The sequence below is a fragment of the Streptomyces sp. NPDC087420 genome (assembly GCF_044744165.1).
Lineage (GTDB): Bacteria > Actinomycetota > Actinomycetes > Streptomycetales > Streptomycetaceae > Streptomyces.
In genome coordinates, this window is sequence record NZ_JBIUXU010000019.1 from 55,745 (window position 1) to 113,415 (window position 57,671).

The 57,671-nt window shown below is 72.8% G+C and carries 39 protein-coding genes and 1 pseudogene (1 of these 40 cut by a window edge); 27 read left to right on the forward strand and 13 right to left on the reverse strand.

All coding sequences use genetic code 11. From position 1 onward, the window contains the following. The 3 genes in view from ACIO1C_RS32825 to ACIO1C_RS32835 are tightly spaced (each overlapping or abutting the next) and all read right to left on the reverse strand, a layout consistent with a single transcriptional unit that may run on beyond the window. A protein-coding gene (locus ACIO1C_RS32825) for a FecCD family ABC transporter permease (protein ID WP_401870591.1) crosses the window boundary here: on the reverse strand, positions 1 to 877 show its 5' portion. 230 nt of this gene lie to the left of the window's left edge; the window shows 877 of its 1,107 coding nt (coding positions 1-877); it begins with the start codon at positions 875 to 877; the stop codon falls past the left edge of the window. Continuing rightward, positions 874 to 1,941 (reverse strand): FecCD family ABC transporter permease, encoded by a 1,068-nt coding sequence (locus ACIO1C_RS32830; protein ID WP_401870595.1) that lies wholly within the window; start codon positions 1,939 to 1,941, stop codon positions 874 to 876. The genes ACIO1C_RS32825 and ACIO1C_RS32830 overlap by 4 nt, the downstream gene beginning before the upstream one ends. After that, the gene (locus tag ACIO1C_RS32835; protein ID WP_401870598.1) at positions 1,938 to 3,008 is read right to left on the reverse strand and encodes an ABC transporter substrate-binding protein; all 1,071 of its coding nucleotides are present in this window, start codon (positions 3,006 to 3,008) and stop codon (positions 1,938 to 1,940) included. The genes ACIO1C_RS32830 and ACIO1C_RS32835 overlap by 4 nt, the downstream gene beginning before the upstream one ends. Before the next feature lie 595 nt (positions 3,009 to 3,603). On the opposite strand from ACIO1C_RS32835, the gene ACIO1C_RS32840 reads away from it, so the two are divergent. The 7 genes from ACIO1C_RS32840 (at position 3,604) to ACIO1C_RS32870 (ending at position 22,518) form a co-directional block, all read left to right on the forward strand. Beyond that, positions 3,604 to 7,626 carry an amino acid adenylation domain-containing protein gene (locus ACIO1C_RS32840; protein ID WP_401870600.1) on the forward strand — a complete coding sequence of 1,341 codons (4,023 nt, stop codon included), beginning with the start codon at positions 3,604 to 3,606 and terminating at the stop codon, positions 7,624 to 7,626. Positions 7,627 to 7,634: 8 nt separating this feature from the next. Beyond that, positions 7,635 to 17,060: an amino acid adenylation domain-containing protein gene (locus tag ACIO1C_RS32845; protein ID WP_401870737.1), complete on the forward strand. Its 9,426-nt coding sequence runs from the start codon at positions 7,635 to 7,637 to the stop codon at positions 17,058 to 17,060. Between the two features lie 56 nt (positions 17,061 to 17,116). Next, the gene (locus tag ACIO1C_RS32850) at positions 17,117 to 18,238 is read left to right on the forward strand and encodes a GSCFA domain-containing protein (protein ID WP_401870603.1); all 1,122 of its coding nucleotides are present in this window, start codon (positions 17,117 to 17,119) and stop codon (positions 18,236 to 18,238) included. A 90-nt stretch (positions 18,239 to 18,328) separates the two neighbouring features. Further along, positions 18,329 to 19,201, forward strand: coding sequence for a TauD/TfdA dioxygenase family protein (locus ACIO1C_RS32855; RefSeq protein ID WP_401870605.1), 873 nt, complete (start codon positions 18,329 to 18,331; stop codon positions 19,199 to 19,201). Between the two features lie 303 nt (positions 19,202 to 19,504). Then, positions 19,505 to 20,383 (forward strand): S1 family peptidase, encoded by an 879-nt coding sequence (locus ACIO1C_RS32860; protein WP_401870608.1) that lies wholly within the window; start codon positions 19,505 to 19,507, stop codon positions 20,381 to 20,383. An 85-nt stretch (positions 20,384 to 20,468) separates the two neighbouring features. Further along, a complete protein-coding gene (locus tag ACIO1C_RS32865; protein ID WP_401870611.1) occupies positions 20,469 to 21,233 on the forward strand; it encodes a YqjF family protein in 765 nt (254 codons plus the stop codon). Positions 21,234 to 21,621: 388 nt separating this feature from the next. Next, the gene (locus ACIO1C_RS32870; protein WP_401870614.1) at positions 21,622 to 22,518 is read left to right on the forward strand and encodes a peptidoglycan-binding protein; all 897 of its coding nucleotides are present in this window, start codon (positions 21,622 to 21,624) and stop codon (positions 22,516 to 22,518) included. Positions 22,519 to 22,539: 21 nt separating this feature from the next. Here ACIO1C_RS32870 and ACIO1C_RS32875 read toward each other — a convergent pair whose 3' ends face one another. Next, positions 22,540 to 23,352 carry a family 1 encapsulin nanocompartment shell protein gene (locus tag ACIO1C_RS32875; RefSeq protein WP_401870616.1) on the reverse strand — a complete coding sequence of 271 codons (813 nt, stop codon included), beginning with the start codon at positions 23,350 to 23,352 and terminating at the stop codon, positions 22,540 to 22,542. Continuing rightward, positions 23,349 to 24,431, reverse strand: a complete 1,083-nt coding sequence (locus ACIO1C_RS32880) for a Dyp-type peroxidase (protein WP_401870619.1) — start codon at positions 24,429 to 24,431, stop codon at positions 23,349 to 23,351. Before ACIO1C_RS32880 ends, ACIO1C_RS32875 begins: the two co-directional genes overlap by 4 nt. 245 nt (positions 24,432 to 24,676) lie before the next feature. On the opposite strand from ACIO1C_RS32880, the gene ACIO1C_RS32885 reads away from it, so the two are divergent. From ACIO1C_RS32885 to ACIO1C_RS32895, 3 genes are all read left to right on the forward strand, one after another. Beyond that, positions 24,677 to 26,230, forward strand: coding sequence for a von Willebrand factor type A domain-containing protein (locus tag ACIO1C_RS32885; protein WP_401870621.1), 1,554 nt, complete (start codon positions 24,677 to 24,679; stop codon positions 26,228 to 26,230). A 49-nt stretch (positions 26,231 to 26,279) separates the two neighbouring features. Continuing rightward, positions 26,280 to 26,585 (forward strand): antibiotic biosynthesis monooxygenase family protein, encoded by a 306-nt coding sequence (locus tag ACIO1C_RS32890; RefSeq protein ID WP_401870624.1) that lies wholly within the window; start codon positions 26,280 to 26,282, stop codon positions 26,583 to 26,585. 67 nt (positions 26,586 to 26,652) lie between these two features. Beyond that, positions 26,653 to 27,711 carry an alcohol dehydrogenase catalytic domain-containing protein gene (locus ACIO1C_RS32895; protein WP_401870627.1) on the forward strand — a complete coding sequence of 353 codons (1,059 nt, stop codon included), beginning with the start codon at positions 26,653 to 26,655 and terminating at the stop codon, positions 27,709 to 27,711. 201 nt (positions 27,712 to 27,912) lie between these two features. Here ACIO1C_RS32895 and ACIO1C_RS32900 read toward each other — a convergent pair whose 3' ends face one another. After that, entirely contained in the window at positions 27,913 to 28,185 is a 273-nt protein-coding gene (locus ACIO1C_RS32900; RefSeq protein ID WP_161308442.1) for a GlsB/YeaQ/YmgE family stress response membrane protein, read from the reverse strand. Positions 28,186 to 28,644: 459 nt separating this feature from the next. Here ACIO1C_RS32900 and ACIO1C_RS32905 point away from each other — a divergent pair, with 459 nt between their 5' ends. The 5 genes from ACIO1C_RS32905 (at position 28,645) to ACIO1C_RS32925 (ending at position 38,258) form a co-directional block, all read left to right on the forward strand. Then, positions 28,645 to 29,628, forward strand: a complete 984-nt coding sequence (locus tag ACIO1C_RS32905; protein ID WP_401870631.1) for a hypothetical protein — start codon at positions 28,645 to 28,647, stop codon at positions 29,626 to 29,628. Positions 29,629 to 29,757: 129 nt separating this feature from the next. Further along, positions 29,758 to 30,726: a sugar phosphate isomerase/epimerase family protein gene (locus ACIO1C_RS32910; protein WP_401870634.1), complete on the forward strand. Its 969-nt coding sequence runs from the start codon at positions 29,758 to 29,760 to the stop codon at positions 30,724 to 30,726. A 67-nt stretch (positions 30,727 to 30,793) separates the two neighbouring features. Beyond that, complete coding sequence (locus ACIO1C_RS32915) at positions 30,794 to 34,093, forward strand: PQQ-dependent sugar dehydrogenase (protein ID WP_401870635.1); 3,300 nt, start codon at positions 30,794 to 30,796, stop codon at positions 34,091 to 34,093. 195 nt (positions 34,094 to 34,288) lie between these two features. Beyond that, positions 34,289 to 35,449 (forward strand): ROK family protein, encoded by a 1,161-nt coding sequence (locus ACIO1C_RS32920; RefSeq protein WP_401870740.1) that lies wholly within the window; start codon positions 34,289 to 34,291, stop codon positions 35,447 to 35,449. Between the two features lie 235 nt (positions 35,450 to 35,684). Further along, the gene (locus tag ACIO1C_RS32925; RefSeq protein ID WP_401870638.1) at positions 35,685 to 38,258 is read left to right on the forward strand and encodes an ATP-dependent Clp protease ATP-binding subunit; all 2,574 of its coding nucleotides are present in this window, start codon (positions 35,685 to 35,687) and stop codon (positions 38,256 to 38,258) included. Positions 38,259 to 38,293: 35 nt separating this feature from the next. On the opposite strand, the gene ACIO1C_RS32930 is transcribed toward ACIO1C_RS32925, so the two are convergent. Next, entirely contained in the window at positions 38,294 to 39,130 is an 837-nt protein-coding gene (locus ACIO1C_RS32930) for an isocitrate lyase/phosphoenolpyruvate mutase family protein (RefSeq protein ID WP_401870641.1), read from the reverse strand. A 167-nt stretch (positions 39,131 to 39,297) separates the two neighbouring features. Here ACIO1C_RS32930 and ACIO1C_RS32935 point away from each other — a divergent pair, with 167 nt between their 5' ends. Next, complete coding sequence (locus tag ACIO1C_RS32935) at positions 39,298 to 40,329, forward strand: alpha/beta fold hydrolase (RefSeq protein WP_401870743.1); 1,032 nt, start codon at positions 39,298 to 39,300, stop codon at positions 40,327 to 40,329. A gap of 7 nt (positions 40,330 to 40,336) precedes the next feature. Here the strand turns inward: ACIO1C_RS32935 and ACIO1C_RS32940 are convergent, their stop codons facing one another. Then, on the reverse strand, positions 40,337 to 40,681 hold the full coding sequence (locus ACIO1C_RS32940) for a DoxX family protein (protein WP_401870643.1): 345 nt from the start codon (positions 40,679 to 40,681) through the stop codon (positions 40,337 to 40,339). 179 nt (positions 40,682 to 40,860) lie between these two features. Between ACIO1C_RS32940 and ACIO1C_RS32945 the strand changes: the two genes are divergently transcribed. Beyond that, entirely contained in the window at positions 40,861 to 41,241 is a 381-nt protein-coding gene (locus ACIO1C_RS32945) for a hypothetical protein (RefSeq protein ID WP_401870646.1), read from the forward strand. A gap of 24 nt (positions 41,242 to 41,265) precedes the next feature. Here ACIO1C_RS32945 and ACIO1C_RS32950 read toward each other — a convergent pair whose 3' ends face one another. After that, on the reverse strand, positions 41,266 to 41,703 hold the full coding sequence (locus ACIO1C_RS32950) for a TIGR03618 family F420-dependent PPOX class oxidoreductase (protein WP_401870648.1): 438 nt from the start codon (positions 41,701 to 41,703) through the stop codon (positions 41,266 to 41,268). 134 nt (positions 41,704 to 41,837) lie between these two features. Continuing rightward, entirely contained in the window at positions 41,838 to 42,104 is a 267-nt protein-coding gene (locus tag ACIO1C_RS32955; protein WP_327232648.1) for a hypothetical protein, read from the reverse strand. Positions 42,105 to 42,723: 619 nt separating this feature from the next. On the opposite strand from ACIO1C_RS32955, the pseudogene ACIO1C_RS32960 reads away from it, so the two are divergent. Then, positions 42,724 to 47,055: pseudogene (locus ACIO1C_RS32960) on the forward strand (Pls/PosA family non-ribosomal peptide synthetase); the annotation flags it as partial. Positions 47,056 to 47,399: 344 nt separating this feature from the next. After that, on the forward strand, positions 47,400 to 48,761 hold the full coding sequence (locus tag ACIO1C_RS32965; RefSeq protein WP_401870746.1) for a M1 family metallopeptidase: 1,362 nt from the start codon (positions 47,400 to 47,402) through the stop codon (positions 48,759 to 48,761). A gap of 14 nt (positions 48,762 to 48,775) precedes the next feature. Here the strand turns inward: ACIO1C_RS32965 and ACIO1C_RS32970 are convergent, their stop codons facing one another. After that, the gene (locus ACIO1C_RS32970; RefSeq protein ID WP_401870651.1) at positions 48,776 to 49,534 is read right to left on the reverse strand and encodes a ribonuclease H; all 759 of its coding nucleotides are present in this window, start codon (positions 49,532 to 49,534) and stop codon (positions 48,776 to 48,778) included. Between the two features lie 111 nt (positions 49,535 to 49,645). Between ACIO1C_RS32970 and ACIO1C_RS32975 the strand changes: the two genes are divergently transcribed. From ACIO1C_RS32975 to ACIO1C_RS32995, 5 genes are all read left to right on the forward strand, one after another. Continuing rightward, the gene (locus tag ACIO1C_RS32975; RefSeq protein ID WP_401870654.1) at positions 49,646 to 50,170 is read left to right on the forward strand and encodes a hypothetical protein; all 525 of its coding nucleotides are present in this window, start codon (positions 49,646 to 49,648) and stop codon (positions 50,168 to 50,170) included. A gap of 94 nt (positions 50,171 to 50,264) precedes the next feature. Continuing rightward, positions 50,265 to 51,320, forward strand: coding sequence for a UbiA family prenyltransferase (locus ACIO1C_RS32980; protein WP_401870657.1), 1,056 nt, complete (start codon positions 50,265 to 50,267; stop codon positions 51,318 to 51,320). Between the two features lie 89 nt (positions 51,321 to 51,409). Beyond that, entirely contained in the window at positions 51,410 to 51,796 is a 387-nt protein-coding gene (locus ACIO1C_RS32985; RefSeq protein WP_401870660.1) for a VOC family protein, read from the forward strand. After that, on the forward strand, positions 51,793 to 52,446 hold the full coding sequence (locus ACIO1C_RS32990; protein WP_401870662.1) for a TetR/AcrR family transcriptional regulator: 654 nt from the start codon (positions 51,793 to 51,795) through the stop codon (positions 52,444 to 52,446). The genes ACIO1C_RS32985 and ACIO1C_RS32990 overlap by 4 nt, the downstream gene beginning before the upstream one ends. A gap of 135 nt (positions 52,447 to 52,581) precedes the next feature. Next, positions 52,582 to 54,228 (forward strand): alkaline phosphatase D family protein, encoded by a 1,647-nt coding sequence (locus ACIO1C_RS32995; protein ID WP_401870665.1) that lies wholly within the window; start codon positions 52,582 to 52,584, stop codon positions 54,226 to 54,228. Positions 54,229 to 54,360: 132 nt separating this feature from the next. Here ACIO1C_RS32995 and ACIO1C_RS33000 read toward each other — a convergent pair whose 3' ends face one another. Further along, positions 54,361 to 54,798, reverse strand: coding sequence for an Asp23/Gls24 family envelope stress response protein (locus tag ACIO1C_RS33000; protein ID WP_401870667.1), 438 nt, complete (start codon positions 54,796 to 54,798; stop codon positions 54,361 to 54,363). Between the two features lie 291 nt (positions 54,799 to 55,089). Between ACIO1C_RS33000 and ACIO1C_RS33005 the strand changes: the two genes are divergently transcribed. The 3 genes from ACIO1C_RS33005 to ACIO1C_RS33015 all read left to right on the forward strand — a co-directional run bounded on the left by ACIO1C_RS33005 (position 55,090) and on the right by ACIO1C_RS33015 (position 56,872). Continuing rightward, positions 55,090 to 55,551, forward strand: coding sequence for an SPW repeat protein (locus ACIO1C_RS33005; RefSeq protein WP_401870670.1), 462 nt, complete (start codon positions 55,090 to 55,092; stop codon positions 55,549 to 55,551). Between the two features lie 160 nt (positions 55,552 to 55,711). Further along, the gene (locus ACIO1C_RS33010; RefSeq protein WP_401870673.1) at positions 55,712 to 56,086 is read left to right on the forward strand and encodes an SH3 domain-containing protein; all 375 of its coding nucleotides are present in this window, start codon (positions 55,712 to 55,714) and stop codon (positions 56,084 to 56,086) included. 156 nt (positions 56,087 to 56,242) lie between these two features. Further along, a complete protein-coding gene (locus tag ACIO1C_RS33015) occupies positions 56,243 to 56,872 on the forward strand; it encodes an alpha-ketoglutarate-dependent dioxygenase AlkB (protein WP_401870676.1) in 630 nt (209 codons plus the stop codon). A gap of 24 nt (positions 56,873 to 56,896) precedes the next feature. Here ACIO1C_RS33015 and ACIO1C_RS33020 read toward each other — a convergent pair whose 3' ends face one another. Further along, positions 56,897 to 57,613 (reverse strand): GntR family transcriptional regulator, encoded by a 717-nt coding sequence (locus tag ACIO1C_RS33020; RefSeq protein ID WP_401870679.1) that lies wholly within the window; start codon positions 57,611 to 57,613, stop codon positions 56,897 to 56,899. Positions 57,614 to 57,671 lie beyond the last annotated feature (58 nt).

A 57,671-nucleotide genomic window follows, 5' to 3' on the forward strand; every position in this document is an offset into this window, starting at 1 on the left:
CCGCGGCGCCCGTGGCGGTGGCCGCGAGGATCACGCCGAGGGCGGTCAGGCCGAGTTGGGTCCGCCGCACCCGTACCCCGAGCCCGGCGGCGGTGTCGTCGTCCAGGCCGAGCGGCCGCATGGCGCGGCTCGCCCACACCAGGCCGGGCAGGCAGAGGACCACCACACCGGCGAGGGGGACCGCTTGGTCCCAGCCGCGTCCGCTGAGGCTGCCGGTGAGCCACAGCTTGACCTGCTCGGCGGCGCCCAGTTCGCTCTCGGTGAGGTAGAGCTGCACCACGGCCGAGAGCGCGACCCCGATGCCCACGCCGGTCAGCACGAAGCTGCTCGTCCGCATGCCGCGCCGCCACGCGACGGCGTACACGAGAGCCGCCGCGCCGAGACCGCCGGCCACCGACACGGCCGGGAGCGCCCCGGGCGAGGCGACGGTTCCGGTGGCGAGCGCCAGCACGGTGGCGGCCGCGGCGCCGTGCCCGACCCCGATGACGTCGGGGCTGGCGAGGGGATTGCGGGTCACCGTCTGCACCAGCGCGCCGGAGACGCCGAGCGCGGCGCCGACCAGGGCGCCGAGTGCGATGCGCGGTACCCGCAGCTCGCCCACGACCAGGGAGTACGGGCTCGGCTCGCCGCGCAGCACGCGCCAGACCTCGGCGGGCGGCACATAGGTCTGTCCGACGCTCGCCGAGGCGGCGAGGACGGCCGCCAGCAGGACGAGCAGCACACAGGCGACCACGGCCGAACGGCGATGCAGGAGAAGGGAGAAGCGGCGGCGGCGCAGCACGCGCAGTCCGGCCGCGTGCGGACGGAGGGTGACCGGGGTGGCGGTGTCCCGGCCGGGCGGCGGGGCCGGGGGCCGGTTCGAGACGTCGGTCCTCATGTGCCCGCCCCTTTGCGGCGTACGAGCACGATCAGCACCGGCACGCCCACGAGCGCGGTCATCACCCCGGCCGGGACCTCCGCCGGCGCGCGGACGACGCGCCCCGCCACGTCGGCCGCGAGCAGCAGGCAGGAGCCGAGCAGCGCGGACAGCGGGAGCATCCAGCGGTGGCCGCCGGAGACCAGCCGCCGGGCGAGGTGCGGCACGGCGAGCCCGATGAACGCGATCGGCCCCGAAGCGGCGACGGCCGCCGCCGTGAGCACGGTCGCGCCGAGCGCCGCGCAGATCCGTACGAGCGGGACCTGGTGGCCGAGCGCGCGGGCCGTCTCGTCGCCGAGTGCCAGGGCGTCCAGACCACGGGCGGAGCCGAGGACCAGCAGCGCGCCGGCCACCAGGAAGGGCAGCATCTGCCCGACGGTCCCGGCGTCGCGACCGCTCAGCGCGCCCACCTGCCAGAAGCGGAACTGGTCCAGCGTGGCCGAACTCGACGTCAGGACCACGGTGGTGCCGCCCGCGACCATCGCGGACAGCGCCGTACCGGCCAGCGCCAGCTTGACGGGCGAGGCGCCGCCCCGGCCGCGGGTCGCGAGGGCGTACACGACGCAGGCGGCGGCCACGGCTCCGGCGAATGCGTACCAGACGTACCCGTCGAATCCGCTCGCCAGGCCCAGGGAGACGGCGAACACGACGCCGGCGGCGGCGCCTTGGCTCAGTCCGAGGATGCCGGGGTCCGCGAGCGGGTTGCGGGTGACCGCCTGGAGCGCCGCCCCGGCGAGGCCGAGGGCCGCGCCCGCGGTGAGGCCGACGGCGGTACGGGGCAGGCGCAGCGACCGCACGACCAGCGCGTCCGGTGACGTGCCGCCGTGGAACACAGCGTCGGCGACGGCCGGCAGGGGCACGGGCCGGGTGCCGACGGCGAGGCTGAGCGCGCAGACGGCGACGGTGAGGACGAGGGCGGCGGCCAGCCACGCGGTACGGGACGCGGCTCGGGATGCCGTACGACGGGTCCGGGAACCCGGTTCACGGGTACGGGTTCCCCGCTCGGCCGGGCGGACCGCTGTCACGAGCCGATCGTGTCGGCGAGCTGCTTCACGACGATGCGTGCGGCGGTCGGTCCGGCGTTGAGGTACCAGGGGTCGTCGTCGACCTTGACGGCGTGACCGGCCTTGACGCCCTTCATCGATTTCCACAGGGGCCCGGCGAGCACACTCCCGGAGTCCGTCTTGCCGGGGTCACCCTGCACCGAGTAGAAGATCCAGTCGCCGTCGGCGAGGTCGATGCGCTCCGCGCTGATGTCCTCCGAGATGGCGTTGAACCGCTGCGCCCCGGGGCGGCCGAGGCCCATGTCGACGGCGATCGAGCCGGTGAAGGAGGAGACGCCGAACATCCGGGTGCGGTCGGACGTGAAGCGCACCATGGACACGGCGGTGTTCGCGCCGCCGAGCTTCTCGCCCTGGGCGGCAACGTCCGTGGCGATGTCGTCCAGCGTCTTCCGGGCCTGTTCGCCCTTGCCGACCGCGGCACCGACCAGCAGGAGGTCCCGCTTCCAGTTGATGCCCTGGCCCTTGGTCACCACGGTGGGCGCGATCTTCGACAGCTTGGGGTAGAGGTCCCCGAGGGAGTCGTTGGCCAGGATCAGATCGGGCTGGGCGGCGGCCAGCGTCTCCAGGTTGGGCGCGGCCCTGGTCCCGACGTCGGTCATCTTCCCGAGCTTCTGCCCGTACCGCGGGAAGGTGTCCTTGAGGTAGTCCGGTACGAGCCCGGCGTTGTCGGCGCGGGTGGTGGCCGTGGGCACGAGGCCGAGGGAGAGCAGGTCGTCGAGCTGACCGGTGCTCAGCACGGCGATCCGCCCGGGTGTCTCCTTGATCGTCGTGGTGCCCTTGAAGTGCCCGACGGTCCGGGGGAAGACGCCGTCGGCGGCCTTCGCCCCCATGCCGGCGGCCATGGCGCTGGGCGCGGCGGACGGGCCCGCCGAGGCGCCGGCCACGAGGTTCCGGGTGCCGTCCGCGGCTTTTGTGTCCCCGGATCCGCTGCCGCCGCCGTCTCCGCCGTCGGTCCCGGACGAACATCCGGCCAGCAGTCCCCCGATGAGGGACACGGTCACGACCGCTTTCCACCGGAAAGTACGCACGCTGCTCTCCTCGCTCATATAAGGCGAGGCTTACCTTACACACGCTCCGTAGCGGCCGTATCGGGCCGTCGCCCCCATGGGCTGCGCCACCTCCGCTCCGTGACGGCCACCGGGGCAGGAGGACGGCCACCCGGCAGCGCGGCGCCCGCCGTGGCGGTTCTCATCCGGAACTCACGCACACCCAAGCGGAAAGCGCCTGGTCGGGTGGGGACAGCATGCCATCGGGCGGTGGTGCGCGGATGTCGGGAAGCCCATGCATTGCTCATTCTTTGCCGCCGAACCAGCCTCCCCCCGGGCACCATTGACAGGTCCTCAACAGCTGATCGATCATCACGGTGCCCCCGGGCCACCGGAGGGCGGACGCGGCCTCCCCACGGCCCGTGTCCGCCTTGCGTCCGTCTTTCGTACGACTCTTCAGGAAGCGGGAAGAAGGTCGTCCCATGGAGAACGCACGTGATCCTTTACGCGATGGCAACGATGTCGTCGCCCGCCCCGCGGCCGGGCCGGTCATCGTGAGGCGCGCGTTCCTCTGACTCTCTCGTACCTCTGACTCTCTCGTACGTACCCCACTCCCCCAGACGGGAAAGAGCCAGCTTTGTCGGCGACAGAATCCCCCCATGTCTCCCTCCCCCAGCGGTCGAAGCCGGCGAACAGCTCCGCCGTGATCACCGACTCCGCCGTGACCGCTGTCACGTCCCTCGCCCAGCAGCGGCTGTGGTTCCTCTCCCAGATGCGGGGCGCGAGCCAGGCGTACAACGAGGCGATGGCGTACCGGCTGCGGGGCCCGCTGGACCGGGCGGTGCTCGGCCGGGCGCTCGACGCGCTGGTGTCCCGGCACGAGGCGTTGCGCACCCGGCTGGTCGCCGTGGAGGGGGAGGTGTTCCAGCGGATCGATCCGCCGGACACCGGTTACACCCTGGTGGTGGACGACCTGACGGGGTGCGCCGACGCGGAGGAACGGGTGGCCGCCCTCCAGGGGGAGGAGGCCGCCACCCCGTTCGACCTGAGCCGGGGGCCACTGGTGCGGGGGCGGCTGGTTGTGCTGGGGGCGCGCGAGCACGTCCTCCTGCTGACGATGCATCACACGGTCTTCGACGGACAGTCGATGGACATCATGCTCCGTGAACTCGGGCCGGTGTACGCGGCCTTCGTCCGCGGTGCGGACGATCCGTCGCCTCCCCCGGCCGCGCAGTACGCCGACTACGCGCGCCGCCAGCGCGCGGAGGCGGAGGCGGAGGCAGCGGCGTCGGGCGGGGAACCGGCCTCGCACGCCGCGTACTGGAAGGAGCACCTGGCGGGGGCCCCGCCCCTGCTGACCCTCCCCACCGACCGGCCCCGCCCCGCCGAGCAGGACTATCGCGGTGGCCGGGTACGGGTCGCCCTGGACGAGGAGCTGACCACCGCCCTCCGGGGCCTCGCGCGGCGCAACGGCGGCACGCTGTTCGTCGCCGTGCTGACGGGCTGGTCGGTTGTGCTGTCCCGGCTGACCGGGCAGACCGACCTGGTCGTGGGGACGCCGACGGCCAACCGCCGGCGCGGCGATGTCGGAGGCATCATCGGCTTCTTCGTCAACTCCCTTCCCCTGCGCGTCGATCTGTCCGGTTCACCGACGGCCGCGGACATGCTGCGGCGCGTGCGCGGTGTCGTACGGGGAGCCCTGGACCACCAGGACGTGTCGTTCGACCGGGTGGTGGAGCTGGTCAATCCGCCGCGCAGCGTCGCCCACACCCCGCTCTTCCAGACCATGTTCGCCTGGCAGCCCTCGCGGAAGGGCCTGCTGGAGCTGCCGGACATCGAGGTCGATCCGGTCGGCATCCCGCACGCGGCGGCCAAGTTCGACCTCTCGCTGTCGCTGGCCGAGACGGACGGCCGGGTGATCGGCTATCTCGACTACGCCTCCGCCCTGTTCGACCGTGCGACGGCGGAGCGGTACGCGGGCCACCTGCGGCAGGTGTTGACCGAGATGGCCGGGCATCCCGACCGCGAGGTCGCGGACCTGGGGCTCGTCGACGCGGACGAGCGCCGCCGGCTCCTGGCGGACTGGGACGCCACCGAGGGTCCGGAGGCTCTGCCGCCGTCCTCGCGCGGCGGGTTGGTCGAGCGGTTCGAGGAGCAGGTACGGGTCCGTCCCGCCGGGCCGGCACTGGTCCGCGCCGGGGAACGGCTCGACTACGCCACCCTGGAGCGGCGCGTGAACCGGCTGGCGCACGCGCTGATCGGCCGCGGTGTCCGCCGGGACCAGGTGGTCGGCCTGCACGCGGGACGGTCGGTGGAGCTGGTGGTGGGTGTCCTCGGCATCCTCAAGGCGGGCGCCGCCTATCTGCCGCTCGACCCCGGCCAGCCCGCCGAGCGGTTGGCCGCGATGGTGGAGGACGCCGTACCCGCCCTCGTACTGAGCGATGCGGACACCCCTCCCGAGGGCTGGCACGCGCTGGCGTCGGTCGAGGCCGAGGGGCAGCGGGACGACGCGCCGGGCATCGGGGTGTCGTCCTCCCAACTCGCCTATGTCATCTATACGTCGGGGTCGACGGGCCGGCCCAAGGGGGTGGCGGTGACGCACGCCAGTGTCATCAATCTCTTCGACAACTGGCACGCGCGGATGGGCGATACACCGGGCGAGGCGGCCTCGGCCTGGTCCAGCACCGGGTTTGACGCGTCCGTGCACGAGATCCTCCTGCCGCTCACCACCGGGGCCGTCCTGCACGTGGTCCCCGACGACCTGCGGGGCGACCCGGAGGCGCTGATGGGCTGGCTGCGTGAGCACCGGATCGTCCAGGCGTTCCTCCCGCCGTCGTACGTCAGATGGATCGACGAGTCCCCCGGCACCCGCCTGGAGGGCCTGCGCCTGCGGCAGTTGCTCACGGGAGTGGAGTCCCTCCCGGAGGCGGCACTGCACCGGATGCGGGAGGCGCTGCCCGGGCTGCGGATCTGTTACGGGTACGGGCCGACCGAGACGACGCTGTACAGCACCGCGTACCTCGACCCGGGGCCGTCGGGGCGGCAGTGCCCGATCGGCCGGCCGGTGGGCAACACCCGCCTCCACCTGCTGGACGAGCGGCTCAGGCCGGTGCCCGCCGGGGTGACCGGTGAGGTGTACCTGAGCGGCGCGAGTCTGGCCCGGGGGTACCTGAACCGGCCCGGCCTGACCGCGGAGCGGTTCGTGGCCGATCCGTTCGTGCCCGGCGCGCGCATGTACCGTACCGGCGACCTGGCCCGCAGGCTGCCCGACGGCAACGCGGAGTACGTGGGGCGCGGCGACGACCAGATCAAGCTGCGGGGCTTCCGGATCGAACCGGCCGAGATCGAGGCGGCGTTGCTGGCGCTGCCCGGGGTGCGGGAGGCCGCCGTGCTCGCCGACCGGGACGCCACCGGCGAGCTGAGGCTGGTGGCCGGCATCGGACGGGGGGACACGGCGGCGCGCCGGCCGCACGAGTGGCGTGCCGCCCTGTCGGAGCGGCTGCCCGACTACATGGTCCCCGCGCTCTTCGCCGAACTCCCCTCCCTGCCGCTGAGCCGGAACGGCAAGCTCGACCGGGAGGCGCTACTGCGGCTGGCGCGGACCGACGCCCCCGTACAGGTCAACCAGGCCAGTCCCCGCGACCACATCGAGCTGACGCTCTATCAGATATGGCAGGACATCCTGCTGCACGCCGACATCGGCGTCCACGACAGCTTCTTCGACATCGGCGGCACCTCGCTGTCGGCCATCAAGCTGGCGCATGCGATCCGTGAGTCCTTCGGCGAGATGCTGCCGATCCGCGACATCATGCTCCACCCGACCGTCGAGGCGCTGGGCGGCCGGCTGCGGCAAGGGGCATCAGGACGGCCGCCGAGCAATCTCATCGCGTTCCGGGAGGGTGACGGACGCCGCCGGGTGGTGTGTGTCCATCCCGCCGGCGGCACCGCCTTCTGCTACCTGTCGCTCGCCAAGGCCCTGCCGGACAGCTACGGCGTCTACGGCATCCAGTCGCCCGGGGTGAACCCCGGCGAGACGTTCCTCCCGACGGTCGAGGCCATGGCCGAGGCGTATCTGGCGCTCGTCGAGCCGCTGCTCGACGGTCCGCTCGTCCTCAGCGGGCTGTCGTACGGCGGTCTGGTCGCCCACGAGATGGCGCGCCGCCTGGCCGCTTCGGGCAAGAGGGACGTGAGTGTGGTCCTGCTCGACACCCAGGCCACCGACGATCCCGCCGACCGGGCCGCGCTGGCGCCGGTGGAGATCGATGAATTCCGCGACAAACTCGTCAAGTTCAACGGCATGTACCCGGGAATCGACGACGAGCAGATCGAGCAGTACTTCCATGTCTACAACCACAACCGGATGACCGCCCGCACGCACGTCCCGGCGCCGTCCGGGGCCAGGCTCGTCCTGGTGCAGGCCGTCGAGGGCGGCCACCACACGCCGCTCACGGACGCCGTGCGCGCGTTCTGGGAGCACCGGGCGCTCGGCGGCTTCCACGTCGAGCCGGTCGACTGTGACCACTGGGAGATGCTGGAGAGCGCCGAAGTGCTGCGGGTGGCCGACGTGATCGAGGACGAACTGGCCCGCTTCGCGGCGCCCCCACCGCCTGCCGGGCGACCGGGCGGGCCCTCTCTGGTCCGCCCGGCACGGGAGGCGTGATGGACCACATGGACCACCTCACCGACACCGCCGAACAGCTCCCGGCCGGCGCCGTGCCCCAGGGCCTCGCCCGGTCCGTCCTCGCGCGGGCGCGCCGCACCCCGGCGGCGACCGCCGTCGTGGACGGGGACCGGGTGCTCGACTACGCGGCCCTCGACACGGCGAGCGCGGCCGTCGCCGCGGCCCTGCGTGACCGGGGTGTACGGCCCCGGCAGGCGGTGGCGGTGTGCCTGCCGCGCTCCTGGCAGCTGGTGTGCGTCATGCTCGGCATCCTGCGGGTGGGCGCGGTGGTGGTGCCGCTCGACGTCCAGAGCCCGCCCGAGCGGCGGCGGCACATCCTGGAGGACTCGGCGAGCACCGTGCTGGTGCATGGCGGGAGCGCTCCCGCCGAACTTCCCCCGGACGTCGTGCCGTTGGCGGCGGGCGAGCTGCTGCGGGAGCGCCCGGTCACCGGTGAGGAGCCCGCGCTCCCGGCCGGCGCACCGGTCTCGTTCCTCTTCTACACGTCGGGAACGACGGGCCGGCCCAAGGGCGTCGAGGTGCGGGACGCCGGCATCCTGCGGCTGGCACGTCCTGGCTACCTCGCCCTGGACGAGGGGGCGCGCTACTCCTGCCTGTCCAACCCCGCTTTCGACGCGCTGAGTTTTGAGGTGTGGGTGCCGCTGCTGACCGGCGGCTGCTGCGTGATCCTCGACGACGAGACCGTACAGACCCCGCGTCTGCTGGCCGGGGCGCTGCTGCGCGAGCGCGTCGACACCGTGTGGGTGACGGTGGCCCTGTTCAACGCCGTGGTCGGCGAGGAGCCCGCGTGCTTCGCCGGGGCCCGGCAGGTGCTGGTGGGCGGTGAGCAGCTCAACGCCCGGCTGATCACCCGCTGGTACCGGCACAACACGTCGTCCTCGACGCGGCTTCACAACGTCTACGGGCCCACCGAGACCACCACGTTCGCCCTCTGCCACCCCGTCCCGCGCGACTTCGACGGAGATGTCGTGCCGATCGGGCGGCCCCTGCCGGACACCGGGGCGGTGCTGGTGGCCGACGGGTCGCGGCCCGCCGCCCCGGGTGAGGTGGCCGAGCTCCACCTGTCCGGGGACGGTCTGGCTGCCGGATACCGCAACCTGCCGGACGAGACCGAACGCCGCTTCGTCCGCCTCCCCTGGCTCGACGGCGGACACGTCCGCCACTACCGCACCGGCGACCTCGTACGGCGCGACGGCGCGGGGCTCGTTGTGTACGTCGGTCGCGCCGACCGGCAGGTGAAGGTACGGGGCTTCCGGATCGAGCCGGGCGAGCTGGAACGGCACATCGTGGCCCATCCGGCGGTGCGGCAGGCCTACGTCTGCACCCGCCGCGACCCGGAACTGGGGACGAACGAGCTGCTCGCCCATGTGGTGTTCGGGGCCGAGTTGTCGTACGAGGACTTCGACCGGCATCTGTCGGCAGGCCTCCCGCCGTACATGCGGCCCCACCGGATCCACCGGGTCGAGACGCTGCCACTGAACGCCAACGGCAAGGTGGATCAAGGGGCGTTGCTGGCGCGCGACGACGAACCGTGGCGGCCCGACGCCACCACCGGTACTCCGGCGACCGCCGGGGAGCGGGAGGTCCTCGACCTCGCGGGCCGGATCCTGGGCGTGCCGGATCTGCGCCCCGACGACCGGTGGATACCCCACGGGGGCGACTCGCTCAAGGCCCTGCGGCTGCGCTTCGAGGTCCGCCGCCTCTGGGGCCGGGAGCTGCCGGCGTCCTTGGTGCTCAGGGCGACGTTCGCGGAGCTGGCGGCGGCGATCGCGCCGGGCCCGGCTGCCGAGGCGGCGCCGCATCCGCCGGTGCCTGCCCCGGCCGGCGCGCGCTCCGCCCCGGCCACGTCGGAGCAGCAGCGGTTGTGGCTGCTCCAGCAGCGTGACCCGGAGTCCCGCGCGTACGGCGTTCCGCTGGCCTTCCAGCTCGACCGCGCACCCGACCTCGCGGCGCTGCGCGAGGCGCTGCGGCGGTCGGTGGCCCGGCATCCCGCTCTGCGGACGGGGTTCCGTGCCACGCCTGAGGGGCTGTACCAGGAGGTGGCGGAGGCGTACGACCCGTGGGTGGCGGACCCGGGGGTGCGCGCGGACTCCCGCGTGTCCGTGGACACGGACTCGTCGGCGGGCGCGGAACCACCCGCGTCCGAGCCCGACGGGGACGGCTGGCGCGTCCCCGCCCACCGCTTCTTCGCCGAGCCCTTCGATCTGGCCGAGCCGCGCATGCTGCGGGCCCGGTGGCTGCCGGACAGCGACGTACTGCTGCTGCACCTGCACCACATCGCGGTCGACGGCTGGTCGTTGAACGTCCTCTTCCGCGAGCTGTCGGCCGACTACGCCGCCGTACTGCCCGGCGCGGACGCCGGGGACCGCGAAACGCCGCATGACGACGCTTCGGTGCCCACCCCCCTGGACTTCGCCGCCTGGCAGGCGGAGTGGTTCACCCGGCAGCCCTACCGCGACCAGCGCGCGGCCCTGCGCGCCCACTACGAGACGGTGGAGGACGTGGCGGCGCCCCTGCGGCCGATCCGCGACGGCGACCGCCCGACGGGGCGGCTGCTGCACACGTCCCTCGACCTGGTCCGCCGCTCCTCGCTCGACCGGCTGGGCGCGGAGCTGGGCCTCACCCGGTTCCAGCTCCTGCTGGGGGTGTTCGCCTGGAGTCTGTACGGCGTGACCGGCCGCGCCCACCCCCTGATCGCGAGCCCGGTGGCCAACCGGCCGGTGCGGGAGTTCGAGGCCGGGGTCGGCATGTTCGCCAACACCGTGCTGCTCCCGGTCGCCCTGGCCCCGCACGAGGAACTGCGGGCCCAACTGCTCCGGCAGGGCGCGGCAGCGCAGGCGGTGCTCGAGCGGCAGGACGTGGTGCTCGCCGACGCCCTGGCCGACCACCCATTCCGCGCCGAGGGGCCTCCGTTCGACTTCATGTTCGTACTGGAGAACACCGAGTTCGGCGCGCTCACTCTGCCGGGCCGCGCGATCCGTCCCGTATGGCCCCGGCCCGTCGAGGCCAAGTGCCCGCTGACGCTGTCCGTCGTGGAGCACGAGGCCGGCTTCGACTGCCTGTGGGAGTACGCGGACGACCACTTCGAACCGGCCGAGGCCGAGGCCGTGGCCCGCCTGTTCCGTGACGGTCTGGACCGGCTCGACGAGGGAGGTACGGGCACCCTCGGCGCGCTGGTGGCCCCGTACCGGCGCGGTCTGGCGGACGCGGGCAAGGGCCCGTCGGCGCCACTCGCCTTCACCACCGTGGCCGAGGGATTCGCCCGCCAGGTCCGCCGGACACCCGCCGCCCCGGCGGTGACGACCGGTGGCCGCACGCTGAGTTACGCCGAACTCGACGCGCACGCCTCGGCGTTGGCCACGGAGGTGCGGGACCGGTACGCGCTGTCGCCGGACAACACCCGCCCGCGCTGTGTCGCGCTGCATCTCGGGCCCTCGGCCGAACACGTCGTGGCGCTCCTGGCGCTGGCACGTCTGAACGTCACCATCGTGCCGCTGGACCCGGCTTATCCACCGGCGCTGCTGCGGCAGATCCTCGACCAGGTGGACCCGCTGTGCGTCCTGCTACCCCCCGGCGGGGAGAGGGAGTTGGACGCCGTCGCCCCCGCCGGCCTGGTACGCCATCCGGTCACCCTGGCCACCGCACCGGCGCCCGCGTCCCCCTGGACGCCCCACGAGGGGCTGCGGCCGCTCTACACCCTGTTCACCTCCGGCTCCACCGGTACGCCGAAGGGCGTGCAGGTACCCGACCGCACCCTGTGCAACCTGCTGCAATGGCAGAGCGACAGCGGCGGCCTGGGGGCGCCGGCGGTCACGCAGCAGTTCTCGACGCTGTCCTTCGACGTGTCGTTCCAGGAGATCTTCACCACCCTGTGCGGCGGCGGACAACTGCATCTGGTGCGGCCGGAGTGGCGGCACGACATCCCCGCGCTGCTGGATCAGCTCGAATCCACCGGCGCCGAGCGCGTCTTCATGCCGTACGTGGCTCTCCAGCTCCTCGCCGAACACGGCGCCCATCTCGGCCGCTTCCCCTCCCGGCTGCGTGAAGTGATCACCGCCGGGGAGCAGTTGGTGTGCACCGACGCCATCCGCCGGTGGTTCGCCGGACTGCCGGGCGCCCGGCTGTTCAACCACTACGGCCCGACCGAGACCCATGTGGTCAGCAGCCTCTGCCTGGAGGGCGATCCGGCCGACTGGCCCACCCGCCCGGCCATCGGCCGTCCGGTGGCGGACGCGTGGCTGCGGGTGGTCGACGACGCCGGTGAGGCCGTACCGCCCGGCTGCCCCGGCCACCTGCTGATCGGTGGCCCGATGGCCGCGCCCTGCTACCTGGGCGACGAGGAGCTGAACCGTACGCGCTTCACCGAACTGCCCGGCCTCGGTCTCTTCTACCGCACCGGCGACCGGGCGAGCTTTGACCGGGACGGAGTCCTGCACTACCTGGGCCGGCACGACCAGCAGATCAAACTCAGCGGTCACCGGCTGGAGTTGGGACAGGTCGAGGCCGCCCTGCTCCAGCACCCGGCCCTCGTCAACGCGGTGGTCGTCCGCGACGGCGACGACCTGGTGGCCTGCTTGCAGTGCCGCGACACGGCGCCGTCGCCGGACGAACTGGCCGGCCATCTGGCGTCCCTGCTGCCCGCATATGTACGGATCGCGCGCTTCCGACGCGTGCGGACTCTTCCCCGTACCCCCAGCGGCAAGCTCGACCGCCGGGCGGCCCTGACCGCCGACGGCGAAGATCTGCGGGCGCTGCGCTCCACCGCTCCCGCACTCTCCTCGCGCGAAGCCCAGTTGACCGACCTCTTCGAGGCGGTGACCGGCAGGCCGATCGCGCCCGAACAGCGCTTCTTCGACGCCGGTGCCACCAGCCTCGACCTGATGCGCTTCCATCTGCGCTGCACCGCCGGGGAAGGTCTGCGGTTCACCATCCCCGACCTGTTCGAGCACGTCACGATCCGGGCGCTGGCCGGCTTCGTGGACGGCGGGTCGTCCCCGGCGGACGCGGTGACTCACGGGGAGGCGGCTGTCGCGTCCGACGAGCCGATCGCCGTGGTGGGGATGGCGGTACGGCTTCCCGGCGCCGACGATCTCGCGGCCTTCTGGGCCATGGTCGAGGCCGGTGGGCGGGGCATCGAGCACTTCGACGCGGCGGACGGGCTGGTGGGCGCCCGCAGCCTGATGGACGGGCCCCTGGCCTTCGATCCCGGGCGCTTCGGCATCAGCCGGCAGGAGGCCCGGCTGATGGATCCGCAGCAGCGGCATCTGCTGATGAGCTGTGTGGAGGCGCTGGCGCACGCGGGCATTACCGACCCGGCGGCGCGGCGCGTCGGGCTGATCGCCAGTTGCGGCGAGGACACCTATTTCCAGGCCATGCTGCGCGAAGGCGACCCGGAGCACCTGCCGGACGGTTTCCAACTGGCTCTCCACCACGAGAAGGACTTCCTCGCCACCAAGGCCGCTTACCACCTGGGACTCACCGGACCGGCCTTCACCGTGCAGGCGGCCTGCGCCAGTTCACTGGTCGGCGTCCACGTCGCCGCGGGCCTGCTGCGCCAGGGTGACGCGGAGGTGATGCTGGCCGGCGGGGTCCTGGTCGACACCCAGCTGAGCAATGGCTACCGCTACCGGCCGCAGCACATCTTCTCCAAGGACGGGCACTGCCGTCCGTTCAGCGACGACGCGAGCGGCACGATCGGCGCGAGCGGGGCCGGCGTGGTGGTCCTCAAACCGCTCCGGCTCGCGGAGCGCGACGGCGACACCGTGTACGCGGTCATCACCGGTTCGGCCCTCAACAACGACGGCGCGGGCAAGCTCGGTTACGCCGCGCCCTCACTCGCCGGCCAGCGCGAGGTGATCCGTTCCGCGCTGCGGCGCAGTGGTCACACCAGCGCCGATCTGGGGTACGTCGAGGCACACGGCACCGGCACCCCGCTGGGCGATCCGGTCGAGGTCGGCGCGCTGCGCCAGGCGTTCGACCTGGCCGAGCCGGACCGGTGCGCCCTCGCGTCGGTCAAGAGCCAGATCGGCCATCTCGGCGCCGCCGCCGGGGTGGTCGGGCTCGTACGGGCCACGCTGGCCGTCCATCACGGGCTGATCCCGCCCAACGTCGACTTCCACCGGATCAATCCGAGGATCGGCGAAGACCTCGCGCCGTTCCACATCCCGACGGAGGCCCTGCCGTGGCCGGGGGGACGTCCGCGCGTGGCCGCGGTGAGCAGCTTCGGCATCGGTGGTACCAACGCCCATCTGATCCTGGAGCAGAGGGAGGTGGCGGACACGGAGGCGGTCGCGTGGCCGGCGACCGTACCGTGTCTGGTTCTGTCCAGCGGCAGTACGGCCGCCCTGCGCGCCGACGCCGCCCGGATCGCGGACCATCTGGCCGCACAGCCCGGCACGTACGAGCGGGTGCTGCGCCATCTCCAGGCGGGTCGGCCGGCACTGCGCCGTCGTGCGGCCGCGGTGTGCGCGGACGCGGGGGCGGCGGTGGCGTGGTTGCGCGAAGTCGCCGCCGGTGACGAGGAGTTGGCCGGGCTCGGCGACACCGCCGCTTTCGCCGCGCCGGACCTGGCGGGTGGTGCGGGTGCGGATCCCGCCGCCGGGGCGCTGAGCGCGGGGGAGCACACCGCCGGGTCCCTGGCCGCCGCCTGGACGGCGGGCCGGTCGGTCCGGTGGCCCGACGGGCCGGCCCAGGCACCGTGGGACTTCCCGCCGCCCGCCTTCGACCTGTCCGAGTACACCTTCGCCCGCGCCACGCCCGGCACCACCGGGACGCCGTCCGACGGCACCACACCACGGCGGCTGCCCGAGGGTGACTGGCTGCACCAGCCGGGCTGGGTACGGCTGCGCCGCGCCGGGGCCGGGGCCCGTACCGCCTCCGGGCGGGTACTGGTGGTCCTGACCGCCACACCGTCGGAGCCGGAGACATGGCGGGCCTTCGAGCCGGGCCATGCCCGGGTGATCCGCGTGAGCGCCGCCGACACCTTCGCCCGGCTCGCGGAGGACCGTTACGAGGTCGACCCCGCCGACCCCTCCTCGCTACGGCAGTTGCTCGACGCACTGGGCCCGGTGGCCCGGGGTGGTGTCGACTGGTTGCACGCGCTGCCGCTGGCCGTCGGGGGAGCGGTGGGCGAGCAGACACTCGCCCGCGCCCGCTGGGCGTGCCTGGACACCTCCGCCGCGCTGCTGCGCGCCCTGGCCGAGGCGCCCGCGTCCCCGGACGTGCGCGTCTGGTGGGTCTCGTACGGCGCCCAGCCGGTCGAAGGACCCGTCGGACGGCCCGAGTTGGGCCTGCTGGCCGGTGCGGGTGAGGTGGTGCGCCAGGAGACCGGCGTGACCGCCCACTGGCTCGACCTGCCCGGGTCCGATCCGGCAGGCTGGGCCTCGGTGCTGCCGATGATCCTGGCGGAGGCCGGCACCTCGGCCGTCCTGCCCCGGCGGCTGGCGCTCCGGGACGGGTACTGGTGGCATCAGACCGTACAGCCCGTCAGTGCCCCGGCCGCGTACGCCTCCCCGTCCGGCGGCCTGCTGTCCGCCGGGCCGGGTGCCGCGGAAGCACCCGGTGTGCAGCTGATCCTGGGCGGCACCGGCGGTATCGGGGCCACCGTCGCGGCCTGGCTGCTGGAGCGGACCGACTGCCGGGTGGTCCTGTTGGCGCGTCGGCCGCGACTCCCGGAGACGCTGGCGCGGTGGGCCGACCGGGTCGACCTGGTCGGGGGAGACCTCGCCGAGGAGCCGTCCGACGTACTCCTGGCCCGGCTCGCGCCCCACCTCCCCCGGCTGCGAGGCATCGTCCACGCGGCGGGCACGGGGGCCGGCGGCCTGATCGTCCGCCGCGACGCGCGGGCGATGCGGCACGCCATGGCGGCCAAGCTGCACGGCGCGCTGCTCATGGAGCGGCTGATCGCCGACCATCAACCCGACTACGCGGCCTACTGCTCCTCGATGGCCACGCTGTTCGGTGGCGTCGGCCAGCTCGACTACGCGGCGGCCAACGGGGTGCTGGACGGCTTCGCCCGCCACCGCGCGGGCGAGACGGAGACCACGCGCCGTATCGGCATCGGCTGGGACGTGTGGCGGGAGGTGGGCATGGCCCGGGACACCCTGCACGCGGACGCCCGCCACCAGGCGCACGTCGCGGTCGGGCTGACGGTGGAGGAGGGCCGGCGGGTCTTCGGGCAGGCGCTGGAACTCCAGCTGCCGCAGCTCATGGTGTCCACCACGGCCGTCGACCAGGCTCACGCCTTCTACGAGCCCGGGCCATTCGGGGCCGCCGAGGCGTCCGGGGCATCGGCGGCAGCCTCTACGGCGACCGCGACCGCGCGGGAAACCGCCCCCGCCGTCGAGCAGCTGACCGGCGTCGTCTGCCGCCTGCTGGGTCTCGACTCGCTCGACCCCACCGTGTCGCTCTACGACCTGGGTGCGGACTCTCTCACCCTGTTGGACCTGATATCCCAGGTCAAGCGCCTGTACGACGTGGAACTGGAGCTGTTCCAGCTCAGCCACCAGGTCAGCCTGAACGACGTACTGGCGCTGCTCGACCGCTCCCCGGACACCGATCCCTCTCCTGGCGATCCGGTGACCGTCGAGGTCTGGCAGGCGGGGTCGGGTCGCGACCTGCTCTGCCTGATCCATCCGGTCGGCGGTGACATCCAGGCGTACCGCGCGCTGGTCTCGGCGCTCGAACCGCAGCTGACCGTCTGTCTCATCGCCGACCCCGCCCTCCTCCACCCCGAGCCGCCGGCCTGGTCCGTCACCGAACGGGCCGCCCGCTACCACGCCGCCCTGGAGGCCCGCTTCCCCCACGGGGAGTGGCGGTGGCGGCTGGCGGGCTGGTCGTTCGGCGCGTGGGTGGCCCTGTCGATGGCGGCCGAGGCGGAGACCGCGGGCCTGCCCGCGGACGAGCTGTACCTCCTCGACCCGCCCCCTCCCGGCGCGGGACCGGCCCTCGGCGCCTACGACGAGGAGGAGATCCGCGCGGTGTTCGCCCACGAGCTGGCACAGGCCGACGGCCGGGGACCGGCGGGCGGGGCCGACGGCGGGAACAGCGCCGGGGACAGCGCCGGCGCGGGCGAGGACGGCGGGCGGAGTACGGCGAGCACGGAGGCCGAAGCGTACGCCGAGCGGCTCGCGCACTGCTGCCGGGCCAACCTCGCCACCCTGCGGGACCACGAACCGCCACGGCTGACCCGCACGCCCAGCGTCCTGTGGCTGGCGAGCGGATCGGTGCCCGGGCTGCCCTCGCCGGAACGCCCGGAGAGCCAGGCCCGTGCGTGGCAGGCGTACCTGCCGGAACCCTCGCGCTGGGAGTGTGTGGCGACCACGCACTACGACCTCGTCAAACCGCCCCACGTGAAGCACGTGGCCGAGGCCGTCAACGCGGCGTCCCTGCCCCCCGCCCCCGGCCACCGCTGACCCGCACTCCGCCGCACCCCCGCCCCGACCTGCCCTCGTCCGAGGAAGAGACCTTCGTGCATCCCTACGAGTCACTGCCGGCGCGCTCGTTCTGGCGCTCCGCCGTCGCCGAGGCCGACCTGAGGCACGTCGCCGGCCTGTGGACGCCGGCGTTCACCCTCGGGCAGGACGACCCGGTGCTCACCGCCGGCTCCTGTTTCGCCGGGCACCTCGGGCCCGCCCTGCTGGCGGAGGGCATGCGTTGGTACGACGCGGAGCCCGCGCCGCCCGGTCTCACCGAGGCGGAGAGCCGGGCACGGCACTACGGCCGGTTCTCGTTCCGCACCGGCGACATCTACACAGCCGCCGCCCTGCGGCAGTGGCTGACCTGGGCCTTCGCCGGCGAAGTGCCTCCGGAGGAGCGCACGGGACCCGGCGAGGTCTGGAGCGAGGACGGCCGCCATCACGATCCGTTCCGTCCCGCCGTCGAGCCCGACGGATACGCCACGCCGGACGCGGTACGGGACGCGCGCCGCACGACCCTGGCCGCGATACGTGACGGGGTGACCCGGGCGAGCTGCCTGATCTTCACCCTGGGCCTGACCGAGGCGTGGCTGGACCGCGCGACCGGCCTCACGTACGCGGTGTGTCCCGGAACCGTACGCGGCACGTTCGACGCCGGCCGGCACGTGTTCCACAACTTCACGTTCAGCGAGGTGCACCGCGACCTCTCCGCCGCCGTCGCGCTCGCCCGGCGCGTCAACCCGGGGCTGCGCGTGCTGCTCACCGTCTCGCCCGTGCCGCTCACCGCCACCGCGACGGGTGGTCACGCCCTCACCGCGAGCACCTACTCCAAGTCCGTGCTGCGCGCGGTCGCGGGGCAGCTCGCCCAGGAACTCGACCACGTCGACTACTTCCCGTCGTACGAGATCGTCACCGGCTTTCCCTTCGGCGGGACGTCCTTCGGGCCGGACCTGCGCTCGGTCACCCCGGAGGGTGTGGCCCTGGTGATGCGGCACTTCTTCGCCGGGCTCGGCGTGCCGACCGGGTGGCGGCCGGAGCCCCGTACCACCGCCGTCCCCTCCCCACCCGCTCCCTCTCCGCCCGTCCCCGGCCGATCCGCCACGCGAGAGGAGTTCCGGCGTGATGACGCCGTACTGGACTACTACCACCGGAGCCCGGTTCCTCCCGCTCGGTGATCCCCGCGCCGGTCGGGTCGGGGCGGCGGCTTCGCACCCGGTCGACAGCCCTCACCGCACCTTCATCCACGCAGCACTCAGGAGGACGTCATGGAACAGTTCGCGCTGGACGCGATCGAGCGCATCACCACCAGGCCGCCGGAGGTGTACGACACCATCGCCGTCTCCCCGCTGACGCCGCTGACCGGCGCCGAGGTGTCCGGCCTCGATCTCTCCAAGGAGTTGACGGACGATCAGGTGACGGAGGTGAAGCGCGCGTTCCTCGCCCATCACGTGCTGGTGTTCCGCGACCAGACGCTGTCCGGCGAGGACCACAAGCGCTTCGCCGGGCACTTCGGCGATCTGCACCCCGTGGAACCCGCGCCCGAGGAAGGCGACCCGTACATCCTGGAGGTCGTGGCGACCAAGGACTCACGGGCCGTCGCCGGGGCGGGCTGGCACGCCGACGGCACCGCCGACGCCGAACCGTCGCTCGGCTCGATGCTCCACGTCACCCGCACCCCGGAGCCGGGCAGCGGCGGTGACACCCTCTTCGCCAACATGCACCTGGCCTACGAGAGCCTCTCCCCGGCGATACGGACACTCCTGGACGACCTGACCGCCGTACACGACGGGCTGATCGCGTGGCAGGGGCACACCCCGCCGCCCGGATACGTCGTGGCCAAGTCGGAACACCCGGTGATCCCCCGCCACCCCGAGACCGGGCGGAAACTGCTGTTCGTCAACGGCGCCTACACCTCGCACATCCCGCAGCTCTCGCGCGCCGAGAGCAAGGCGGTGCTGGAGATGCTGTACGCGCACATCGCGACCACGCCCATGCTGCACGTCCGGGTGCGGTGGGAGCCCAACACCCTGGTGTTCTGGGACAACCGGTGTGTCCAGCACCACGCGACGTGGGACTACTTCCCGCACTCGCGCTACGGCCGGCGCGTCGCCATCAACGGCAGCCGGCCCCGGGCCTGACGGCTCGCCCGGCGCCGGTCCCGCGGGCCGGGACGCGGCGCCGGGCACGGGCCCGGGCGGAACCGGTCCTCCGAGGCGCGCCAACGCGCCGCGCGGACCCCGGGACCGGTCCTCCGATGCGGTAGCGTCCTGTCCGTCGAACAGCGTGGGCGCCCCTCCCCCTCCATGACGATGTCCCAGGTCCTGGCCGGGCCGGTCCGCAGGGAGGGGCGTGATCCGCCCACGCGGCTCATTCCGTGTCTTGCCGGGAAAATGCGCAGCCGGGACCATCGTGTCCCTGGCCCCCCATCATCGGAGGACGTTGTGAACAGCAAAATCGCCCGGCGCATCCGCGTGATCGCTGTCGCGTCCGGTCTGCTGGCCGCCACCGCCTTCGCCACTCCCGCGACGGCCCAAGAAACGTCGGCGGCCCACGGGACCCTGACCGCCTCCGAGTTCGCGGCCGCCGACGCCTCCCTGCGGACCGCCGACGTCGCCGGTTCGGCGTGGCACGCCGACGCCGGGGCCGGGAAGGTCGTCGTCACGGTGGACAGCACGGTGGACGCGGCCGGGGTCACGAAGCTCAGGAGGGCCGTCAAGGTCCCGGCGGGCGCGCTGGAGATCACCCGTACGCCGGGCCGGTTCACCCCGCTCATCGCGGGCGGCGAGGCCATCACCACCAGCGGTTCCCTCTGCTCGCTCGGCTTCAACGTGCAGAGCAGTACGGGGGTGAAGTACGCGCTCACCGCCGGTCACTGCACAAACGCCGGCACCACGTGGAGCATCGGCACCCGCGCCGGTACCAGTTTCCCGGGCAACGACTACGGCCTGATCCGGCACTCCAACCCGGCCGCCGCGGACGGCAGGGTCTATCTGCACAACGGCACCTACCAGGACATCACCGGCGCGGGCAGCGCCGTCGCCGGACAGCCCGTCTGCTTCAGCGGCGCCACCTCCGGCGTGCACTGCGGTACGGTCACCGGGCTCAACGCGACCGTCAACTACGGGTCCGGCGGGATCGTCTCCGGTCTGGGCCGGACCAACATCTGCGCCGCGCCCGGCGACAGCGGCGGCTCGGTCTTCCAGGGCAGCACCGCCATCGGCCTGATCTCGGGCGGCAGCGGCAACTGCACGACGGGCGGGGTGACGTACTACCAGCCGATCCTCGAACCGCTCGGCGTCTACGGCGTGAGCGTCTTCTGACCGGGCCGGGCGCTCTCCACGACCGGGCCCGCCGCGACCGTGCCTCCGCGGGTGATCGGACCGTCCCCTCTGCGATGCTGGCGGGATGCCGACCCCCGCCGTTCCTCCGGAGCCGGTGACGCCCGACCCGCCGCGGGCCGAGCCGAACCCGCTGCTCACCCAGTCGTGGCTCGATCTCGCCTTCCTCCACTGGGAGGTGGACCCGGCCGACGTGGCGCCGCTGCTGCCGTCCGGCACGGTCCCCGACCTCTTCGAGGGCCGGGCCTACGCGGGGCTGGTGGCCTTCCGGATGCACCGCATCGGGTGGTTCCGGCTGCCCGGCCTGCCGTACCTGGGAACCTTCCCCGAGACCAACGTCCGTCTCTACTCGGTGGACGAGCGGGGCCGGCGCGGTGTCGTGTTCCGTTCCTTGGACGCCTCCCGGCTCCTCCCCGTGCTGGTGGGACGGGCCGCCTTCAACCTGCCGTACGTGTGGGCCCGGATGAGTTTCGCCCGGGACGGCGACACGCTCACGTACACGAGCAGGCGGCGCTGGCCGGGGCCCCGGGGCGCGTACAGCGGGATCGGTCTGCGCGTCGGGGAACCGATCGCGGAGCCCAGTGCCCTGGAGCACTTCCTGACCGCGCGCTGGGGCATGCACAGCACCGTCCTCGGCCGTCCGATGTTTCTGCCGAACACCCACCCGCGCTGGCCGCTGCACCGCGCTGAGCTGCTCGCATGCGGGGAGGACCTGCTGGCGGCCGGTGGGCTGCCCGCGCCGCCGGGGGCTCCGGCGAGTGTGCTGTACTCGCCGGGCGTCCCCGTACGTTTCGGCCGCCCCGCCCGCGCGGAGGCACCGCCGGCGTCATAGGGCCTGTGCGGCGGCGACCCGGAGGCGGGCCCGCGGCCGGGTGGCGCAGCTCACAGATGTTCCGGAACGTCAAGCGGAACACGGGGAGTTGGCCACTCGTTCTTCGGTATGTGGGTACGGAGGGGAAGTGGTCCCGCGCCCCCGGTGACCGCCCCTCCGCCCCCTGCGGTGAGACCACCCTGGCCGGCATACCCCCGTATCGGCCAGGGATCCCGCCCCGGCCAGGCTCCCCCACCTGGGCCGGGGCTCCCCCGCAGGCCCTCTCCGGCGGCCGTACGCCCTGCCCGACGGCCCCACTCGATCGGGTGAAATCCGGCCAACTCGGGCGCTTCTTCGGCTTCAATGGAATCGCAGGCCCGTCCTCCGATCCCGTACCTGAGGAGTCGTCATGGCCGACCTCTGGATGCCCGGCGCCGAGAGACTAGACATCAGGGACCACGCCCCCACGGACGGTGGGCCGGCGAAGGCCGTCGCCCACATCACCTGGGACAAGAACGCCACCGAGGCGAAGCCGCAGGCGCTCGTGCCGTACGACCGGCTGAGAACCTACTTCACCGGAGGAGGCAAGGGCGTCGCCCCGCACGTGCTGTGGGACCCCTTCGACGGGAAGATCTGCCAGTTCGTGCCCGCGACCTCACGCTCCAAATCGCTCGCGGACGAGGCCGGGGGCACCCGGACCAACCGCGCGGGCTCCGTCGTCCTCCAGATCGAGGCGCTCTTCTTCCCGTGGTGTGTCGTGGGCGGGAAGGCGTACGAGTCGCTCCAGGACACCCCGTGCGAGGGCTGGGACGCCCTGCACGCCTGGGTGAAGTCCTGGGGTGTCCCCGACGTCTGGCCCCTGGGACGGCCCACGGATTTCAGCTCGCACCGCGACGAAGAGGTCTGGCGCTCCAGGGCCGGGTGGTACGCGCACGCGCAGGTCCCGGAGAACACCCACCAGGATCCGGGCAGTTGGCCGCGCTTCCCCCAGGACGACGGGGGCGGCGAGGGCGACGCGCGGGGCGGTGCGGGGAAGACGTACGAACCCTTCCCGGGAGCGGCGTGGTTCACCGCGGGCCGCAGGAGCGCGATCGTGGCCCGGATGCACGACCGCCTGGTGGCGGTCGGATGCGACAGGTACCGCTCCTCGACGGGCAAGGACACCCTCGGGTCGGGTGACATCGCGTCGTACGAGGCATGGCAGCGGAAGTACTCGGCGGATCACGGGAAGGGATGGACGGGCTCCGCCGTCACCTGGCCCCCGGGCAAGGAGACCTGGGACGCGCTCAAGGTTCCGGAGAAGTGACGGAGCCCGGCCCTCCCCCGCTCAGGCGGTGGGCGGCTGCGCCGCCAGCGCGACGATCGCCTCGGTCGTGTGGACCAGGAAGGTGAGTGTCTCCTGGAAGTACAGCCGGACGTCGTTGCTGTCGTGCGACAGGTAGCCGATGGACACGTCCTGGCCGATGCGCAGTTCGAAGTCGCCGCCCCGGCTGGAGAGCAGGAACGCTCCGTCGATGGCGGGCGCCCAGATGATGTCGCCGTCCAGCAGCCGCGCCAGGTGTTCGTGGATCGGGTAGCCGTGGTCGGAGGTCTCGTTCACGGCCGTGTACGCGTCGGCGCTCAGGGCCAGGTGGTAGGCGCCGTCGACACCCGCCAGCCGCAGCGCGGTGATGGCCTGGCTGACGGTGTTCGGATAGGCGCGCACGTCCGGGGGCAGGGTCAGTGCCGGGTTCGAGGAGCTGGCGCGGACCCCGGTGATGCCCGCCGCCGGGTAGCCCTCGAAGATGGCGCGGTCCTCGGCGAAGGCGAGCTGCCGGGCGGCGTCCTTGACGGGCCCCCAGTCGGCGTCCTTGGCGCCGCGTGCGACGTTGTCCACCTGGCGGCGGTCGACGGTGAACGGGACCCTCAGCTCCACGACGGGCTGTGAACGGCGGGAGAGGGCCTGGACGCCCGGGGCGGGTGGATCGATGGGGTCCACGTGTCCCGTGGGGACGGCGGAGAGTTCGAGCCCGCCGGGCTCGGGCATGTCGACGATGCGGCGGCCGGCGATGTGGCGTTTGAACGTACGACGCGCCTCCTCCTCCAGGTCGGCCCAGGCGACGGCGGAGATCGGTGCGAGTTCGCGGTGCAGGTTGTTCACGGGGTGCTGCTCCTGTTCGTTGCCTTGAGATCGCCGATGCCGAGTGAGCCGTCGGGGGCCGGGGCGCCGTCCGGGCCCGGCGTGTCGCCGACGCCTGCCGTGTTGTCACCGCGCGGCCGCGCGATGCGGACCTCGGCGGCCGCCGGCGCGGGCGGGGGATCGTCCAGGAAGTCGGCCGTCGGCGCGAAGAAGAGCGTGCCGGTGACGGCCGTCGAGAAATCCAGGATGCGGTCGTGGGTCGCCGGCGGACGGCCGAGGAACATGTTCCGCAGCATCTCCTCGGTGACGCCGGGTGTGCGGGAGTAGCCGATGAAGTACGTGCCGAACTCGCCCCGCCCCGGGCTGCCGAACGGCATGTTGTCCCGGAGGATCTCCTGTTCCTCGCCGTCCACGTCGGTGATGGTGGTCAGCGCGACGTGCGACGCGTCCTCGTCCAGCTCGATGTTGGTCAGCTTCTTGCGCCCTATGATCTTCTCCTGCTGCTCGACCGGCAGCGCGTTCCAGGCGTCGAGGTCGTGCAGGTACTTCTGCACGATGACGTAGCTGCCGCCGGCGAAGCCGGGGTCCTCGCCGCCGACGAGGACGGCGGTACGCGCGTCCGGCCCCGTCGGGTTCTCCGTACCGTCCACAAAGCCGAGCAGGTCGCGTACGTCGAGGTACTTGAAGCCCTGAACCTCGTCCTGGACGGTGACGGAGCCCCGCAGCCGGTCCATGATCTCCGAGGCCAGGCTGAAGCACAGGTCGGCTCGCGTGGCGCGGATGTGGAAGAGGAGGTCTCCCGGCGTGGACACCGCGTGGTGCCGGGGGCCCGCCAGGTCGATGAAGGGGTGCAGCTCGGCCGGGCGGGGACCGTCGAAGAGGCGGTCCCACACCTGGGAGCCGAAGGCGGTCACACAGGTCAGCACACCGTCGGGAGCGCCGAAGCCGACCGCCCGGGTCAGTCCCGACAGGTCCTCCAGCAGGTCACACGTGACGGCCTCGCCGCCGGGGTCGACCGTCAGGACCAGGAAGGTCGCGGCCGTGGTCAGGGGGCTGAGGACCGGCTGTGGCACGGCCTCCTGGGAAGGTTCGCCCGTCAATCCGCTCTCCTCGATCGTGTTCCGACTGCTGGTTCCGCGTGCTGCGCGGCTTCTCCGGTGCTTCGCGACGTGATTGTTCCGGATCACCCGGATTTTGCCCTCGTGTGCGCGCCGTAGGGGGCCGCACGAGGGAACCACGGACCGGCCGTTGCCGCATCGAGACGGATCCGAAACGCTTTCGACGGCTCGTCAGACCCTTCTCGTACGTCACATTCACAAGTGCGCGACGATTGAGGGGGGATCAGGTGAGGCTCAGTCCGAGAATCTGCCGATCGGCCGCGGCGGGGGCGATCGCGGGGGCCCTGTTGCTCACCGGTTGCTCCGGGGGGACGGGGAGCGGGGACGGCAAGGCCTCCTCGGGCGGGGGCCCGCGCGCGTGGGCCGGAGGTTCGGGCGGAACCGGCGGGTCCGGAGGGCCGGCGACCGGTGTCGAGGAGGGGACGGACGAGGGCGAGCAGAAGTTCGCGCCGCCGGACTACCTGTCGACGTTCGCGCTGGACGTGGACACCGCCTCGTACGGCTACGCGGTGCGGTCCCTGGACGAGGGACGGCGTCCCGAGCCGTCCACCGTACGGCCCGAGGAGTTCATCAACAGCTTCCGTCAGGACTACGACCGCCCCGGGGGCAACGGCTTCTCGGTGACCCTGGACGGGGCCCGCGTGAGCGGGGAGGACGATCCGGACGGGGCAGGACCGTGGTCCCTCGTCCGGGTCGGGCTGGCCACCCGGCTCGCCGAGGACGGCGGGGAACGCCCGCCCGCGGCCCTGACGTTCGTGGTCGACGTCTCCGGGTCGATGGCCGAGCCCGGCCGTCTCGACCTGGTCAAGGAATCGCTCTCCCTGCTCACCGACGAACTGCGGGACGACGACTCGATCGCCCTGGTGACCTTCAGCGGCGAGGCGAGGACCCGGCTGACCATGACGCGGGTCGGGGACGGCCGCGAGCGGATCCAGCGCACGGTCGCGGACCTGGAACCCTCCGACTCCACCAACCTGGAGGCGGGGGTCAGGACCGGGTACGAGGAGGCCGTCGAGGGCCGCAGGAAGGGCGCCACCAACCGGGTCGTCCTCCTCTCCGACGCGCTGGCCAACACCGGTGAGACGCAGGCGGACGCGATCCTCGAACGCATCGCGAGCGCGCGCGAGCGCCACGGCATCACCCTGTTCGGTGTGGGGGTCGGCAGCGAGTACGGCGACGCGCTGATGGAGCGGCTGGCCGACAAGGGCGACGGCTCCACCACGTACATCTCGGACAAGGAGGAGGCCAGGAAGGTCTTCGTCGACCAGCTGCCCGCTCAGGTCGAGTTGCGGGCCAGGGACGCGAAGGCGCAGGTGGCCTTCGACCGGCGGACGGTCGAGCGGTTCCGGCTGATCGGGTACGAGAACCGCGCGGTCGCGGACGAGGACTTCCGGAACGACCGGGTGGACGGCGGGGAGGTCGGCCCCGGTCACACGGTCACGGCGCTCTACGCCGTACAGCTGCGGCCCGGAGCCGAGGGGGAGATCGCGAAGGCGACCGTGCGCTGGCTCGACCCCGGGACGCGGGCCCCGCGCGAACGGTCGGGGTCCGTGCGGACCGACGCGGTGGACACGGCGCTGTGGAGCGAGGCGAAGCCGCGCCTCCAGGTCACCGCGGTCGCGGCCTACTTCGCCGAGGAGCTGCGCGGCGGGACGGTGCCGGGCGCGCCCGCGCTGGACACGCTGGCGGAGCGGGCCGGGGCCCTGGCGGAGTCGACGGAGGACCCGTCGGTCGGCCGTCTGGCCGAGGCGATCCGCCGGGCGGACCGGCTCCGCGACTGACCCGGCAGGCCCCAAGGCCGGTGTCGGAGGGGGCGGGTAATGTGCGGACATGGTCACTGAAATCGTCATCATCCAGATCAAGGACGGCCACAGCGAAGTGTTCGCCGCCGCCTATCGGGAGGCGCGTGAGCTGCTCATCACCACGCCCGGCTGCCTCAGCGCGAAGATGCTGTGGGGCGTCGAGTCCCCGTCGCGGTTCATCGGTGTGAACGAATGGGAGTCCAAGGAGGCGCACCTCGAGAACTTCCGGGGTGACACGGAGCGGTACGCGAAGTACCGGGGCTTCCTGATGGCGCACGTCTCGGAGTCGGATCCCCTGGTCGTCGAGCACTACGTCGACGTCATGGACGGCTGAGGCGCCTTTTCCGTACGGTCCGGTCCGTAGGGATCGTGTCTTGACGGGCCGAAGGGGAGGGTGTGGCGTGCGCGCTGTGGTGTTCGAGGAGTTCGGGCGGTTGCCGGTGGTACGGGACGTCCCCGACCCGGTGCCGCCGCCCTCCGGGGCGGTGGTCCGGGTCGGGGCGACCGGGCTGTGCCGCAGCGACTGGCACGGGTGGATGGGGCACGACGACGGGATCTCCCTGCCGCATGTGCCGGGGCACGAACTGGCCGGTCGCATCGTGGCGTTGGATGCGGCGGCCGGGAACTGGAAGGTGGGCGACCGGGTCACGGTGCCCTTCGTCTGCGCCTGCGGGCGGTGCGCCGCGTGTGCGGCCGGGGACCAGCAGATCTGCGAGCGCCAGGAGCAGCCCGGGTTCACGCACTGGGGATCATTCGCCGAGTACGTTCCCGTGCACGAGGCCGACGTCAACCTGGTCGCCCTGCCCGAGGAGATGTCCTACGTCACGGCGGCGAGCCTGGGCTGCCGCTTCGCCACCGCCTACCGGGCCGTCGTCACGCGCGGGCGCGCGGGGCCCGGCGAGTGGGTGGCCGTGCACGGCTGCGGCGGGGTGGGGCTGTCGGCGGTCATGATCGCGGCGGCGGCCGGCGCGCGGGTCGTGGCGGTCGACGTGTCGCCGGAAGCGCTGCGGCTCGCCGGGCGTTTCGGCGCGGTGGCGTGTGTGGACGCCTCGGGTGGCGCCGAGGCGACGGCGGCGGCAGTCCGGGAGGTGACGGGCGGTGGGGCGCAGGTGTCGCTCGACGCCCTCGGCGCGGAGGCGACCTGTCGCGCGTCCGTGGAGTGCCTGCGGCGCCGGGGGCGGCACGTACAGGTCGGACTGGCGCCGGCGGACGGCTTCGGCGTGTCGATGAACCGTGTCATCGCGCTCGAACTGGACCTTCTCGGCAGCCATGGCATGGCCGCGCACGCGTACCCGGTGATGATGGCTCAGGTGAGATCCGGCCGGCTGCGCCCGGATCTCCTGGTCAGTGAGGTCATCGGGCTCGACGCGGCCCCGGCGGCGCTCGCCGCTCTGGGCGAGGGGTCCGGGGCGGGTATCACGGTGATCGCTCCCCAGGGGGAGGACAGGCCGCCGGCCTGACTCCGCCGGGCGTGTCGCTGTTCCGCCGGGCGTGTCGCTTGGCGGGGACGCCGGTGTCCACGGCGTGTCGCGCGTGGACACAGCCGCGCCGCGGCCCGCTCCTCCCGGAAGGGAGGAGCGACCGCGGCGTCATCGGCTCCGCGCTCCGGCTTCGGCCCGGCCGTCCGTGGCGGACGGTCGTGCGCGGTGCCGGGTGGGCGGTCAGGCGTGGGCGCGGGTACGGCCCGTGACGGCGCGATAGATCAGCAGCACGATGATGGAACCGACGATCGCGGCGATCCACGTCGACAGGTCGAAGAACCCGTCGATGGAGTCGACGCCGAATATCACCTTGCCGAGCCAGCCGCCGAGGAGACCGCCGACCACTCCGACGAGCATGGTGACGATGAGGCCGCCCGGGTCCTTGCCGGGCACGAGGGCCTTGGCGATGAGGCCAGCGAGCAGTCCGATGATGATCCAGGCGATGATGCCCATGACGCACAACCTTCCCTTTGGTCCGTGAACGAGCCGGGCTCGTCCGTTCCTTACGGCCTGCCGTGTGACCCTGCGCGCCGCCCCCAAACGTCGGAGGCGAAGATTCCTTGCGCGGTCCCTGGCCGACCGCCGTGCGCAGGGCACTTTCAGGACAGGCTTTTGACGGATCATGAGAAAGTTTCAGCGATTCGTTCCGAACCTCTGGACAGCCCCCTGGGGGCGCCTTAATGTCTCGGCCCACCAGGCAAGTGTTTCGTCCCCGTAACAACGACGCGTCCCCACGCTCCTTCACGTACCGGACAGCACCTCTCTCACCACGCCTCCCTCCCACGGTCGGACCACTCCCCCGCACCGAGGCTCTGCGCCACCGCACACGCACCCCCAGCACCCCCGTCACCGGACTGCCCGGCGCCACCGGACGTCCCGGGCGGGGTACCCGGCCGCGCGACCGTCGCGGCCGTGACCGCAGCAGAAAAGGGAAGCGACATGAAGATCCGCATTTTTGTGGCCACCGCCTCGCTGGCCGCCTCCGCCGGGCTCGTGGGACTCGCCGGATCCGCCCAGGCGGCGCTCTACACCACCTGTGTCGGGGACGGCGGCGCCGTGACGGTCGGCGGGGACCTGGTCGTACCGGCCGGGCAGTCGTGCACGCTGACCGGCACCAAGGTCAAGGGCACCGTGACGGTGGAGGCGGGAGCCGACCTCGTCGCGTCCGGCGCGACGTTCAACACGAACGTCACGGTCCGTCAGAACGGTTACCTGGACCTCACCGACACCACGGTCAAGGGCTCCGTGACCACGCAGGCGGCCTTCGGCGCGCACTTCCAGGACAGCAGCGTCAAGACGGGGATCACCGCCGACAAGGGGTTCGTGTACGCCGTCGACGCAACGCTCGGCGGCACGGTCAGATCCTCGGCGGGCGAGCTGTACGTCTCGGGGAGCACCCTCTCCGGCGCGCTGACCGGGGAGGGGAACCTCTACACCGACGTCTACGACAGCACGGTCAAGGGTGCCCTCACCGTCGGCGGGAACACGCTCGGCGGGGTCCTGTGCGCCAGCGAGGTCGAGGGCAACACCACGTACCGGAACAACGCCGACACACTCCAGCTCGGCGGCGAGGGGACGCTCGGCTCCTGCGCCGGCGCCACCTACCTCGGCGGGAACCTGACGGTCACCGACAACACGGCGGCGACCGTGCTGGACAACACGATCGTCCGGGGCGGGCTCACCGCGACCGGCAACAGCCCCGTGCTGGGACTCGGCCCGCTGGCCAGGGTCCGGGGCGCGATCACCGGCGAGACCACGGCCGCCACCGCCTCGCCCTCCGTCGCGGCCCGCAAGGCGGCGCCGCAGGACCGCGGCGACGCCCTGGCCAAGAAGGTCGGGCAGCGGGTCGCCGACGCGCGGGCGGACGCGAGCGCGGCGGGCGACTCCGACCTGTAGCCCGTACGGGGCGGACACGCCCCCTGCCGCGCCTCCCCGCGCCACCGAAGCAGTCCGGCGCCGTCACACCGGCGCACCCCCAGATCTTCTCGGCCGTACACCTCAGGCCGTAACACCTCAGGAGTGACCGTGGGCCACATACGCAAGTCCTTCGACCGCAGAGCCTTCCTGCGGGCCACCGCGGGCACCACCGTGGCGCTCGCCGCCACCTCCGTCACCGGCGTGGGGGCGACCTCCGCCGCCGCGGCGAGTGGCCTGTCCATCCCCAAGGACCGCATCGCCATCCAGCTCTACAGCATCCGCGACAAGGTCACCTCGCTCGGCTTCGCCGTCGTGCTCGCCGAGCTGGCCCGAATCGGCTACCGCGAGATCGAGTTCGCCGGGTACACCCAGAACACCTCCATCCTCGGCCGGCAGATCACCCTCCAGGAGATCCGCCGCCTGCTGGACGACAACGGGCTGCGGGCGGTGGGCAGTCACGTCGGCATCGGCAACCTGCGCACCAACCTCCAGGCCGAACTGGACTCGGCGCAGATCCTCGGCATGCCGCACATCGGCACCGCCAACGCCCCCTCGGGCAACAACACCGTGGCGGGCTACCTCGCGGCGGCCGAGGAGTTCAACACCTGGGGCGCGGCGGCCACGGCCCGCGGTCTCAAGCTCTACCAGCACAACCACGCCGGGGAGTTCGCCTTCGCCACCGACCAGCCGTCGGTCCGGCTGTACGACGTCTTCCTCAGGAACACCGACCCGCGCCACGTGTATCTGGAGATGGACATCTACTGGGCGTACGTCGGGCAGCACCGCTGGCCCGGCTTCAACCCGGCGGCGTACGTGCGCGACCAGCCGTACCGCTACCCGCTGTTCCACCTGAAGGACGGCGACGCCAACCCGTCGAAGGCGGACGGGTACGACATCGTCGAATTCGGCGCGGGAGACCTGCCGTACGAGAAGTTCATCCGGGACATCGGACCGCGCGCCAGCCATGTCGGGATCTGGGAGCAGGACACGGCCCCCAACACCCTGCCCAATCCCCCCGGTTCGCTCGGCGCGGCCGAGCGCAGCTTCACGGCGATCAAGCAACTCCTCAACCGCTAGGCAACCCGCCGGGCGCGTCCCGGCACACTCCCGAACCCGCCCAGCGACCTTAGGAGACGCGACCGCCGTGCACCGTACCCTGAGACGCCTGATCGCAGGGGTCCTCCTCACCGCGCTGCCCGCACTGGGCGCGGTGGGGCTGGCCCCCGCAGCGCAGGCGCACCCCGACCACGAACACGCCCTGGACTGGGCGAACTACGAGAAGGTGACGCTCACCAAGGACACCGGCGAGCCGATCGATCTCGCCGTTCTGCCCGACAGCAGAGTCCTGCACACCGCCCGCAACGGGGATCTGCGGCTGACCGATCCCGGCAGCGGTGTGACCAAGGTCGTCAATCACATCGACGTGTACCAGAACTCGGAGATGGGTCTCCAGACGGTGACCCTGGACCCCGGCTTCGCCACCAACAAGTGGGTCTATCTCTACTATTCACCGCCGCTCGACACACCGACGGGTTCGGCCCCGGAACGGCTCCCGGCCGGCCAGGACGACTCGTACTGGGACCGGTGGAAGGGGTACGACAGCCTCGTCCGCTACAAGTGGACCGGTGACAAGCTGGATCCCGCTTCCGCGCAGGAGATCATCCGGGTCGGCCACAACCGCGGCCAGTGCTGCCACGTCGCCGGAGACGTGGACTTCGACGCCGACGGCAACCTCTACCTGGCCACCGGGGGCAACACCCCGGCGTCCGGGCCGAACGTCAGCGGATACACGCCGATCAACGACGCGGCCACGTACAACCCCGGCCTCGACGAGCGGCGCGGCTCCGGCAACACCAACGACCTCCGGGGCAAGATCCTCCGTATCTCCGTGAAGGAGGACGGGAGTTACACGATCCCGGACGGGAACCTGTTCCCCGTGGGGACCGCGAAGACCCGTCCCGAGATCTTCGTGATGGGGCTGCGCAACCCCTACCGGATGACGGTGGACAAGTCGACGGGCGCCGTGATGTGGGGCGACTACGGACCCGACGCCGGGACCGCCAGTCCCGACCGCGGGCCCATGGGTTACGTGGAGTGGCAGACCACCACCAAGGCGCTGAACAGCGGTTGGCCGTTCTGCACGGGTGACAACACCCGCCCGTACCGGGACTTCGACTTCGCCACGCTGACCCCGGGACCGGCCTTCGACTGCGCGGCGCCGGTGAACGACTCCCGGTGGAACACCGGCCTGACCCAGCTGCCGCCCGCCGCCCCGGCCACCCTCTGGTACGGGGACCGGGACACCGATCAGCCGTGGCCGGAGCTGACCGCCTTCCGGGGCCCCGGCGGTCCCGGCGGCCAGGCCCCGATGGCCGGTCCCGTCTACCACTACGACGCCGACAATCCCGCGCCGGGGAAGTTCCCCGAGTACTGGGACGGCAAGGCGTTCTTCGGCGAGTTCTCCCAGGACTACGTGGCGGCCCTGACCCTCGACGGTCCTGACGGCCCGGTGAGCAAACTGGAGAACGTCCTCCCGAACAGCGAGCGTTCGGAGAACGGCATCCCGCCGTGGGACAACCCGATGGACATGGAGTTCGGTCCTGACGGCGCGCTGTACGTACTCGACTACGGCGACGGATTCTTCCGGCAGAACCCCGACGCGGGTCTCTACCGGATCGACTACGCCGAGGGCAACAAGGCCCCGACCGCGGTCATCAAGGCGACTCCCTCGTCGGGCCAGGCCCCGCTCGCCGTCTCCTTCGACGCGGGCGCCTCCACCGATCCCGAGGACGGCGCGCTCACCTACCAGTGGGACCTGAACGGTGACGGCACCTTCGACGCCAGCGGTCCCCGGGCCACCCGTACGTACGCGGAGAACGGACAGTTCCAGGCCCGCCTGAAGGTCACCGACCCGCAGGGCAAAATCGGACTGACGAGCCGTCAGATATCCGTGGGCAACACGGCTCCGACCGTACGGATCACCTCACCCCCCGACGGCGGCTTCTTCACCTGGGGCGACGCCGTGCCGTACGGCGTCGACATCAACGACCCGGAGGACGGCGCCGCGATCGACTGCGCGAAGGTCGCCTGGACCTTCGGTCTCGGGCACAACCAGCACGGTCACCCCGTCAACAGCGGAACGGGCTGCACCGGCGCGGTCGTCTCCCCGGCCGACGCCGGGCACGGGGACACCGAGAACGTCTTCGGCGTCCTCGGGATCGTATACACCGACAAGGGCGCGGGCGGCGTCCCGCCCGCCGCCGGCGACGCCCAGGTCGTCCTCAACCCGGCGCTGATGCAGGGCGAGCACTACGACACCTCGCAGGGGATCACCGTCACCGACGACACCAGCGCGTCGGGACAGCGCAAGGTGACCTCGTTCGACGAGGGGGACTGGATCTCGTACGACCCCGTCTCGTTCGCCGGCATCACCGGGGTGCAGACCCGCGCTTCCGGCGCGGGAACGCTGGCCCTGCGGTGGAACGCGGCCGACGCGGAGCCGTTCGCCACCGTGTCCGTACCGGCCGGTGAGGGGTGGCGGACCGTGACCACCTCGCTCGCGGGCGCCCCTTCGGGCAGCGGGCGGCTGTACGTCACCACCTCCGGCGGTGTGGAGCTGGACGCCCTGACCTTCCAGGGCGCCGGTGTCGCCGACAAGACCCCGCCGAAGGTGACCGCCACGCTCAACCCGGCGCAGCCCACCGGCAGCAACGGGTGGTACACCGGCAACGTGACACTGAACGTCGCCGCCACCGACAACGGGACGGTCAGCAGCCGGCAGTACTCGGTCAACGGGGGGACGACCTGGCTGACCGCCAACGCGGCCGTCACCCTGTCCACCGAGGGCGTCACCTCGATCCGCTACCGGGCGACCGACAGCGGCGGGAACGTCTCGGAGGTCGGCAGCCTGACCGTACGGATCGACCGCACCGGGCCCACGGTGACCGTCACCGGGCTCGACGCGGACGGCACGTACGGCGACTCCACCCGCCCGGCCCCGGTGATCGCCGCGACCGACCCGGTGTCCGGCGGGGCCACCGCCACCACCACGCTGGACGGCTCCGCGGTCACCTCGGGACAGCCGCTGACCCTCTGGCGGCTGCCGCTCGGCAGCCATGACCTGACGGTCACGGCCCGGGACGGCGCGGGCAACACCACGGTGAAGACCGTGCGCTTCACGACCCGCACGTCGTTCGGCGACCTGGGCACGCTCATCCCGCGGCTGCGGGCCGAGGGGCTCGTCACGGCGCAGGGCGAGCAGCGGCTCACGGTCCGGCTCGACCAGGCCCGCGCCCACGCGCAGGCCGGTCGGACCACGCAGGCCGCGGCGGTCCTGGACTCGTTCGCCGCGTCCGCTCGGGACACGTCCCTGGTGTCCGACGCGGCGGCGCGCGCCGCGCTGGCCCGGGACGCGGTCGCGGTGAAGGGGGGCCTGGCCGACTGACGCGCACCGTGCCGCCCCGTCCCCCCGGCGGGGCGGTTCGGGTGAAGGGCAGGGACCGGTCCGCACCGGCCCCTGCCCTTCACGGCGCTCCCCGGCGGTCGCGTCCCGCCGGCTGTTCCGTCCCGCTCCATCCCTGAGGTGTTCCGGCCTAAGGTGTCCCGAGGAAGGGAGCCCGTGAACATTCCGTACCGCGTCATGAGCCTGCTGCGCGACAACGGGCCGCTGTCCCGCGCCCAACTGGCGGACCGGGTGGAGGTGCCCCGCCCCCGGCTCCTCGCGGAACTCGACCGCATGGTCACCGCCGGCCGGGTCCTGGAAGCCGGTCCCGCCGCCTCGCGCGGCGGCCGTCGCTCCACGCTCGTACAGCTGGCGCCCGGCCTGCGGTTCGCGGCCGTCGACCTCGGTGCCAGTTCGATCGACATCGAGATCACCGACGGCGGTCTTGAACCGGTGGCGTCCTGCTCCGAGGAGGCGGACATCCGGTCGGGTCCGGTCGCGGTGCTGAACCGGGTCAGCGAACTCCTCGGCGGGATGCGCGAGCGGGGCCACTACACCCGGCTCGACGCGATCGGCATCGGCCTGCCGGGTCCTGTCAGCTTCCGGGAGGGTGTCCCCGTCTCGCCGCCGATCATGGCGGGGTGGAACCGCCATCCCGTGCGGGACACCCTCGCCCGTGCCCACGGCTGCCCGGTGGTCGTGGACAACGACGTGAACGTGATGGCGCTCGGCGAGCAGCACAGCGGGGTGGCCAGGACCGTCGAGCACCTGCTGTTCGTCAAGATCGGCAGCGGGATCGGCAGCGGGGTGCAGCACCACGGCCACATCTACCGGGGTGCGGCGGGGGCGGCCGGGGACATCGGCCACATCCAGGTCGAGGCGGACGGCCCGGTCTGTTCGTGCGGCAACTCCGGCTGTCTGGAGGCGTACTTCGGCGGGACGGCCCTCGCCAGGGACGCCATGGCGGCGGCCCTGGACGGCCGGTCGCCGGCCCTCGCCGACCGGCTCGCGGAGCGGGGCGCGCTGACCGCCGTCGATGTCGGCGAGTGCGCCGCGGGGGGTGACAGTACGTGCGTCAACCTCATCCGGGACGGCGGTCACCGGGTGGGGCAGGTCCTCGCCACCCTGGTCAGCTTCATGAACCCGTCCATGATCGTGATCGGCGGCGGGCTGTCGGGGCTCGGTTACGTCCTGCTGTCGGAGATCCGCAGCGTGGTGTACAAACGCTCGCTCCCGCTCGCCACCGGCAACCTGCCGATCGTCATGTCGGAGCTGGGGCCGCGGGCCGGGGTGGTCGGCGCGGCGCTGCTGGCCAGCGAGCTCTCGTACGGCGGAGGGGTCTGGCCCCACCCGGACTGACCGCACTCCCCCGCGGCCCCCTCGCCGGCCGGCTCGATCCGTACCGCCCCTGCCTCCCGTCACGCCCGGTCCGTACCGCCGCCGCCCGCAGCGGTGGTTCCCGCGATGTGCGACTAGGATGAAAGTCGCACATGGGCGTAAACGCGCGTACAGGTACGTACCGGTACAGGGGCATACAGGCGGCCCCCACGGCGCAGCTGGTCGCGGTGGAGCCGTGACAGCGGATCGGACACACATGAGCAGCGGATTCATGGGTCCGGAGGGCTACGGCCCCGACCCGTTCAGTGACTTCCTCTCCCGCATCCTCGGTACCGGTGGGAACACCGGCGGCCAGGGGCGGCCCCCGCCACGCCAGGCGGACATCGCCCGGCTGATGAGTGAACCGGCCCGGGAGCTGGTGGCGTCGGCGGCCAGTTACGCGGCGGAACACGGCAGCCCGGAGCTGGGCACGGAACACCTGCTGCACGCGGCGCTCACGGCCGAGCCGACGCGCGCCCTGCTGGAGCAGGCCGGCGCGAACCCCGACGCCCTGGTCGCGGAGATCGACCGGAGTGTGGGCTCGGGACCGCAGCAGAAGTCCGTCTCCGTCACCCCGGCGGTCAAGCGGGCACTGCTCGGCGCGCACGAACTGGCGCGGGCGACCGGCTCCTCGTACATCGGGCCCGAGCATGTGCTCGGTGCGCTCGCGGCCAACCCCGACTCGGCGGCGGGGCGCATCCTGAACGTGGTCCGCTTCACCCCGCCCGCCGCCCAGTACGGCGGTGTCGGGCAGCCGCCGCCGGGCATGGAGCAGGGCGCGGGGCAGCAGCACGGCACGCCGACCCTCGACAAGTACAGCCGTGACCTGACCGACCTCGCCCGGACGGGCCGGATCGACCCGGTCATCGGCCGCGAGGAGCAGATCGAGCAGACCGTCGAGGTGCTCTCCCGGCGGGGCAAGAACAACCCCGTCCTCATCGGTGACGCCGGGGTCGGCAAGACGGCCATCGTGGAGGGTCTCGCACAGCGCATCGCCGACGGGGAGGTGCCCGGCACGCTGCACGACCGGCGGGTGGTGGCGCTCGACCTGTCGGGGGTGGTGGCCGGTACGCGTTTCCGGGGTGACTTCGAGGAGCGGCTCAACGCCATCATCGACGAGATCCGCTCCCACTCCGACGAGCTGATCGTCTTCATCGACGAACTGCACACGGTCGTCGGCGCCGGAGGCGGCGGGTCCGAGGGGTCGGGCAGCGACGCGAGCCAGATGCTCAAGCCCGCCCTCGCCCGGGGTGAGCTGCACGTCATCGGCGCCACCACCCTGGAGGAGTACCGCCGTTACATCGAGAAGGACGCCGCGCTCGCCCGCCGCTTCCAGGCGATCCTGGTGCCGGAGCCGTCGGCGGAGGACGCGGTGGAGATCCTGCGCGGCCTTCAGGACCGGTACGAGGCGCACCACCAGGTCCGCTACACGAACGAGGCGCTGCTCGCGGCCGTCGAACTCTCCGACCGCTACATCACCGACCGTTTCCTGCCGGACAAGGCCATCGACCTGATCGACCAGGCCGGGGCCCGGGTCCGGCTGCGTTCGCGCACCAAGGCCACGGACGTACGGGACCTGGAACGTGAGGCGGAGCAGCTGACCAGGGACAAGGACCAGGCGGTCGCCTCGGAGCAGTACGAACGGGCCACCGAACTGCGCGACCGCATCAACGAACTGATCGACCGGATCGGGGCGGAGGACGGCCGGAGCGAGGGCGACGGCCACATCGTGGAGGTGTCCGCGGAGGACATCGCCGAGATCGTGTCCCGGCAGACCGGTATCCCGGTCAGCAGTCTGACCGAGGAGGAGAAGACCCGGCTCCTCGGCATCGAGGACCACCTGCACACGCGGGTCGTGGGGCAGGACGCGGCGGTCACGGCGGTGTCGGACGCCATCCTGCGCTCGCGGGCGGGCCTGGCCGATCCCAACCGCCCCATCGGCAGCTTCCTCTTCCTCGGGCCGACCGGGGTGGGCAAGACCGAACTGGCGAGGGCACTGGCGGAGGCGCTGTTCGGCAGCGAGGACCGCATGGTGCGTGTCGACATGAGCGAGTACCAGGAACGGCACACGGTCAGCCGGCTGGTCGGTGCCCCGCCGGGATACGTGGGCCACGAGGACGCGGGCCAGCTGACCGAGGCCGTGCGCCGGCATCCGTACTCGCTGCTCCTGCTCGACGAGGTGGAGAAGGCGCACCCGGATGTCTTCAACCTGCTGCTCCAGGTCTTCGACGAAGGGCACCTGACGGACTCCCAGGGCCGCCGGGTCGACTTCAAGAACACGGTGGTCGTCATGACGAGCAACCTGGGCTCGGACGCCCTCAGCGGGAGCCGCGGCGCTCTCGGCTTCGCCTCCCCGGACGCCTCGGACACGGGGCAGCCGGGCGGTGCGGGCGGTTCGCGGACCCGGTCGGCGGCGGAGGAACGGGCGCTCGGGGCGCTGCGGGAGCACTTCCGGCCGGAGTTCCTCAACCGTCTGGACGAGGTCATCATCTTCCGACGCCTCACCGACGAGCAGCTCAGGGAGGTGACCGGACTGCTCCTGGAGGCGACCCGGCGGCGGCTGCGCGCGCAGGACATCACGATCGAGTTCGCGCCGGAGGCCGTCGACTGGATCACGCGGCGGGGCCATCAGCCCGAGTACGGCGCGCGTCCGCTGCGCCGCACCATCCAGCGTGAGGTCGACAACGCCCTGTCCCGGCTGCTGCTGGACGGAGCGCTCGCTTCCGGGGCGCACGTGCGGGTGACCGTCGAGGACGAGCGGCTGGCGTTCCACACCACGGCCATGGTCTGAGCCGGGACCCGGGCGGGATGAGGCAGGCCGGCCCCTCAGTCGGCCTGCCTCATCAGGGCGTTGAGCTCCCCGTAGCCCAGGCCGTCGGCGAGGCCCGTGAAGGTGCCGGTGGTCAGCAGCTCCTCGGTGGCGCGGCGGACGACGGCGTACGCGGACAGGGCGACCGACGAGCCCAGGCTGATCCGGGCGACACCGCGCCGCGCGAGGTCGGCGACGGAGGGGGCGCCGGAGCCCACGAGGATGTTGACGGGGGCGTCGATCCCGTCCGTCAGGGCGGCGACCTCGGCCAGGTCGGTGATGCCGGGCACGAAGATGCCGTCGGCCCCGGCCGCCAGGTACGTGCGCGCGCGGTCCAGCGTCTCCTGGAGGCGGACCGACGTGTCCAGCGCACCCGACAGGTAGGTGTCCGTGCGGGCGTTGATGAACAGGGGTACGCCGGTCGCGTCGGCGGCCGCCCGTGCGGCGGCGATGCGCGTGGCCTGTTCCGCGGCCGGGCGGAGCGGGACCGCGGGGTCCGTGTGGGCGTCCTCGATGTTGACGCCGACCGCGCCCGCGGCGATCACCCGTGTGACGGTCTCGCCCACCCCGGCGGCGGTGGCGCCGAACCCCGACTCGATGTCGGCGCTCACCGGCACGCCCACGGCGGCCACGATCCGGGCGACCAGGTCGACGGCCCGCTCGCGGTCGATCTCGTTCCCGTCGGCCGCGCCGAGGCTCCAGGCGACCCCGGCGCTGGTGGTGGCGACCGCCGCGGAACCGGCCGCCTCGATCAGGCGGGCGCTCGCCACGTCCCAGGCGTTCGCGAGGGCCAGGGGGGACGAAGGGCGGTGCAGGGTACGGAAGGTGTGGGCGCGGTCGTGCTGTGTGGTCATGACGTCCATTGGACCAGCCGGAACCGGCGGGGGCTGGCAGGTTCGCGACAGAGACGTCCGGCGTCGTACTCCTTTGCCGGACCGGCAAGTTTTCTGTCCCGGGGCGGCGCCCATGGCAGATGCTCGTGATCACGGCGGACACCGCCGCCACCGACGAGGAGAGCACCATGGCGCAGCCCACCCCCGTACCGCCCCCGGCCCCGGCCGGCACCCCGCACACGCCGGAATCCACACCCCGGCACCGTCTGGTCGAGGTTCCCGGCGGCCGCATCCACCTGGTGGAACAGGGCACGGGACCGCTGGTGCTGCTGCTGCACGGTTTCCCCGAGACGTGGCACTCCTGGAGCCACCAGCTCCCGGTCCTGGCCGCCGCGGGCTTCCGGGCGGTCGCCGTCGACCTGCGGGGGTACGGGCGTTCCTCGACCCCGTCGGACGTGGCGTCGTACCGGATGCTGTGCCATGTCGCCGACAACGTCGGAGTCGTACGGGCGCTCGGTGAGGAGACCGCGACGGTCGTGGGCCACGACTGGGGTTCCACGATCGCCGCCGCCACCGCGCTCCTGAGGCCCGACGTGTTCACGGCCGTGGGGCTGCTCAGCGTCCCCTACGCCCCGCGCGGGGGTCCCCGGCCGACGGACGCCTTCGCGGCGATCGGCGGGGACGAGGAGTTCTACGTCAGCTACTTCCAGGAGCCGGGGCGGGCCGAGGCGGAGATCGAGCCGGACGTCCGCGGCTGGCTGGCGGGTTTCTACGCCAGTCTGTCCGCCGACACGATGGCGCCCTCGGGCGGCGACAGCCCGTTCTTCGTCCCCGCCGGGCGGCGGATGTCCGACCGTTTTGTGCGCGACGCCCTGCCCGCGTGGCTCACGGAGGCCGAACTCGACACGTACGCCGCTGAGTTCGAACGTACGGGAGTGACCGGCGCGCTCAACCGCTACCGCAACGCCGACCGGGACTGGGAGGACCTGGCCGCCTGGGACGGCGCGCCGATCACCCAGCGGTCGCTGTTCATCGGGGCGGAACGGGACGCGTCCACGACGTGGATGAGCGCGGCCGTCGACGCGTTCCCGGCCACGCTGCCGGGGCTGACCGCCTCGCACATCCTCAAGGGGTGCGGGCACTGGATCCAGCGCGAACGGGCCGACGAGGTCAACCGGATCCTGGTCGACTGGCTCACCCCGCCGTCCCCGCGCCCCTGAGTGACGGTCAGCGGGCCAGGCTCAGGAGCAGGGTGGCGACGGCCAGCACCAGGAACGGGTACTGGAACCCGAACGAGTAGTCCCGTACCCGCAGATGGGTCGCCACGGCGCAGAGGTAGAACACCACCAGTCCGGCCGCCGCCGCCGTGCCGAGCGGCGGGATCCAGAAGGCGGCGACAAGTCCCAGCGCGGCAGCCGCTTTGGGGACACCGAGCGCCGGCATCCACGAGCGGGGCACGCCTGCCGCGTCCATGCCGACGGCGACCTTCTCGTAGCGGACGAAGTCGCAGACGGCGGAGAACACGTTGGCGGAGACGGTGACGAGTACGAGCAACACGAAGGCGAGGGTCATGGGCGTGCTTCCTGGGGCGAGTCGAGTGTGCGGTCCCGTCCCGAGAGCCGTACCGGCGCGGAAGTGTGACAGCGCGAACCCGGACTCGAACGAGTGCTTTTCGCGATGACCGCTTTGCCCCCACATGCTTCGGTGACATTCTCGTTCCGCAATCGTCCTCTCTCCGACATGGAGGAAATATGCGGAATCTGCGTGATCTGCGGAATGGTGTCGCTCGGCACGCGGTACGGCGGGTGGCCACGACGGTGGCGGGCGCGGTGCTCGTGGGGATGGCCGTGACGGCTCCCGCGAGTGCGAGGCCCGCGGAGGTCGACGGCAGGTGCGGCACCTACATCTGTGTGTACACGGCGCACCACAACAGGTTCGTGCAGGACATCACCGTGGAGACCAGGGACGGCCTGAGCGGGCAACTGCGGTCCTACTGGGGCGATTTCCGCAGCTCCCGGGTCAACGCCTCGCGCCACAGGTGGGCGGTGGGGGCCGAGAAGAGCGCGCCGCTCGTGTGCGGGGCGCTGGTGCGCGGCGGCCGTCAGATCGAAGAGGTCTGCGTCACGATCTGACGGCACCGCGCCACGGACCCCGCGTCAGTTGCTGTACACCCGGCGCGGGGTGATGAGGACCGCCGTACGTCCCTGCTCGGCCATCACCCGGTCGTACGCGTCCCAGTCCTCGTGCTCGCCGCCGGCCGCCACGAACACCTCGCGCAGCAGGAGCCTCAGCCTCTCGGCGTCCAGCCACGACTGGGGGTCGTGGGGGCCGGCGAGCTGGGCCTCGCCCTCCACCGTCGCCCACTGCCCGCCCTTGCGGAAGGTCGCCGTCACCTGCGGCCTGGCCCGGAGGTTGCCGAGCTTCACCTTGCCGTAGGTGACGAAGGCGAGGACGCGCTCACCGGTCGAAGGGTGGTCCAGCGCACCGGCGTTGACGAGCGAGGACTGGATCGTGAGGTCCGCCCGCAGCGTCGAGATCACCGCCAGGCCGTTCTCCTCCCGTGCCAGCGCGGTCGCTTCTTCCAGGGTGGTCATCGGCTCTCCAGGGGGTCGGGACGGGAGATGGACCTGTCCGTGTGGTCAACACAATGACCGACACGGCGATTCCTCGGGCCGGGGAGACACGTACGCGGTCGGCGCGGCACTCGTACGGGGCGGGCGGCCGCGCGCTACGGCGTGTCGCCCTGCCAGTCCCAGCGGTCCGGGTCGGCGGGGCGGGGGCCGTAGAGCGCGTGGCCGCCCGCCCCGTACGAGCCGATCTCCGTCGTCAGTGACGCGCCTTCGCGCAGCCGGTCGGCCGGCCAGCCGGTGACGTCCAGGAGGAGTCCGTCGAGCGGGCCGGCGACCAACTCCCGGTAGACGTGGCCGGGCCTCGGGCCCGGGTCCGGGTCGTCGTGGTCGGCGCCGTACACCCTGCGCCGCATCAGTTCGTCCATGGCCACCAGCATTCCAGCCGCCACTGACAACGGGCCCGGACGGCTCTGCGGCTGTGAGTCCAGCCACAGGCACGGGTGAGCCGGGCCGACGCGGCGCCCCGGCGTGTCGCGCCTCGCGGGCCTTCCCGCCGGCCCGCTCCCACCTGGGGTGATGACGATCATCGCGAGCGCGCCCCGGCCGCGCCCGGCGGCGGCCCGCGCCGCGCCTCCCCCGGCCGACCGCGCCGTGACCAACAGGCGGATCCCGTTAACGCTGGGTAAACTCCCTGTTCGGCGTAGGGAACGTCGATCGGGTCGGCTGCCGGCAGGGCGGTCGGACCATGGATCGGCACACGCCGGGCGGCGGCCGTGAACGGGCCGCCCGGATGGTTCGCCCTCGCGGAGGTCCTCCCCGCGAGCGGGTGTTCGGGATCCGGTTCAGTGTCGAGCCGGAACGGCGGAGCGAGTTGTCCGGCCGGTGTCGCCGAACTCCCGACCCCCCTGACCCCGGAGAAACTGGATGACTGTAGTAGCGGACGAGTCCCAGGCCCTGATCGGGTCGCTGTCGGCCGGTGTCCTGGACACCCCGGTGCGGCCCGGCGTCTTCGCCGGGCGCCCGGCCCCGGACGGCCGCACCCTGATGGACATCCTCGGCGAGACGGCCCGGCGCTTCCCGAACGCGCCCGCCGTCGACGACGGGACGGGGGCTCTGAGCTACCGCGCGCTGCTCACCGAGGTGGACGGCCTGCGGCTGCGGCTGAAGGCCGAGGGCATCGGTGTCGGTGACCGGGTCGGCGTACGCGTCCCTTCGGGGACCGCCGATCTGTACGTCGCAATCCTGGGCGTCCTCGCCGTCGGCGCGGCGTATGTGCCGGTGGACGCGGAGGACCCGGACGAGCGGGCCGGGCTGGTCTTCTCCGAGGCGGGGACCTGCGCGGTGCTGGGCGCGGGCCTCGAACTGGTGGCGCACGGCGCCGCCGGGGGCGTCAGCGGCCGGCCCGGGCCCGAGGACGACGCCTGGATCATCTTCACGTCCGGGTCCACGGGCCGGCCCAAGGGTGTCGCGGTCACGCACCGCAGCGCGGCCGCGTTCGTGGACGCGGAGGCCGGGCTGTTCCTGTCCGAGGAGCCGATGGGGCCGGGCGACCGGGTGCTCGCCGGGCTGTCGGTCGCCTTCGACGCGTCCTGCGAGGAGATGTGGCTGGCGTGGCGCAGCGGCGCCTGCCTGGTGCCCGCGCCCCGGTCCCTCGTACGGACCGGTCTCGACCTGGGTCCCTGGCTGGTCGAGCAGGAGATCACGGTGGTCTCGACCGTCCCGACGCTCGCGGCGCTGTGGCCGGTCGAGGCGCTGGACGACGTACGGCTGCTGATCTTCGGCGGGGAGGCGTGCCCGCCCGAACTCGCGGAGCGGATGGCGGTCGAGGGCCGCGAGGTGTGGAACACGTACGGGCCCACCGAGGCGACGGTCGTCGCGTGCGCGGCGCGGCTGACCGGTGAGGGGCCCGTACGGATCGGGCTTCCGCTCGACGGCTGGGAACTCGCGGTCGTGGACGCCCGGGGCGAGGTGGTGCCGATGGGCACCGTCGGTGAGCTGGTGATCGGCGGGGTGGGGCTGGCGCGGTACCTGGATCCGTCGAAGGACGCCGAGAAGTACGCGGCGCTGCCCTCGCTCGGCTGGTCCCGCGCGTATCGCAGCGGCGATCTGGTGCGCGCGGAGGAGGCGGGTCTGCTGTTCGTCGGACGCGCGGACGAACAGGTCAAGCTGGGCGGGCGCCGCATCGAACTGGGCGAGGTCGACGCGGCGCTCCAGGCGCTGCCGGGCGTCGCGGGCGCGGCGGCGGCGATCCGCACGACCCCGGCGGGCCACCAGATGCTGGTGGGGTACGTGGTGGCGGCGACGCCGGGGGGCGGGGCGCCCGAGGAGGACGCCACCCCGGGGTGCGCCGCCGCGGGCCCTCCGCCCGCCGCCGCCGAGGCCACCGGCCCGGGATCCCGGACCGCGCCCGGCACGCCCCGAGCCGGGACGACGGCCCGCGCCGACGGCCCTGTTGCCGCTGGCTCCGCCGAGCGGGGCCTGGCAGCTCGGGGGACGCCGCCCACAACGCCTCTCCCCGGCGGAGACAACGACTCCGCCCCCTCGGACGACCCCGGGCGGACGTACGGAGACATCAGCCCGGAGCCGTCGGTCGACCCCCGAGCCCCCGGCGCCGGGACTGAACAGGTCGGCGCGGCCCCGGCCGCCGGGCACGCGGACACCACAACACGTACCGATGGAGACGTCGTCCCGGGGGCCTCTGATGGCACCGGCAGCGGCCCAGTAAGCACCACCCCCGCCGGGCAGGCAGCCCGTACCGACAGCGGTGTCGGCGGGCCGGCGTCCGCCGTCGGTGGTGTCACCATCCCGGACAGCGGCACCGCTTCCCCTGCCGGGAGCGCGAGCGTTGTGTTCGACCAGGACGACGCCCTGCGGCGGCTGCGGGCCGCGCTGCCCGCCGCCATGGTGCCGCTGCTCGCCGTCGTCGAGACGCTGCCCACCCGTACCTCCGGCAAGGTCGACCGTGCCGCGCTGCCGTGGCCGCTTCCCGGGGTCGGTGCCGGCGGGGCCGGGACGGTGGCGGGGCTCACGCCCACCGAGGCCTGGCTGGCCGGGTTGTGGGGCGAGGTCCTCGGGGCCCCCGCCACCGGGCCCGACAGTGACTTCTTCGCCGCCGGTGGCGGCAGCCTCGCCGCCGCGCGGCTCGTCTCGCGGATCAGGGTGCGCCACCCCTCCGGGTCGGTCAGCGACATCTACCAGAACCCGAAGCTGGGCGCGCTCGCCCGCGCCCTGGACGAGTCCCGCGCCGAGACGTCGGCGCCCCGCACGATCGCCCCCGTCCCCCGGCGTACCGGCATCGCGCAGATCCTGCTGATGCTGCCGCTGCTGACGGTCGCCGGACTACGGTGGGGCGTCGCCGTCGCGGCCGCCAACAACCTGCTGGCGCACTTCGGCTCGTATCCCTGGGCCCCCACCGTCTCGTGGTGGTGGGTCCTGGCCGGCTGGCTGCTCTGCGTGAGCCCGCCCGGCCGTATCGCGATCGCCGCCGGTGGCGCGCGGTTGCTGCTGCGCGGCCTGAGGCCCGGCACGTACGCCCGGGGCTGCGGCGTTCACCTGCGGCTGTGGACCGCGGAGCGGCTGGCGGAGCTGAGCGGCGCGACCGGGCTCTCCGGAAGCTGGCTCACCCACTACGCGCGGGCGCTCGGCGCGCAGGTCGGTCCCGACGTCGACCTGCACACCCTGCCGCCGGTGACCGGGATGCTCAAGCTCGGCAGGGGCAGCGCGATCGAACCGGAAGTGGACCTGTCGGGCCACTGGCTGGACGGCGACCGGTTGCACCTCGGCAGGATCCGGGTCGGCGCGGGCGCCACGGTCGGCGCCCGCAGCACGCTGTTCCCCGGCGCCAGGATCGGCAAGCGCGCCGAGATCGACGCGGGGTCGGCCGTGACGGGCGCGGTGCCCGACGGACGACGCTGGGCCGGCGTGCCCGCCGCCCGGTCCGGGAAGGCCTCCGGCAAGCCGCCGCGGCGCTGGCCCGAGCGGCGGCCGGCCCGCACCCGCCGCTGGACCGCCGTGTACGCGGTCACCTCGATGCTGCTGAGCCTGCTGCCCTCGCTGGCACTGCTCCCCGGCCTCCTGGTCCTCGCGGCCTTCGTGCGCGGCTCGCGCGACGCGGGCACCGCGCTCACCCACGCGCTGACCGCCGTACCGCTCGCGACCCTCGCGTCCCTGCTCTGCTACGCGCTGTTCGTGGTGGTCGGCGTACGGGCCCTCGGCCTCGGTCTGCGGGAGGGCTGCCATCCCGTCCACGGCCGGATCGCCTGGCAGGCGTGGGCCACCGAACGGCTGATGGACATGGCCCGGGTGCATCTCTTCCCCCTGTACGCGAGCCTGTTCACGCCGGTGTGGCTGCGCGCGCTCGGCATGAAGGTCGGGCGCGGGGTGGAGGCGTCCACCGTCCTGGCGCTCCCGTCCATGACCACCGTCGGCGACGGCGCGTTCCTCGCCGACGACACCATGATCGCCCCGTACGAACTGGGCGGCGGCTGGCTGCGGATCGCCGGGGCCCGGATCGGCAAGCGGGCGTTCCTCGGCAACTCGGGGATGGCGTCAGGTGGTCACTCGGTCCCCAAGCGGGGCCTGGTGGGCGTGTTGTCGACGGCGCCGAAGGGCGCCAAGGCGGGCAGTTCCTGGCTGGGGATGCCGCCGATGAAGCTGCCCCGCGCGGTGGAGAAGGACGACCTGAGCCGTACGTACAGCCCGCCCCGGCGTCTGCGGTGGGCACGTGCCGCGGTCGAGCTGTGCCGGGTCGTTCCCGTGATGTGTACGGTCGCGCTCGCCGTGATCGTCCTCGCGGCCTTCGAGACCGTCGCGGACCGCTGGGGCTTCGGCGCCGCCGTGGCGGCCGGCGGGGCGCTGCTGCTCGCCGGCGGGCTGGTCGCGTGCGCCGTGGCGTGTCTGGCGAAGTGGCTGCTGGTGGGGCGGTTCCGCGCGGTCGAGCACCCGTTGTGGAGCTCGTTCGTGTGGCGCAACGAGCTGGCGGACACGTTTGTCGAGGTGCTCGCCGTGCCGTGGCTGGCCGGGGCGGTGGGCGGCACGCCGCTGATGAGCCTGTGGCTGAGGAGCCTCGGCGCGCGGATCGGCCGGGGTGTGTGGTCGGAGACGTACTGGCTGCCCGAGGCGGATCTGGTACGGATCGGCGACGGCGCGAGCGTCAACCGGGGCTGTGTGGTGCAGACTCACCTCTTCCACGACCGGATCATGCGCATGGACGAGGTGGTGCTGGGGCAGGGCGCGACCCTGGGCCCGCACGGGATCGTTCTCCCGGGCGCGACGATCGGCGCCCGCACGACGGTGGGACCTGCGTCGTTGGTGATGCGCGGGGAGACCCTGCCCGAGGACTCCCGCTGGCTCGGCAATCCGATCGCGTCGTGGCGGGAGGAGACGGTGAACGTACGCTCTCCGGGGAAGACGCGGAAGAAGGCGGCCGGGAGCCCGAAGGGCGTGAAGCGCCTGAAGCGTGTGAAGCCTGTGGAAAGTACAGCGAAAATGGAGGACGCCGCAGCGTGAGCAGGGGCAAGAACGGCCGTGCGGAAAGCCTGTCCAGCCGGGTCCGCGCCGCGGTCGGCACGGCGGTCGACGCGGTGGTGGAGGCGGCCACCGGACCGGGGGAACCGGCGGGGGCGGAAGCCGCACCGGACACCGGCACAGGCACCGGCACCGGCACCGGCACCGGCACCGGCACGGACACCGTGACGGGACCGCCCACAGACGCGGAACCGGTGCCCGGTGTCACCCCCCGTGTCCTCGCCCCCTCCGACTCCTACCTGCCCACCCACGGCAACACCGGATACGGCGTCGACCGGTACGACCTGGAGTTGAACTACCGCCCCGGCACGGGCCGACTGTCGGGCCGTGCCACCCTCTCGGCCGTCGCCGACCCGGCCCTCCCCGGCGGCGCGCTCACCGCGTTCAGCCTCGACCTGCGCCCCTTCCGCGTCGACGGTGTGCTGGTGAACGGCGAGCGCGTCGCCCGCTACACCCACCGGGCCGACAAGCTGCGGATCCGGCCGGTGCGGCCCCCGGCCGCCGGGGAGCCGTTCACCGTGGAGGTGCGGTACACCGGGACGCCCCGGCCGGTGAAGACGCGGGACTGGGGCGACCTGGGCTGGGAGCAGTTGGAGGACGGCGCGCTGGTGGCGAGTCAGCCGATCGGTGCGCCGTCCTGGTTCCCATGCAACGACCGGCCGGCCGACAAGGCCGCGTACCGGATCTCGGTGACCGCGCCCTCGCCGTACACGGTGGTGGCGAACGGGACACTGGAGTCGCGCACGATCGGCGCGTCCACGACGACCTGGGTGTACGACCAGCCGGAGCCGATGTCGACCTATCTCGCGACCGTCCAGACCGGGCTGTACGAACTGGTCGAACTGGCCGATCCCGGCCCGCGTCCCGTCCCGCAGTGGGCGGCCGTACCGCCCCGGTTGCGGGCGCGGTTCGACCACGACTTCGCCCGGCAGCCGCAGATGATGGCCGCGTTCCAGGACCTCTTCGGGCCGTACCCCTTCGGTGAGTACGCGGTGGTCCTGGTGGACGAGGAACTGGAGGTCCCGGTCGAGGCGCAGACGCTCTCCATCTTCGGGGCCAACCACGTCGACGGGCGGCGCGGCTGTGAGCGCCTGGTCGCGCACGAGCTGGCACACCAGTGGTTCGGCAACAGCCTGAGCGTCGCCGACTGGCGGCACATCTGGCTGAACGAGGGCTTCGCCACATACGCGGAGTGGCTGTGGTCCGAGGTGTCCGGCGGCGCCCCGGCGGCGGCGGTCGCCGAGCGGACCAGGGCGAGGCTGGCCCGGCTGCCGCAGGATCTGCGGGTCGCGGACCCGGGCGTACGGCGGATGTTCGACGATCAGGTCTACCAGCGGGGGGCGCTGACGCTGCACGCGCTGCGTACGGTGGTCGGCGACGACGGGTTCTTCTCGCTGCTGCGGGAGTGGACGGCCGTGCACCGGCACGGCACGGTCACGACCGAGGACTTCACCGCGCTCGCCCGGCGCCGCGGCGCCCACTCCCTCGACGACCTGTTCACGTCGTGGCTGTACACGCCCCAGCTGCCGGAACTCCCCCGGCCCCGCGGCGGCTGAGACGCGACGCCTGTCTAGTCCGTACGGCAGGCCGGGTGGCCCCATCCTTCGGGGTTCTTGGCGATGGGCTCACCGGCGGCGTACGCCTGGCCGCACCGGCAGCGGCCCGGGAATTTGGCGTTGAGGGTCCGCGCGGAGGCGGACGTCTTCCTGGTGGAGGTCTTCGTGGCCGCCTTCGTCCCGGACCCGGAACCGGAACCGTACGCAGACCCGGCCCCGGACCCCGACGCGCCGGAGGAGCGCCCCCGGCCGCCGGACCTCACGGTGTCCGGCGCGGCCGGCGGCTCCGGGGAGCCGTACGCGCTGCCCGCCGTCTCCTGGACGATGGCCGCCCTGCTCGCGGCCCGGTCGGCGAAGTCGTTGAGCCGGTCGCCGTCCACCTGGTGCGCGGGCACGTAACGGAACTCCACGGAGCGGCCCGTGAGCAGCGCGTCGATCCGGACGACCAGGTCCTTGTTGGCGACCGGGCTGCCCGACGACGTACGCCAGCCCTTGCGCTTCCAGCCGGGCAGCCAGGTCGTGACCGCCTTCATCGCGTACTGGGAGTCCATCCGGATCTCCATCGGTACGTCCGGGTCGACGGCGGCCAGGAGCCGCTCCAGGGCGGTGAGTTCGGCGACATTGTTGGTGGCGGTGCCCAGCGCCCCCGCCTCCCAGCGGTCGGGCAGCTCCGCCCCGTCGGCGATGACCCAGGCCCAGCCGGCCGGTCCCGGATTTCCCTTCGACGCCCCGTCACACGCGGCGATCACACGTTCAGCCATACCGCCGATCATGCCAGTGCGACGCCCCGCCGGGGACCCCGGCCCACACGGGCCCCCCGGGTCCCCAGGTGCCGGGGGAAAACCCGGTGCCCCGTACCCGGACCGGCTGTCAGGCTCCCGCGCATGACTACGTACGAAGCACTCCTCATCGGAGGCCGGTCGGGCGTCGGCAAGTCCACCGTGGCGTGGGAGGTCTCCGAGCTGCTCCAGGAGGCGGGGGTCGCCCACTGTCTGCTGGAGGGTGACTACATGGGGCAGGTCCATCCCGCCCCCGCCGACGACCCGCGCCGCTCCGCGATCACCGAGCGCAATCTCACCGCGGTCTGGGCGAACTTCGCGGCGCTGGGCCACCGCCGGCTCGTCTACACGAACACGGTGAGCGTGCTGGAGAGCGGGATGTTCCGCCGGGCCCTGGGAGGTGACACGACGCGGATCGTACGGGTCCTGCTCACCGCCGGGGACACGACGGTCCGGGAGCGGCTGGCGCGGCGCGAGACGGGGTCGCAGCTCGACGTTCACGTCGAGCGGAGCGGTCTGGCCGCGCGGCGGTTGGAGCGGGAGGCGCCTCCGGGCACGGTCCGGGTGGAGACGGACGGCAGGTCCGTCGTGGAGGTGGCGCGCGAGGTGGTGGCGGCGACGGGCTGGTAGGTCGTGTCGTCCTGGCCCGGCGGTCGTTGAACGCCCATGTGATCGTGGTGAGCAGCCTCACACCGGCCAGGACCGGCGTGCCCGGTGATCCGTCGTGACCGCCGAGGGGGGCGGCGCCGGGGAGCCCGTGGTGGTGCAACACCCCGCGCGAGGAGGCCTGTTGCTCTCGCACGCGCGGACCTGGCGGGTGTACGAGTCCGCCACCTACGGCCTGCTGGGGCTGGCCGGGGCGTACGCGGGCGGCCTGGGCGCGGGCCGGGCGCCCGGTGCGGGAGTGCTCCTGGGGGTGTGGGGCGTGTGCACGCTGGGCGGGATCGGCGGCGCGTACCTCGGGGACTATCTGGGGCGTGACATCGACGCGGCGGCCAAGCCCCACCGGCCCATCCCCTCGGGCGCGTTGCGGCCCTCGCACGCCCTGGCCGCCGCCGTGTCCTGCATCGCGACCGCCCTGGTCTGGGCGCTGCTGCTGGACTGGCGGGCCCCGGTGGTCCTGGCCGGCGCGTTCGGGCTGCACCTGGTGTACCACCGGCGCCTCAAGACCGCCGGCCTCCTCGGGGACGTCACGGAAGGGACCGCGACCCTGGCGGGCCTGGTGCTCTTCGGCGCCGCGGCCGTCCATGAGCCGTCCTCCCCCGCGGTGTGGCCGGTGGCGGGGGCGGCGGCGGTCCACGGCACGCTCTACAACCTGTTCCTGGCCATCGGTGACGAGGAGGGCGACCGCCGGGCCCGCTGCCTGACCCTGCCCGTACGACGCGGGACCCGGGTGGCCACGACCGTCGCCGCGCTGCTGGTGGTGCCCTGGCTCGGGGCCGTCTGGTGGGCCGCGGCGGTGGCCGGGCCCGCGCCGGGGGCGGCCACCGCGGCCGCCTGGCTCTGTCTGGTCCTGGCGACGGGCTGCGACGCCGTGTCGGTGGCCCGGCTGGTCCGGCAGGCCCGTACACCCGGCGGTCCGACCCGCCGATCGGCCCTGTTCGCGGCGGAGTCGAACCTGGCGGCCCGCTCGCTGGCCGTCTGCGCCTATCTGTTCCTCGCCGGGGGCGCGGGCGCCGGATCGGTCGCGGCGGTCGCCGTCCTCCTCGTCGTCCTGGCGGCCGTGCGCCATCAGATGACCCGTTACGAACTGGGCGTACCGCCGACGGGTCCGGGGTAGGGTCCGTCATACGATCCGAACCGGGTCGTATTTAAATAGACCGGTTGCCGCCACGGCGGACCGGTGGAGCGACGACGGGGGACGGCCTGATGCGGGTCAAGGATTTTGATCATCTGGTGCTCAACGTGCGGGACGTGGAGCGCGCGCTGGACTTCTACTGCGGGCCCCTCGGCCTGGAGCCCGTACGGGTGGACGAATGGCGGGCCGGCAAGGTGCCGTTCCCGTCGGTACGGGTCAGCCCGGTGTCGATCATCGATCTGGTCGACCGCCCGCGCGGTGAGTCGAACGTGGACCACATCTGCCTGGTCGTCGACCCGCTCGACTGGCGGGAGGTCATCGACGCGGGCACGTTCACCGTGCTGGAGGGCCCGGTCGGCCGGTACGGCGCCCGGGGCGACGCCCAGTCGATCTACGTGGCGGACCCGGACGGCAACACCGTGGAGCTGCGCTGGTATCCGCAGGACGCCGGGCGGTGAGCCCGGCCGCCGGACGCCCGCGCGACCCGGCGATCGACGCGGCGGTGCTGACGGCGACCCTGGACGTCCTGCGGGAGCGCGGCTACGCGCGCCTCGCCCTGGAGACGGTCGCGGCCCGGGCCGGCACGACGAAGGCGGCGATACGGCGGCGGTGGCCGGTCCGGCAGAACCTGGTCGTCGACGCCCTCGCGTCGGTCCTGGTCACCCCGCCCGTGCCGGACAACGGCTGCACCCGGTGCGATCTCGTCCAGAGCGTGCGGCTGCTCGCCACCGCGCTGGACGAGCGGCTGCCCGCCGGGGTCCTCGCCCCGCTGATCGCGGACTGCGCGGGCGACGCCGTCCTGCACCGGCGGCTGATCGACGTCCTGGTCGAGCCGACGAGGCACGCGGCGACGGTCGCGGTGCGGCGCGCGGTCGACCGGGGGGACCTGCTGCCCGACGTCGATCCCGTGCTCCTGGTCGACCTGCTCGCGTCGACGGTCTACCAGCGGGCGCTGTTCGGCGACGCGCCGGTCGACCGGGGCACGGCGGGGCCTCTGGTGGACCTGCTGCTGCGCGGGGTGGCCGTCGACTTCGAGCGGCTGGCCAGAATCAGCCGGCGGACCGACCGTACGGCGGAGGACGGTGCGGAGGAGGAGCACGGGCACTGATTCCGTGACCGGCGGACCACGGGGCGCGACATCAAGATTGCACCCATCCGCCATGCGCATGCCATACGACTGACGGCGCGCCGCCTTGACCCCCGACTGCAATTCCCCTGACAACCGCCGTCAGGGGAGGGGCACATGACACCCGTACACCGCCACGCGCCGGGTACCCACGCACCTGAACTCAGGGCAGCCGCCCGGCATCTCGGCCGCCGCCGGTTCCTGACCGGCACGGGCGCGGCGGCCGCGCTCGCCTTCGCCGTGAATCTGCCGACCGCCGGGGTCGCGAGCGCCGCCGCGCTCGACGCCGCGAAGATCACCGAGAATCCGTTCACCCTCGGCGTCGCCTCCGGTGACCCGCGCCCGGACGGCGTCCTGCTCTGGACCCGGCTCGCGCCCAGACCGTACGAGCCGGACAGCGGCCTGCCGGGGAACAGGGTCGCCGTACGGTGGGAACTCGCCCACGACGCGCGCTTCACGCGGATCGCCGAGCGCGGACAGGTGGACGCCCACCCCGAGTTCGACCACAGCGTGCGCGTCGACGTCCCGGGCCTGGACTCCGACCGCGTGTACTGGTTCCGCTTCCGCGTCGGTACGTGGATCAGCCCCGTGGGCCGCACCCGCACCGCGCCCGCGCGCAACGCCACGATCCGCGAGCTGAGGATCGCCGCCGTCTCCTGCCAGGCGTACCACGACGGCTACTTCACCGCGTACAAGCACCTCGCCGAGGAGGACCTGGACGTCGTCTTCCACCTCGGTGACTACCTGTACGAGTACGCCGTGACGGCCGTGGGCGGCGCCCGCAACTACACCGACCGGCGGCTGCCCGCGCACTTCAACCGGGAGACCGTCACGCTGGAGGACTACCGGCTGCGGTACGGCCTCTACAAGTCGGACCCCGACCTGATGGCCGCGCACGCCGCGCACCCGTTCGTCGTGACGTGGGACGACCACGAGACCGAGAACAACTACGCGGACGAGACGCCGGAGAACGACGTACCGCCGGAGGAGTTCCTGCTCCGCAGGGCCGCCGCCTACCGCGCGTACTGGGAGAACCAGCCGCTGCGCACCCCGCAGCGGCCCCAGGGTCCCGACATGCGCCTCTACCGCCGGCTCCGGTTCGGCCGGCTCGCGCAGTTCGACGTCCTGGACACCCGGCAGTACCGCTCCGACCAGGCGTACGGCGACACGGCGCACGTCCCGGGGCCCGAGTCGGAGGATCCGTCGCGCACGATGACCGGCGAGACGCAGGAGCGGTGGCTGCTGAACGGCTGGCAGAACTCCCGCGCCGTGTGGAACGTCGTCCCGCAGCAGGTCAACTTCTCGGCGCGCAGGCTGGATCTGAACCCGGTCGCCAAGGTCAGCATGGACGCGTGGGACGGCTACCCCGCCGCCCGCGAGCGCCTGCTGGACGGCGCGGAAGCGGCCGGCGTCGCCAACCTCATGGTGCTCACCGGTGACGTCCATGTCGCCTACGCCTACGACATCAAGCGGGACTTCGACGACCCGGCCTCCAGGACGGTGGGCACGGAGATCGTGGCGACGTCCATCGCCAGCGGCAAGGACGGCGCCGACCGGCCCGCGACGTGGGAGACGTACACGAAGGCCAACCCGCACATGAGGTTCTACAACGGGCGGCGCGGCTACGCGCTGGTCACGCTGGGCCAGGAGTCGGCGCGGGCCGACTTCCGTACGGTCTCCGCCGTCACGACGCCCGGCGCCCCGGTCTCCACCGCCGCGTCGTTCGTGACCGAGGCCGGGAACCCCGGCCTCGAACCGGCGTGAGGGACACCTGACAGACACCTGACCAGGCCGACGCCGGGTCCGCCGGGGGATCAACCTCCCCGGACGGGCCCGGCGTTCGGCGAAGGGTCACCGCGGCCGTCGTACGCGCGTACGCGCCGTTCGCGTCGTGGGTCACACCACGCGGGAGTTGTCCGAGTCCTCGTCGTCCTCGGATCCCGCTATGTGCACGTCCGACACGGTCACGTTGGCCTCGACCACGTCGAGTCCGGTCATGCCCTGCACCGCGTCGGAGACGTTGGAGCGGATGTCGCCCGCGGTCTGCGCGATCGGCGACCCGTACTCGACCACGATCTCCAGGTCGATGGCCGCCTGCTTCTCACCCACCTCGACCTTGACGCCCCGGGTCGGGTCCTCGGAACCCGCCACGCGGTCGCGTACCGCCCCGATCGTGCGGGACATGCCGCCGCCCATCGCGTACACACCACCCGTGTCACGGGCCGCGATGCCGGCGATGGTCGACACGACCGAGTCGGCGATGACCGTGTTGCCCTTGACGTCGTGTCGTGCTCCGTTGTGCCGCGTGGTCACCGCGGACTGGTTTTCCGCCATGAGAGATTTCCCTTCTCGCAGAGGCTGATCGCTCACTCGAACCCCCGTCGTCCCCCTCGCACTCCACTGTGCGCGCCCTCCCCGGAGCACGCCATTCGGGTGAGCACTCCCCCGCTCCCGGGCCCACGCGCGGGCCCCGCTTCCGGCCCATCGGGCACGGAGAGCGATCAATTGGCTTCACATATGACCCAAAACTCCGCTTAACGGATTTTTTACCTTATGGGACATTTTGATCGCCGAGGGATGGGAACGTCACCTTACGAGCCACACCCACAGCCGAAGGAGTTGGCCATGGCATCACCATCACCTCGTCCGTCATCGACCATCGAGGACCATCCCGACATCCGTGCGTTGCAGGCACGTTCCGAGCGGGCCATCGCGACGCCCCTGGCGCAGGCCGTACAGAGCCTGAGCCTGCTGGCCGGCCTGTTCCTGGCCGCCTCGCCCTGGATAGTGGGCTTCAGCGGACTCACGACCCTGACCGTGACCAACCTCATCGCCGGCATCGCGTTCACCCTGCTGACCCTCGGGTTCGGTTCGGCGGCCTACGAGCGGACGCACGGCATGGGATGGGCCGCGCTGGGGATCGGCGTGTGGACGATCATCGCCCCGTGGGTCGTGGCCGGGAACGTGACCACGACGCGAACCATGGCGAGCAACGTCGCGGTCGGAGCGGCGTGCGTCTGCCTCGCCCTCGCCACGGCCGTGTTGGGCATGACAGGCCGCCGAAGTCGAAGCCGCGCGCACGGCTGACCCTTCGGCGCCGAACCGCCCCACCGCACCGCCCGGCCGCACCACGCGGCCGGGCGGTGCGCTGTCCGGGGCATCCGGGTGATGTTCCCGTGTCCGTCCCGGTCCCGGGTCGCGCCACGTGCCATAAGGAGGTACCACCCCTTCAGGGAAAGAAGGAACTGTGTACGAACTGCGCATCAAGCGTCGGATCACCGCGGCCCTCGCCGTCGCCATCCTCGCCGGCTCCGGCGCCCTGGTCGCCACCCCCGCCGCGGCGACGGGCACGACCCCGCCGGAGGCCACCACGGCGGTGGCGGCGCTCCCCAAGGGCAAGGTCATCGCCCGCCTCCCGCTGACCATCCGCGAGAGGCCGACGACCAACTCCCGGTCCCTCGGCAGCTACCAGCCGGGCACGATCATCACCCTGTACTGCAAGACCCGCGGCCAGAACGTCGACGGTAACGACCTCTGGTACCTGCTCGGCGGCACGAAGCGGGGCTGGGTCTCGGCCCGCTACGTGAAGAACTTCTCGCCGGTGGCGTACTGCCGGTTCTGACCGACCCGACAGGGCGGACGAGCGCCGGACCTCCGACGGGCACCGCCGGAGGTCCGGCGCGGCCGTTCCCGCACCGGGTGCGACGCCACCGACACCCTGCGCCACGGGCGTTAAAATAGCTCACACATTCGATTAACCGGGGCTACCCTGGTGCACATGTCCGTACATCTCCAGCCTTCGCTCTTCGACCAGACCGACGGGATACGCCTGGGCCCGCTCGGCGGTCTCCGCCGGACCACGCTGGGCGACGGGGCCTGGATCGATCTCCTCCCCGGCTGGCTGAGCGGCGCGGACACGCTCTTCGGGGAGCTGGTGGCCGGCGTGCCGTGGCAGGCCGAGCGGCGCCGGATGTACGACCGCGAGGTGGCCGTACCGCGCCTGCTGTCGTTCTACCGGGCCGAGGACGCCCTCCCCCACCCCGTCCTGGACCAGGCACGCACGGCCCTGGGCGTCCATTACGCGGCCGAGCTGCGTGAGCCGTTCGCCACGGCGGGGCTCTGTTACTACCGGGACGGCCGGGACAGCGTCGCCTGGCACGGCGACCGGACCGGGCGCGGCTCCACGGAGGACACCATGGTCGCGATCCTCTCGGTCGGTGAGCCGCGCGACCTCACACTGCGGCCGCGCGGGGGCGGCGGCACGACGAGGCGGGTGCCGCTGGGGCACGGCGACCTGATCGTGATGGGCGGCTCGTGCCAGCGGACCTGGGAACACGCGATCCCCAAGACCACACGAGGAGTCGGCCCCCGGATCAGCGTCCAGTTCCGCCCGGAGGGCGTGAGCTGAGTCCCGCAGTCCAGGCCCCGGGCCCTAACCGCCGCCCTGGAATTCGAGCGACATCTGGAAGTGCTCGGGGTCGAGCAGGCTGACGACGTGCTCGACGAAGAAGCCGTCGGACGCGTAGCTGGTGCGCTGGGCGTCCAGGAACCAGTCGCCCGGCTCCCGCCGCAGCAGCTCCGCCTCCCGAGCGTTGATCCGGCGCCCGCCGAGGCGCTGCTCCCCGTGGTCGGGGTGGAGTCCGGCCTGCCGCATGACTTCCGTGAGCGACATCTCGGCGGGTCCCTGCCTCGGCAGCTCCCGTACCCCCGGGACGGGGGGCAGGAAGCTGCGTTCGTACGAGACCACGCAGCCCTCCTCGGTCAGCTCCCGGATCCGGGCGACCCGGACGAAGACCGGGGAATCCACCCCCAGCCGCTCGGCCAGCGCGTCGTCGTTGACCTCCTCGACAGCGATCGTCTGGACCCGGGAGGAGATGCCCTGGGTGGCCAGGGCGTGCGCCCACCCCAGGGGCGTGTCCAGGGGTTGGCCGTCGAAGAGTACGTACGATCCCTTGCCGCTGCGCGTGACGATCAGTCCGGCGTCGCTCAGGTCCGCCAGCGCGGCGCGCACGGTGGTACGGCTCACGCAGAAACGCTGGGCCAGGGCCTTCTCGCCCGGCAGCTGCTCACCGGCTCGCCGTCCACCGCTGCGGATCTCCTTGGCCAGCGCCTCGGAGATCTTCTGATGCTTGAGCCAGATTCCGGTCATGTCGTTTCTCCCGCGACCTTCTCGGGGGTGGTGGGTCCGGGACGTATCGGCGAGGTGA

Coding starts and splice junctions, on each gene's coding strand:
- ACIO1C_RS32845 (WP_401870737.1), top strand. CDS start 7,635: ATGGACCACCTCACCGACACCGCCGAACAGCTCCCGGCCGGCGCCGTG.
- ACIO1C_RS32855 (WP_401870605.1), top strand. CDS start 18,329: ATGGAACAGTTCGCGCTGGACGCGATCGAGCGCATCACCACCAGGCCG.
- ACIO1C_RS32865 (WP_401870611.1), top strand. CDS start 20,469: ATGCCGACCCCCGCCGTTCCTCCGGAGCCGGTGACGCCCGACCCGCCG.
- ACIO1C_RS32870 (WP_401870614.1), top strand. CDS start 21,622: ATGGCCGACCTCTGGATGCCCGGCGCCGAGAGACTAGACATCAGGGAC.
- ACIO1C_RS32890 (WP_401870624.1), top strand. CDS start 26,280: ATGGTCACTGAAATCGTCATCATCCAGATCAAGGACGGCCACAGCGAA.
- ACIO1C_RS32900 (WP_161308442.1), bottom strand. CDS start 28,185: ATGGGCATCATCGCCTGGATCATCATCGGACTGCTCGCTGGCCTCATC.
- ACIO1C_RS32920 (WP_401870740.1), top strand. CDS start 34,289: ATGAGCCTGCTGCGCGACAACGGGCCGCTGTCCCGCGCCCAACTGGCG.
- ACIO1C_RS32925 (WP_401870638.1), top strand. CDS start 35,685: ATGAGCAGCGGATTCATGGGTCCGGAGGGCTACGGCCCCGACCCGTTC.
- ACIO1C_RS32930 (WP_401870641.1), bottom strand. CDS start 39,130: ATGACCACACAGCACGACCGCGCCCACACCTTCCGTACCCTGCACCGC.
- ACIO1C_RS32935 (WP_401870743.1), top strand. CDS start 39,298: ATGGCGCAGCCCACCCCCGTACCGCCCCCGGCCCCGGCCGGCACCCCG.
- ACIO1C_RS32940 (WP_401870643.1), bottom strand. CDS start 40,681: ATGACCCTCGCCTTCGTGTTGCTCGTACTCGTCACCGTCTCCGCCAAC.
- ACIO1C_RS32945 (WP_401870646.1), top strand. CDS start 40,861: ATGCGGAATCTGCGTGATCTGCGGAATGGTGTCGCTCGGCACGCGGTA.
- ACIO1C_RS32950 (WP_401870648.1), bottom strand. CDS start 41,703: ATGACCACCCTGGAAGAAGCGACCGCGCTGGCACGGGAGGAGAACGGC.
- ACIO1C_RS32955 (WP_327232648.1), bottom strand. CDS start 42,104: ATGGACGAACTGATGCGGCGCAGGGTGTACGGCGCCGACCACGACGAC.
- ACIO1C_RS32970 (WP_401870651.1), bottom strand. CDS start 49,534: ATGATCGGCGGTATGGCTGAACGTGTGATCGCCGCGTGTGACGGGGCG.
- ACIO1C_RS32975 (WP_401870654.1), top strand. CDS start 49,646: ATGACTACGTACGAAGCACTCCTCATCGGAGGCCGGTCGGGCGTCGGC.
- ACIO1C_RS32985 (WP_401870660.1), top strand. CDS start 51,410: ATGCGGGTCAAGGATTTTGATCATCTGGTGCTCAACGTGCGGGACGTG.
- ACIO1C_RS32995 (WP_401870665.1), top strand. CDS start 52,582: ATGACACCCGTACACCGCCACGCGCCGGGTACCCACGCACCTGAACTC.
- ACIO1C_RS33000 (WP_401870667.1), bottom strand. CDS start 54,798: ATGGCGGAAAACCAGTCCGCGGTGACCACGCGGCACAACGGAGCACGA.
- ACIO1C_RS33005 (WP_401870670.1), top strand. CDS start 55,090: ATGGCATCACCATCACCTCGTCCGTCATCGACCATCGAGGACCATCCC.
- ACIO1C_RS33015 (WP_401870676.1), top strand. CDS start 56,243: ATGTCCGTACATCTCCAGCCTTCGCTCTTCGACCAGACCGACGGGATA.
- ACIO1C_RS33020 (WP_401870679.1), bottom strand. CDS start 57,613: ATGACCGGAATCTGGCTCAAGCATCAGAAGATCTCCGAGGCGCTGGCC.